Source organism: Methylobacterium iners (assembly GCF_022179305.1).
Classification (GTDB): Bacteria; Pseudomonadota; Alphaproteobacteria; order Rhizobiales; family Beijerinckiaceae; genus Methylobacterium; species Methylobacterium iners.
The window spans coordinates 1-51,501 of sequence record NZ_BPQP01000021.1 but is presented as its reverse complement, the minus strand read 5'-3'; the positions used below and the strand labels follow the sequence as shown (position 1 = coordinate 51,501).

The window sequence follows — 51,501 nt, the reverse complement described above, 5'->3', positions numbered from 1 at the left end:
GTTCTTGCCCAGGCACAGCGCGAGCTTGTGCTTGCTCGTGCCGAAATCGGCGGAGGCCAGCAGCTCGCGCAGGTACACGGTCTCGCGGGTCTCGTTGGGGAGCTCGATGCCGATGACGTTGCGGCCGGGCACCACCGCCACGCGGGCGGAGACGGCGGACATGGACCGCGCGATGTCGTCCGAGAGGCCGATGACGCGGCTGGACTTGGTGCCCGGCGCGGGCTCGAGCTCGTAGAGGGTCACCACGGGGCCCGGCCGCACGGCGAGGATGTCGCCGCGCACGCCGAAATCCTGGACCGTCTGCTGCAGGTTGAGGGCGTTCTGCTCGAGGACGTCGGAATCGACCTCCTCCGCCCCGCTCTCGGCGGGCTCCGCCAGGAGTTCGAGCGAGGGATGCTCGTAATCGGCGTTCTCGAAGGCCGCCATCGGCACGTGCCGGCCGGCCGGGATCAGGGTGGCGCGGGGCTCCGGCATGACGACGCGCTGGACCGGCGCGGTCACGACGACGGGCGACGGCACGGGAGCCTCAGGCTCATCGGGCTCCACCTCGACTATTTCATCGAGCGCGATCGCATCGACCTCGTCCGCCTCCTCCGGCATCGGAAGGACGGCCTTGGGCGTGCGCAGCAGGACGGGCCGGGGCGGGATCGCGACCGGTGCCGGGGCGGGCGCAGGAGGCGCGACGGGCGCAGGGACCGGAGCGGAGACCGGCGGCGCGACGAAGGCCACGATGGCGGGCTCCGCCGGCAGCGCGACGGAGGGAGCCTGGGGCCGCGCTCGGCCTTGCCGGATCGCGGCCCTGGCCGCCATGGCGCCGAGCGTCGGCGGCAGGCCCGCGAAGCCCGGGGCCGGGGGACGATGCGTCAGCGCCGCGTTGTCCTGACCGTCGGCAGGGGAGGGGACCCGCGCCGGCTCGAAGCGCATCAGGCGATCGAGGACGTAGATGGGCGCGGGCGGCACGGCGGCGAGGTGCGGCACGGCCGCGGGGACCGGACTCGCCACGATCGACGCGATCGGCGTCGCAGGCATTGGAGCCGTCACCAGGGGAGCGGCCGCCTGCGCGGTCGGCGCCCTCGACTCGTCCTGGATCGCGGACCAGGCCTCGAGGGCGGGCCAGTCCCGCCCGTCGAACCAGGAGCGCAGGTCCGACCAATCCGGCACCTGCGCCCAGTCGGGTGCATCGGCAGGCGCGTGCGGCGCGGGCGCGGCGGGGCGCGGCGCGGCTGCGGGGGCCGGACGGCGGTCGGGGCTGCGAAAGAAGCGCACGTCCGGCGGCATCACGAAGGGCTGGTGGCGGGACGAGGACGGGGCGGCCGCCTCGGCGCACGACGCCTCCTGCCGCATGGCCTCCTGACGCAGGACCTCTTGGCGCAGAGACTCTTGGCGAAGCGCCTCCGTCTCCTCGGCTGCGAGCCTCTGCAGCTCGCGCAAGGCCTCGGCCTCGGCTTGCGCGAGGCGCTCGGCATCCAGCGCGCGCTGGCGGCGCTCGTGCAGGACCGGGTCCGGCGTCCGGGTGTAGCGCACGGACGGCGCAGCCGGATCCGCGACGGGGCGGGTCTGCCCAGGCTCCGGCGCGATCGCGGCCGGGCGGCGGGGCTGGCGGATCAGCACGCCGGGGCTCGAAGCCTTCAGGTCGATGCGGCTCTCGCCGAGCGCGCCGGGGAGACGATCGAGGCTCGCCCTGTCGTCGAAGACGTGATCCGGCCAACCCTGGACTGCTGATGTCTGGACCGGATGGGCCGGGCCTGGGCGCCGCGGCATCGCGGTCCCGCCGCCCTCGCGCAGGATGGTGTGCGGGTCGGTGAGCCAGGTCTGGCGCGGGGCCATCTGGCCCGCCCGCGGCGGCGGCCCGGCCAGCCGACGCGTCAGGCTGGTCCGCAGGGACATCAGCCGATGCGCGAGGGCACCGAGCGAGAGCCCGAGGCGGTCGCCGCCCCGGCTCGGTCTGGAAGGATCGCGATGAGAATAGGGAGGCCGTCCCGATGCGCGCATGATTGCCGGATGAACTCGAAACAAGGCCGCCGCCCGGGGTGGCGGGGTCCGTCACCAGTTAGGCCCATCGTCGTTAACAGACGCTTGAATCGCGCGCCCTTGGAGGTAACCAACCCGGGCCCTAGAATTCCAGGCAGGACGCGCCGCCGCCCGCCGATGGGACGGCCCAACGCTCCCCGAGGAGGCCCGCCGCTTGGCCCGACCCGTCGACCGCTCGAACTTCCGCTCGCTCTACAGCCACGGCTTTGCCCGGGTGGCGGCCTGCACCGGGCGCAGCCAGCCCGCCGACCCGGCGGCGAATGCCGACGAGGTCATCGCCCTGGCCGCCCGCTGCGACGCCGCGGGCGCGGTGCTGGCGGTGTATCCGGAGCTCTGTGTCTCCGCCTACGCCATCGAGGACCTGCTGCTGCAGGCGACGGTGATCGAGGCCGTCGAGGCGGCCGTCGAGAAGATCGTCGCGGCCTCGGCCGGGCTGCGGCCCCTCCTCGTCGTCGGGGCCCCGCTCCATTTCGGCAACCGGCTCTACAATTGCGCGCTGGCCATCCACCGGGGCGCCCTGCTCGGCGTGGTGCCCAAGAGCTACCTGCCGAACTACCGGGAGTTCTACGAGAAGCGCCACTTCGCCTCGGGCCTCGGCCTCACGGGCGAGACGATCCGGGTCGGCGGACTCGAGGCGCCCTTCGGCACCGACCTCCTCTTCGCCGCCGCCGACCTCGAGGGCTTCGTCCTCGGGATCGAGATCTGCGAGGACCTCTGGGTGCCGGCTCCGCCCGGGGCGGATGCGGCGCTCGCCGGCGCCACGGTCATCGCCAACCTCTCAGGCAGCCCGATCACCGTGGGACGGGCGGATTCGCGCGAATTGCTCTCGCGGGCGGCCTCCGCCCGCTGCCTCTGCGCCTATGTCTATGCCGCCGCGGGCCTCGGCGAATCCACCACCGACCTCTCCTGGGACGGCCAGACCAGCATCGACGAGACCGGCGTCAGGCTGGCCGAAGGCCCGCGCTTCGCGCCCGAGCCCGTGGTGACGCTCGCCGATATCGACCTCGACCGGATCCGGCAGGACCGGCTTCAGACCGGCAGCTTCGACGACAATGCCCGGTCGCGGAGCAAGGCCTACCGGCGCGTCGCCTTCGCCGCGGGCGCGCCGGCCGACGATCTCGGCCTGATGCGGCGGGTCGAGCGCTTCCCCTTCGTGCCCGCCGACCGGGACCGACTCGCGCAGGATTGCTACGAATCCTACAACATCCAGGTCGCGGGGCTCGCCCGGCGGCTTGCCGGCGCCGGCGTGTCGAAGGTGGTGATCGGCGTCTCGGGCGGCCTCGATTCGACCCACGCGCTCATCGTCGCGGCCAAGGCGCTGGACAGCCTCGGCCTGCCGCGCAGGAACATCCTGGCCTACACGCTGCCGGGCTTCGCCACCTCGGGCACCACCAAGGCCAACGCGCACGCCTTGATGAAGGCGCTCGGCGTCAGCGCGGCCGAGATCGACATCCGTCCGGCGGCCCGCCAGATGCTCGCCGACATGGGCCATCCCTTCGGCCGGGGCGAGCCGGTCTACGACGTCACCTTCGAGAACGTGCAGGCGGGCCTGCGCACCGACTACCTGTTCCGCCTCGCCAACCAGAACGGCGCCATCGTGATCGGCACCGGCGACCTCTCGGAGCTGGCGCTCGGCTGGTGCACCTACGGCGTCGGCGACCAGATGAGCCATTACGGCGTCAATGCCGGTGTACCCAAGACGCTGATCCAGCACCTGATCCGCTGGGTGATCGGCTCGGGCCAGTTCGCGCCGGAGGTCGGGCGCATCCTGCAGGCGATCCTCGATACCGAGATCTCGCCCGAGCTGGTGCCCGTGGAGGAGGGCGGCGACCCGCAGAGCACGGAGGCCAAGATCGGCCCCTACGCGCTCCAAGACTTCAACCTGTTCTACACCCTGCGCTACGGGTTCAAGCCCTCGAAGATCGCCTTCATGGCGCTGCACGCCTGGGGCGACACCGATGCCGGCGAATGGCCGCCCGACTTTCCCGACGCCAAGCGGCGCGCCTACGGCCTGCCCGAGATCCGCTCCTGGCTCAGCGTGTTCCTCACGCGCTTCTTCGGCTTCAGCCAGTTCAAGCGCTCGGCCCTGCCGAACGGCCCGAAGGTCTCGGCGGGCGGCTCCCTGTCGCCGCGGGGCGATTGGCGCGCGCCCTCCGACGGGAGCGCCCGGGCCTGGCTCGACGAGCTCGACCGCAACGTGCCCGAAACCTGAGCGTCAAAGTCCCGTCCGATTGTGCCCTTAAGCCTCGTCCCAGGGCGGCCAAGCGGAGGTGGACCGATGCGAAGCTACAACCTGTTCTGTCTCAAGAGCGTGACCGGCCTCTGCTGCGCCGTGCCGGAGAGTTGCGCGGTGCCCGCCTTCGTCGATGGCGGCCGCTGGACCTATAACGGCAAGCTTGAGGACGCGCAGGCGGCCCCGATCGATTTCGACGGGCGCGCCGCGGAAACCGGCGTGCGCTTCAACGGCTTCTACCTGTTCCAGACCGTGGACCCTCGCTTCGCCTGACCGGGAAGGCGCGAGCCTCGCGCATCGCGTCGATCATTCCTTAAGGGCCCTCGTGCAATCTGTCCGAAATCCCAACGGAACGGAGCCGGAGACCGGCCTCATGTCGGACAATCGCAGGGAAACGCGCCAGAGGACGTTCCTCAAGGGCCGCATCGTCTTCAACAACGGCGCGTCGAGCATGGACTGCCTCGTGCGGGACATGTCCTCGTCCGGCGCGCGCCTCGACCTGACTCAGACGGCGGCCCTGCCGGAGGTGTTCGAGCTCTACATTCCCATGAAGGATCGTAGCTACCGCTCAAGCCTGCGCTGGCGGCGCAGCGACGGCATCGGCATCACCTTCGTGGAGGAGGGTGCGGCGATCTCGCCGGTCGCGACGTCGGCTCCCACGACGCCCGAGAACGAGACCGCCTCGATGCTCGCCCTGGTTCGGCGCATCACCGAGCTGGAGGTCGAGAACGCCGCCCTGCGCAAAGTCGTCGCGAACCTCTCGCAACCGGCCAGCGCCGCCTGATCAGGCGGCCGTCAACGCCGCGCGGATTCGCTCCGCATCGGCCTCGAGCCGCGCCCCGTCGGCCATGCCGCCCGCGTGACGCGTCAGCGCGACGCCCTCGTGCCGGGGGATCACGTGGACGTGCAGGTGGAACACGGTCTGCCCGCCGGCAGGCTCGTTGTATTGCAGGATCGTGACCCCGTCCGCGGCGAAGGCGTCCTTCACCGCGCGGGCGACGCGCTGCACCGTCGCCATGAGCGGCGCCAGGGCGGCGGGCTCCGCGTCGAGCAGGCCGCGCGACGGGCTCTTGGGGATCACCAGGGTATGGCCTTGCGCCTGCGGCATCACGTCGAGGAAGGCCAGCGTCTCGGCATCCTCGTAGACCTTCGCGGCCGGGATCTCGCCTCGCAGGATCTTGGCGAAGATGTTGTCGGGGTCGTAGGCGGGCGACATGGCGGCGGGCTCCGGCTCGGGGTCGAGGGTCAGCCAATCATGGCAGGGGGCCCCGCGTCCACCGTCTCAGAACCCGCGTTTGTCCCGGGGCGTTGAGCCGGCATCGGCAACGCCTTGATCCGGGACCGGTCCCGGGAGGCGCAGGCCCGACCAGGATCGCGAAACCCGCATGGCTCACGAGAGCAGCAGCGCCATCTACACGGCGGCCGGCGCCAATCTCGCCATCGCGGGCGCGAAATTCGTGGGCGCCTTCCTCACGGGCAGTTCGGCGATGCTGGCGGAGGGCGTGCATTCCCTCGTCGACACGGCCAACCAGATCCTGCTCCTCGTCGGGATGCGGCGCGCCAGGCGCCCGGCCGACGCGCGCCATCCCTTCGGCTACGGGCGCGAGATCTATTTCTACGCCTTCATCGTGGCGCTGTTCATCTTCCTCGGCGGCGGCGCCTTCGCGATCTACGAGGGCATCCACAAGATCGGGCATCCGGAGCCGACGACCGACGCGGTGATCGCCGGCCATGCCATTCCCGGGCTCTGGATCAACCTCGCCATCCTCGGCTTCGCGGTCACGGCCGAGGGCCTGTCCTGCTACGTCGCGATGAAGGCCTTCTGGGCCGAGAAGGGCGATCGCACGCCGCTGACCGCGATCCGGCGCAGCAAGGACCCGGCCCTGTTCACCGTCCTGGTGGAGGATGTCGCCGCTCTGCTCGGCCTCATCGTGGCGCTCGCCGGCGTGGTCCTGGCCCACCTCCTCGAGATGCCCGTCCTGGATGGCTGGTCCTCGATCGTGATCGGCCTGATCCTGATCGGCATGGCCGGCTTTCTCATGATCGAGACTCACGGGCTCCTGATCGGCGAGGCCGCCGACCCGGAGATCGTCGCGGCGATCCAGGCCGCGATACGCGCCGAACCCGGCGTGCACGCGGTCAACGCGGTGCTCACCCAGCATCTCGGCCCCGCCGACATCCTGGTCAATGTCAGCCTCGACATGGACGACGCGCTCTCGGCCGGCGAGATCGAACGCATGGTGGCCCGGATGGAGGCTCGGCTGACCGCGCGTGAGCCGCACGTGACGCGGGTGTTCATCGAGGTTCAGGCCGCCGCACCCTCGGCCTGAGGCGGTCGGCGGCACGATGCCGCGTCGGTCGCCCCGATAAACGTTACTTCAGGGTTGCACGGCAGAGCTTACCCAACCGCGCCGCAATCCGTCCCTAATCGACCGAATCATCGCCGGCATGCCGACGACCTGCGAGGACGCCGCACAAACGGCGTCGGCGCATCGCGTTCAAATCCGTCGTCATCCGCCCATTCACAGGCCGCCGGTCGATCGTCCGGGCCCTTACCGCCGCCTTCAGGATCCGAGACATGGCCATTACTCTGCAGCTCGCCATCGACACCGGAGCGAGCGGATCGGACCGCGTGACGAGCAACGCGGCGCTCGGCGGCACGGGGGCGACCCCGAACGGACAGGTGGCCATTCGCAACGGCGGAACCCTGCTCGGGTCGGCGGTGGCCAATGGCTCAGGCACCTTCAGCTTCGTTCCATCGAGCCTGGCCAACGGCTCCTACTCCCTCACCGCGACCGACAGCACGAACATGCCGGCGACCGTGACATTCAGGCTCGACACCACGGCTCCGACAATCCCGCTCGTGCGTCTGAGTGATGTGGGCAACGTCAACCTGCCGATCGATCCTGCGACCGGCGCCGACGTCATCAACGCTGCGGTTCGCGGCAGCCGCTTCGACCTCAACGTGGTGACGAGCGGGGTTGAGGGCGGGATCGGACTGACCGCCACGTTCGGCCTCGCCGGGACCGGGATCACTATTCCCCGCCCCGTCAACGTCTTCCCCAACAACCCCGTCGGGGACGGCATCGCCACGATCAGCGCCCGCGCGACCAACGCCTTCGGTGCCGCGTTCCAGTCGGTTCCGGACGGGCTCTACGCTCTCTCCATCAACGTCGCCGACCAGGCGGGCAATCCTGCCGCCCAAGCGACGCGGAACATCCTGATCGACACCACCGCCGATGCCGGCAACGATGCCGGCCTCGCCGTCGACGCGACGGCCGACGGCGTGGTCAACGCGAGAGAGGCCCGGAGCGTCGCCTTCACCGTTGCAGGACTCGACGCGGACGTGCTGACCGCCACGGCACGCTTCACCGGCAGTGGGGGCAGCCGGGACGTCGCGCTGACGGGCGGCAACGGCACCTACAGCATCGACCTGTCCGGCTTCGAGGGCAGCGTCGCGAGCAGCCTGCTCATCACCGACATCCACGCCAACACCGCGACCGTCGCGGGCATCGGAATTCAGATCGATCCCACCGCGGATGGCACCCCTGCGGCGACACTCGGCGTGTCGGGAACGGCCGACAGCGTGATCAATGCGGCGGAAGCCGGCAGCGTCGCCTTCACCGTGGCGGGCCTCGACGCCGACGCCTCGGCCTCCGCGACCTTCACCGATGGAACGCTGACGCGCTCGGCCGCCGTGGCTGCCAACGGCAGCTTCGCCGTCGACCTGTCCGGGTTCGACGGTCCCGTCACCAGCAGCCTCGGGATCACCGATGCGGCCGGCAACACGGCCGGTGTCAGGGGCAACGCCGTAGTGGCCGATACCCGTGCGCCGGCCGTGGTCTCGACCTCCTACGGCGCCAACGACGGCACCTTGCGGGCCGGCGAGACCGTGACCTTCGCGCTGGGCTTCAGCGAGGTAATCACGGTCGCAGGCTCGGGCGCGAGCCTCACCCTGAACGACGGCGGCACGGCCACCTACGTCTCCGGGTCGGGCTCAGCGACCCTGACCTTCGCCCATACCGTCCAGTCCGGGCAGAACAGCGGCGATCTCGCGGTGACCGGGCTCATCCTCGGCAATGCGGTCCTGCGCGACGGCGCGGGCAACGACGCGGTGCTGGCGGGCGCCGCCGCGAACCCGGCGGGCCTTCTCGCCGTGGACACGGTTGCGCCGACGGCGACCATCGCCCCCATGGGCCCGCTCACCACGGCGGCAAACGTCGTCGGGTTCGAGGTCGCGCTGTCTGAGGGCGTCACCGGTCTCGACGCCGGTGATTTCCGGCTTGCCACGGCCGGCGCAATCGCGGGCGCGCGCATTCTCGGCCTGACGCCGCTGGATGCGACGCATGCCCGGGTCGATGTGGCAATGGGTTCGGGTAACGGGAGCCTGAACCTAACCCTTGTCGCCAGTGGCTCCAGCATCGCGGATGCGGCAGGCAACCTGCTGGCGGTCGATGCGGCCGCGCCGAGCGTTGCGAAGATCGACAATGCGGACGGTCAGCCTCTGGTTGACGACCTGTTCTACCTCAGCCGCAACCCGGATGTGGCGGCCTCCGGTCGGGATGCCGATGCGCACTACGCCGAGTTCGGCTTCCGCGAGGGCCGCGATCCGAACGCCTTCTTCTCCACCACCGGCTACCTCGCCGCCAACCCGGACGTGCGCGCCGCCGGCCTCAACCCGCTCACCCACTACGAGGGGTTCGGCTTCCGCGAGGGCCGCGATCCGGGGGCGGCCTTCGACACGCAGGGCTACCTCGCCCGCAACGCCGACGTGCGCGCAGCCAACGTCAACCCGCTCGCCCACTACCTCGAGTTCGGCCAGGCCGAGGGCCGCGCCATCAACGCCGCGATCGGACGATCCAGCGAGATCGGGTCAGCCCGCGGCTTCGACGCCGAGTTCTACCTGCTCTCCAACCCCGACGTGGCGCGCGCCGCCATCACGGCGGGCGGCGACGGCTTCGCCTTCGCCCGCGACCACTTCACCAACTTCGGCGCGCGGGAAGGCCGGGACGCCAACGCGATCTTCGACACCGACGCCTACCTGGCCCGCTACACCGACGTCGCCGCGGCCGGCGTGAACCCGCTGACGCACTACACCCAGTTCGGCTTCCGCGAGGGTCGCGACCCCTCCGCCGGCTTCGACAGCTCGGCCTACCTCGCCGCCTACTCGGACGTGCGGGCGGCGGGCATCGATCCCATGACCCACTACCTGCAATTCGGCCTCTACGAGGGCCGCCTCACCTTCGGTGACGGAACCCTCGGGGCCGGAACCGTCGGCTGATGGTGCCCCGCCCTGCGAGCCCGGTCATAGCCGCGATCTCAGGGCGGGGCCTCGGCGAGCGCGGCCACGACGGCGTTCTCGATGTCGGCGGGCTTGGTCTGCGGCGGGTAGCGGCCGATCACCCGCCCGTCGCGGCCGACGAGGAACTTCGTGAAGTTCCACTTGATCGCGCCGGTGCCGAACAGGCCCGGCTTCTCGTGCTTGAGATGGGCGAAGACCGGATCGGCGCCCGCGCCGTTCACCTCGACCTTCGCGAGCAGGGGGAAGCTGACGTCGTAGGTCAGGCTGCAGAAGCGGGCGATCTCGGCCTCGTCCCCCGGCTCCTGGCCGCCGAACTGGTTGCAGGGAAACCCGATCACCACGAGGCCCGCCTCGCGGTGCCTGCGCCAGAGCGCCTCCAGCCCCTCGTATTGCGGCGTGAACCCGCATCGGGAGGCCGTATTGACGATGAGGAGAACCTTGCCGCGGTGCTGGGCCAGGGGGTAGGGCGCGCCGTCGGCGCTTCTCGGCGCGAGGTCGAGAAGGCTCATGACGCGCCTGTGCGCCGCTCGACGATGCGCGCGAGGAAGGCACTGCCGAGCGGGATGATGCGGTCGTCGAAGTCGAAGGCCGCGTTGTGCAGCCCGGGCCCGGGCGTGCCGCCGATCCAGGCATAGGCGCCGGGCACCCGCGCGACCATGTCGGCGAAATCCTCGCTGCCCATGCGGGGCGTCGCGTCGGCATCGACGTTCTCAGGCCCGAACAGCTCGGTCGCCACCTCCGCGGCCGCCGCGGCCTGGGCCGGGCTGTTGTTCAGGACCGAGAACACGTCGCGGATCTCGACGTCGATCTGCGCCCCGTAGGCGGCGGCGAGCCCCGCCGCGAGGGCCCGGATGCGCTCCCCGATCATGACCCGCACTTCCGCGTCGAAGGTGCGCACGGTCCCGGCGAGATGCGCGCTCTCCGGGATGACGTTGTAGGCCGCGCCGGCGTGGATCTGCGTGATCGAGACCACGGCCGCCTTCAGCGGGTCGGCGTTGCGCGAGACGATCGACTGCATGCCTTGAGCGAGCGCGCTCGCCACGAGGATCGGGTCGATGCCCCGGTTCGGCTGGGCGGCATGCGCACCGCGCCCGGTGATCCGGATGTCGAAGAAGTCGGCCGCGGCCATCGCCGGCCCGGGCCGGACGTGGAAGCGGCCGAAGGGCCCGTGCGGCGCGTTGTGGATGGCGTAGAGCTCGTCGCAGGGAAACCGCTCGAAGAGTCCGTCGGCGATCATGGCGCGGGCGCCCCCTAACCCTTCTTCCGCCGGCTGGAAGATGAACAGGGCGGTGCCGTCGAAGTCGCGGGTCTCGGCGAGGTAGCGCGCAGCGCCGACCAGCATCGTCGTGTGCCCGTCATGGCCGCAGGCATGCATCGTCCCCGGCACCGTCGAGCGATAGGGAAGGTTCGTCGCCTCCTCGATCGGCAGCGCATCCATGTCGGCGCGCAAGCCGACGCGGCGGCCATTGGCCGAACGTCCCTCCAGGACGCCGACGAGCCCGGTGCCGCCGAGGCCGCGATGGACCGTGACGCCGAAGCTCTCCAGGAGGCCGGCGACGATGCCGGAGGTCCGCACCTCCTCGAATCCGATCTCGGGATGGGCGTGCAGGTCGCGGCGAAGGGCCACGAGCTCGTCGGCATAGGCCGCGATGCGATCAACCGGGCTCACGTCGGCTCCTCCTCTTCCGTCCCGCCGCGCCGGAATGGCGCCAGCGTGCCCAGCTCCCCGGACGCCGCGATGACGTGCTGGCGCTCGCGGGCGAGATAATCGGCCACCGCGCGGCGCAATCCAAGATCCGCGATGTCATGGGCGGAATGCATCAGCACCGGCCGGTAGCCGCGCGCAAGCTTGTGCTCGCCCTGGGCGCCGGCCTCGACCCGCTTCAGCCCGCGTTGGATCGCGAAATCGATCGCCTGGTAATAGCAGACCTCGAAATGCAGGAACGGATGGTCCTCGGTGCAGCCCCAGTTGCGCCCGTAGAGGGCGACGTCGCCGATCAGGTTGATGGCGCCGGCGATGTAGCGCCCCTCGCGCTTGGCCATCACGAGAAGGATGCGGTCGGGCATCCGCTCGCCGATCAGCGAGAAGAACCGGCGGTTCAGGTAGGGGCGGCCCCATTTGCGGGCGCCGGTGTCGACGTAGAAGCCGTAGAAGGCGTCCCAGACGGCCTCGGTGAGGTCGGCGCCCGTGAGATGCTCGATGGTGATGCCGGCGCTCAGCGCGTCGCGACGCTCGCGGCGGATCGCCTTGCGCTTGCGCGAGGCCAGCGCGCCCAGGAAATCCTCGAAGCCGGCATAGCCGGCGTTCTCCCAGTGGAACTGCTGGTCGACGCGCTCGAGGAAGCCGAGGGCGCCGGCGCGCGTCGACTCCCGTTCCCGCATGAAGGTGACGTGGATGGAGGAGGCCTCGGTCTCGGCGCGCAGGGCCCGGAGGCCCCCGACGATGGCCGCGGTAGCGGCCTCCGCGTCCTGCCCGGGCGCGATCAGGAAACGCGGTCCCGTCACCGGCGTGAAGGGCACGCTGACCTGGAGCTTGGGGTAGTAGCTGCCGCCGGCCCGCTCGTAGGCGTCGGCCCAGCCGTGATCAAACACGTACTCGCCCTGGCTGTGCGATTTCAGGTAGCAGGGCGCCACGCCGACGAGCCGCCCCCCAGTCTCGACCGCGACATGCAGCGGCAGCCAGCCGGTGCGGCGCGAGACGCAGCCGGATTCCTCCAGCGCCGACAGGAAGGCGTGGGAGACGAAGGGGTTGTAGGTCTCGTCGCCGGCCGCGAGCGTTTCCGGCGAGGTGGCGCAGGCATCCCAATCCGCGGCCGCGATCCCGCCGAGACCCGCGACCGCGCGCACCTGCAATTCGCTCGCGGCCGAGGCCGCCGGGGCGGGTGTCTCCATGCGAGGCAATCTAGCCCCGCGGGGTGGGCGGGCAAGCGGGTCCTGGCCGAACGCGCCGTCGCAGCCCAATCGCGTGTCAGGCGTGCGAGCCGGAGGTGAAAGGTCCGCCCTCGTTTCCCGCGGTCACGGCCGGAACCCCTCGAAGACCATCTGGTCCGCGTGCTGATCCGCGACCGACCGCTGCGCCTCGTCCCGCACGGTCCAGGTCATCACCGGCATGCCCGCGAGCAGGCGGCAGAGATAGGTCGGCGCGTTCGGCAGGTCGCCGACGCGCCAGGACAGGAAGTCGGGCCGGGTCTCCTCGAGGTGGAGCAGGTTGGCGAGCGCGCGGCGCCGGGTGGCCGTCATGCCGGCGTAGACGGGATCGTCCTGCGTGGTCTCGGCGACGATGCCCCGCGGGATCGCCGGCGCCAGGTCCCGGAAGGCCGCCACGATGTCCGGATCGAACGACTTCACCGCCAGCGGACCGTCATAGGCGCGGGCGATCTCGGCGACGCGGCGAGCGAGACCGAGATCGCCGGCGTGGCGCGACTTGATCTCGACGATCAGGGGCGTGCGCCCCGCGATCGCGGCGAGAAAGGCGGGCAGGCTCGGGATGCGCTCGCCCGTGCCCGCGACCGGAAGCGCCTCGAGATCGGCGGCGCGACGCGCGGAGACCGGCTCCGTGGCCGCGGTCAGGCGGCCCAGCGCCTCGTCGTGGAACACCATCGCCTCGCCGTCGGCGCTCATCTGGACGTCGCACTCGATGCCGTAGCCGCCGTCGATCGCGGCCTGCGCCGCCGCGATCGTGTTCTCCGGCAGCCCGGCCGCGCGGTCGTGGAGCCCCCGGTGGGCGATCGGCCGGGCGGCAAGCCAGGCGGGAGCGTTGAGGCTCATCGGACCTCGAAGATCGCCTCGACCTCGACCGCGGCGTCGAGGGGCAGCTCGGCGACGCCGACGGTCGCGCGGGCGTGGCGGCCGCGATCACCCAGCACCGCGACCATGAGGTCGGAGGCGCCGTTCATGATGGGCGCAAGGCCGGCGAAGCTCGGGACGGCGTTGATGAAGCCGCCGAGTCGGACGCATTGCACGACGCCCCGGTCGAGGTCGCCCACGGCCGCCTCGACCTGGGCCAGCACGTTGAGCCCGCACAGGCGCGCCGCCGCGATTCCCGCCTCCGGCGAGACCTCGGCGCCGAGCTTGCCGATATGGGCGGGATCGAGCTTGCCGTCCGGGCCGAGGCAGAGCTGTCCGGAGACGACCACGAGGTTGCCCGAGCGCACGAAGGGCACGTAGTTCGCGACCGGCGCCGCTGCCTTCGGCAGCGTGAGCCCGAGGGCCGCCAGACGTTCCTTGACCGTGCTCATCCCGCGACCCCACCCGAATCCGTTGCGTCGGCGGTCTGAGAGCACAGGCGTCTGGCGCTAGGCAAGGCATCGAGGAACATAGCCGGCTTTCGGGAACGCTCCGGCTGCGGGAACTCGCCCCGTGATTGACAGAACCGGGTACTTCCCTAGTAATCGCGCCCGTGCCGCCCCTCCCGAGGCGGCATTGTCATTTGGAGCGGCCGCGCCTCGCGTGTCCGCGGGAGACGGAGACCGGACCCGTGACATCCGCGCTTCTGCCGACCTATGCCCGCGCGCCGCTCGCCTTCGAGCGCGGCGAAGGCGCCTGGCTCGTGGCGGAAAGCGGCGAGCGCTACCTCGATTTCGGCGCCGGCATCGCCGTCAACGCGCTCGGCCACGCCCATCCGCACCTCGTCGAGGCGCTGACGAGCCAGGCGCAAAAGCTCTGGCACACCTCGAACCTGTTCCAGATCCCGGAGGGCGAGCGGCTCGGGCAGCGGCTCGTCGACGCGAGCTTCGCCGACGTCGCCTTCTTCTGCAACTCGGGCGCCGAGGCGAACGAGGCGGCGATCAAGATCGCGCGCAAGTACCATGCGGCCGCCGGCCAGCCGGAGCGCTACCGCATCGTCACCTTCGAGGGCGCCTTCCACGGGCGGACCCTGGCGACGCTGGCTGCCGGGGGCCAGCAGAAGTACATCGAGGGCTTCGGGCCCAAGGTCGACGGATTCGACCAGGTGCCCTTCGGCGACCACGAGGCGCTGCTGGCCGCGATCGGGCCCGAGACCGCGGCCCTGATGATCGAGCCGATCCAGGGGGAGGGCGGCATCCGCTCGGTGCCGCCGCAATGCCTGCGGGGCCTGCGCGCGCTCTGCGACGAGCGCGGCCTCCTCCTCATCATGGACGAGGTCCAGACCGGGGTCGGGCGCACGGGCCAGCTCTTCGCCCACGAATGGGCCGGCATGGCTCCCGACATCCTGAGCGCGGCCAAGGGGATCGGCGGCGGCTTCCCGCTCGGCGTCTGCCTCGCGACCCGCGAGGCGGCCCGGGGCATGACCGCCGGCTCGCACGGCACCACCTTCGGCGGCAATCCGCTCGCCATGGCGGTGGGCAACGCCGTCCTCGACGTGGTGCTGGCCGAGGGCTTCCTCGATCACGTCCAGCGGATCGGGCTCGTCCTGAAGCAGCGCCTCGCCGGGTTGAAGGACCGCTATCCCGACATCTTCGAGGATGTCCGCGGGGCGGGCCTCCTGATCGGCCTCAAGCTGCGGGTCCCGAACACGGATTTCGTGGCCGCCGCACGGGCCGAGCACCTCCTCCTGATCCCCGCCGGCGACAACGTGGCCCGGCTCCTGCCTCCGCTCATCGTGACGGAGGCCGAGGTGGGCGCGGCCATCGAGCGCCTGGAGGCCGCCGCCTCACGATTCGCGTCGGGGATGCGCCGGGCGGCGGAGTGAGGCGCCAAGCGCGACGAGCGGGTTTGAGATAAAGAACGGACCGATGACTTCCACCCACAACGGGACCGCGAACGGGACCCGGCACTTCCTCGACCTCAAGGATTTCTCCAGCGCGCAGCTGCGCGGCATGCTCGACGCCAGCGCGGCGATGAAGCGCGGCCGCCGCAAGGGCGTGCCGGCCACGGAGCGCCCGCTCGCGGGAAAGTTCCTCGGCATGGTCTTCGACCGGCCCTCGACCCGCACCCGCGTCTCCTTCGACGTCGCCATGCGCGAGCTCGGCGGAGAGACCCTGATGCTGACGGGAAGCGAGATGCAGCTCGGCCGCGGCGAGACGGTGGGCGACACCGCCCGCGTGCTCTCGCGCTACGTCGATGCGATCATGATCCGCATCCTCGATCACGACCTCATGCTCGAACTCGCCGAGCATGCCGAGGTGCCCGTGATCAACGCGCTGACCAAGGTCTCGCACCCCTGCCAGATCATGGCCGACGTGCTCACCTTCGAGGAGCATCGCGGGTCGATCCGGGGCCGGACGGTTGCCTGGTCGGGCGATGCCAACAACGTGCTCGCCTCTTGGGCGCACGCGGCGGCGCGGTTCGACTTCACCCTCAACATCGCCGCGCCGCCCCAGCTCGCGGCGCCGCCCTCGCTCCTGGCCTGGGCCAAGGAAGAGGGCGCGCGGATCAATGTCACCACCGATCCCTACGAGGCGGTGGACGGGGCGGACGCCGTCGTCACCGATTGCTGGGTCTCCATGGGCGACGAGGACGAGGGGCACCGCCACAACCTGCTCTCGCCCTACCGGGTCGACGCCAAGCTGATGGCGGCGGCCAAGGGCGACGCGCTGTTCATGCACTGCCTGCCCGCCCATCGCGGCGAGGAGGTCACGGCCGAGGTCATGGACGGCCCGCAATCGGTGGTGTTCGACGAGGCCGAGAACCGCCTGCACGCGCAGAAGGGGATCTTGGCGTGGTGCCTGGGGGCTGAAGGGGCCTGAGAACCATCGCGAAGACGCGATCGGGTTCCCATATGGGCTGAAGCGACGTGGTGCCGTGTTCCTCTCGATAGCCCTCGCGTTTGCCGTTCCGGGGCGCTGCAGGCGAGCCTAGAACCCAGAACCATAGGTCGGGCAGAATAGGCCGGCGCCGGTGTTTCTGGGCTCCGGGCTCTGCGGAGTTTATCCTTGGACTGGCCAAAGGCGGGGTCCGGGGCAGCCCCGGAACGACAGAGCGGATTGGCAAGCACGACGGCCATCGGCGCCGCCCCTACCCACCTGCCCGCCAAGACCAGCGGAGAAGCCATGAGCTCCGGACAAGACATCCCATCCGCCGGCCCGACGATCGAGGGCGACGACGACGCCGTGCTGCCCTTCTCCGTGGAGGCCCTCGACGTGCGCGGCCGCGTCGTCCGGCTCGGGCCCAGCGTCGACACGATCCTGCGGCGGCACGGCTACCCGGACCCGGTCGCGCGGCTCGTCGGCGAGGCCGCGGCGCTCACGGTGCTGCTCGGCTCCTCGCTGAAATTCGAGGGCCGCTTCCAGCTCCAGACCAAGACCGACGGCCCGGTCGAGATGATCGTGGTCGATTTCGAGGCGCCCGACCGCCTGCGCGCCACCGCGCGCTTCGATGCGGGCCGGGTCAAGGCCTTGGGAGACGCCCCCTTGAGGGCACCCGACCTCATCGGGCAGGGCCACCTCGCCATGACGATCGACCAGGGCTCGGAGCGCAGCCGTTACCAGGGCGTGGTCGCGCTGGAGGGACAGAGCCTGGAGGAGGCGGCCCACCAGTACTTCCGGCAGTCGGAGCAGATCCCGACCCAGGTCCGCCTCGCCGTGGCCGAGCAATTCGCGGAGGGCGCCGCCGCCTACCGGGCGGGCGGCCTCCTGGTTCAGTTCCTGCCCCAATCCCTCGACCGCGCCCGCCTCGCCGACCTGCCGCCCGGGGACATCCCGGAAGGGCACGTCCACCTGGAGCCTGGCCGCGTCCCGGAGGACGATGCCTGGGTCGAGGCGCGCTCCCTCGTCGCGACGGTGGAGGACCACGAGCTCGTCGACCCGGCCGTGTCGAGCGAACGCCTGCTCTACCGCCTGTTCCACGAGCGCGGCGTGCGCGTGTTCGAGGCGCAACCCGTGCACGAGCAGTGCCGCTGCTCGCCGGAGCGGGTGATGGGCATGATCCGCTCCTTCTCCGAGGCCGAGCGCCGCGACATGGTCGCCGATGACGGGCGCATCGGCATCACCTGCGAGTTCTGCTCGCGCCGCTACGATCTCGATCCGGCCGAGGTGGAAGCGCAGATCGCGGCCGAAGCTGAGCAGTAAATCTGGTCGGCGCAGCCCCGACGAGCAAAGATTGCAGATGTCTTCGCCAGCGCGTCGGCCCCACCGGCAGCTTGCGCGCAACTTTCAGCCCGCACGGAGTAGTTGAAGCCGAGGTGGGATTTAAGCAAAAATCCTTTTGAAACCGTTTGCCAACCTTCGACGTTTCGAAGCCTGCAATCACATTGGAGGAACGTCGATGAAGAAGTACGCGATCGGCCTAGCCGCTTTGCTGATGACGACATCCGTCTATGCCCAGGGCGCGGGCGGTGCAGGCGCCGGAGCGTCCGGCGGTGCGGGCGGAAGCAGCGGCGGTCAAATGGGAACGAGCCGGGGCGGCGACGCCGCCGGCGGGCAGATGGGCGCAAGCCGGGGTGGCGGTGGCGAGCAGGCCGGCCAGCGCTCGGGCGGACGCGGCGAGGGCGCGGCCCAGGGCCAGACCGCCGGCCGCGAGAGCGCAGACCGCGGCGCGCGCCAGGGTGGCGAGGATCGCGCCGAGCGGCGCGGCGGCCGTGAGGACGCGGGCGCCGAGCGCGAGGGCAACCGGGCCGAGCGCAGCAGCCGGAGCGAGTCGCGCGACGTGTCCAGCCGCGAGACCCGCGGACGCGTCAGCGAGAGCCGCACCGATGTCCGCTCGGAGCGCTTCGAGGGCGGCAGGTCCGGCCGTACCGTGACGATCCGCGGCCAGCGCGTCGTCTACGGCTCGCCCGAGTATCGTCGCCTCGTCGTGGTCGAGCGCCGCGGCGGCGGCGAGCGCTACGCCGAGGGCGGGCGCAAGCGCTACGTCACCATCCGCGGCAAGCGGGTGATCTACGGCTCCCCCGAGTACCGTCGTCTCGTCACCGTCCGCGAGGGCGGCCAGCGCTACGTGACGATCCGCGGCCAGCGCGTGATCTACGGCTCGCCCGAGTATCGTCGCCTGTCGGTGACGACGACCGAGCGTCGCGGCGGCACCGTCAACGCCGGCTTCAGCGAGCGGCGCGAGCGCACCGAGCGCGGCAGCGTCAACGCGCGGTCCGAGGAGCGCAGCGTCAGTCGCGAGGAGGGGCGCAACGAGCGCGGCTTCCGCGGCGAGGGCAGCCGCAACGAGGCCAACCGCAACGAGCGTGGCACCGAGTCCTCGGGCATCCGCAACGCCGCCGACCGCGGCGGTGATCGCGGTGGCGCCGAGCGCGGCAGCCAGGGTGGCGAGCGCGGCGGCATGGGCGAGGGCACCCGCAACGTCGGCACGAACTCCGGCCGGTCCGGCGGCGGTGAGCGCGGCGGCATGAGCGGCGGCGCCTCCGGCGGTGCGGCGGCAGGCGGCGGCCGCAACTGAGCGGGCTTGCTCGCAGACGAGGAAGGGGCGGCCGCTCGGCCGCCCCTTTCGTCGTTTCGGACGGAATTCAGGTCTTCAGCACAGGCTCGGCGATGTCGCCGCCGCCGCGGCGGGCCAGGTATGCCGGCTGGAACAGGCACATGCGGACCGCGTCGCGGTAGCGGCCGTTCACGAAGAACTCGTCCTTGAGGATGCCCTCGGGCTCGAAGCCGCAGCGCTCGTAGATGCGCACGGCCCGGGCGTTGTCCCGGTCGACATGCAGGTAGAGCTTGTGGATGTTGAGCACGCTGAAGGCATAGTCCATGGCGATCCGGGTCGCCCGCGGGGCGTAGCCCTGGCCCTGGAAGGCGGGGTGGATCGCGATCTGGAACTCGCAGCGCCGGTGCAGGTGGTTGATCTCCACGAGCTCGACGAGGCCGGCCGGCGCGCCCTCCGCATTGGCGATGATGAAGCGCCGCTCCGTCTGGTTGTGGATGTTGCGCTCGTAGAGCTGCGCGAGTTCGGCGAAGGACTCGTAGGCCTCCTCGAACCAGTAGCGCATGATGCTGTCGTTGTTGTTGAGCTGATGGACGAAGAGCAGGTCCTCGCGCTCCAGCGGCCGCAGCTTGACCGGGCCGTCGGCAGCGATGGTTCGGGCGGGAGGGACGCTCCTGGCTCCGGTCATGGCCGGGCGCACTCCGCGATGAGGCGGCGCAGGAAGGCCCCGCCGGCCGACAGTGCCTCCAGGGTGATGAACTCGTCGGGCTGGTGCGCCTGGTCGATGGAGCCCGGACCGCAGACCACGGTCGGGATGCCGGCGACCTGGAAGCGCCCGGCCTCGGTGGCGTAGGGCACGGAGATCGTGCGGTTGCGACCGGCGACCCTGAGCGCCAGGCGCTCGGCCTCCGAGCCAGGCTCGGGCGCGAGGCCGGGCACCGAGACCTCCTCGATCGTCTCGATGCGGCCGTAGGGCCCGTAGCGGTTGAGTCGCTCGCGGGTGACCCGCTCCGTCGCCGCCGCGAACAGGGCCGGGATCTCGGCGCTGTCGAGATCGGGCAGGCCCCGGAACTCCCAATGAAAGGTGCAGAGCTTCGGGACGATGTTGCGGGCCGTGCCGCCCTGGATCGTACCGACATGCACCGTCGTCGAGGGGGGATCGAAGCGGCCCGAGGCGTCGCCCCGGGCGATCATCGCGTCGGCGATGCGGTTGAGCTCGGCTACGAGCTCGGCCGCGGCCATCACGGCATTGGCCCCTAACCCGGGCTTCGCCGAATGCGCCTCGTGGCCGTGCACGGTGGTGTGATAGGTGACGATGCTCTTGTGGGCGTCGGCGACCTCGAGCTCCGTCGGCTCGCCGACGATGACCGCGCCGGGCCTCGGCAGGTCCCGCCCGAAGCGGGCGATGGTGTCGGCGACGCCCAGGCACGTGGTCTCCTCGTCGTAGGAGAGGAGGATGTGCAGCGGGCGCCTCAAGTCCGCCGCCAGCATCTCCGGCACGGCGGCGAGCACCAGGGCGCAGAACCCCTTCATGTCGACGGCGCCGCGCCCGTAGGCGCGTCCATCGGCGACGCGAAGCGTGAAGGGGTCCGAGGTCCAGGCCTGGTCGGTCACGGGCACCACGTCGGTGTGGCCGGACAGCACGATGCCGCCGTCGATGGCCGGACCGATCGTCGCGAAGAGCGCCGCCTTGTCGCCCGCCTCGTTGGGGATGCGGATCGAGGGCACGCCGAGGCCTTCGAGATAGCCGGCGACGAAGTCGATCAGGTCGAGGTTCGGCTTCTCGCTCTGGGTGTCGAAGGCGACGAGCCGGGCCAGCAGGTCGAGCGCCGCCGCAGGCCCGTCATGTCCCGGCACGGCCTAGTGGAGGCTCCGCCGGACGTGGGGCGAATCGAGCGAGAAGGCCGGGATCTCGGCCTCGAAGCTCTCGCCCGCGTTGGTCGCCATGGTGTAGCTGCCGGCCATCAGGCCGTCGGGCGTCGTGAGCGGGCAGCCGCTGGTGTAGCTGAACGACTCGCCGGGCTCGAGCACGGGCTGCTTGCCGACGACGCCCGCGCCGCGAACCTCCTGGCAGGCGCCGCGCCCGTCGATGATCCGCCAGTGGCGCGAGCGGAGCTGGACCTGCTCGGAGCCGTTGTTCACGATCTCGACCGTGTAGGCGAAGAAGTAGCGGCTCTCGCTGGGCGAGGATTCCTCCTCGACGAAGCGGGGCTGGACGGTCACGCTGATGCCGCGCGTCTGAGCCTTGTACATCGTCGCGTCAAAGCCTCCCTAGCCGGCGCCGTCCGCTCTGCGCGCCATGCGACGCTTCGCGCGACAGGAGCGAAGCGCCGTGGTACTGGCGCGCGAAAACCGCGTCAATCGTGGCAAAGCCCTTAGGGGCGGGACGCGAGAGGAGACTGGAATCGCATGGTCGACCGGACCTTGCCACGGCCGGGCGTCCCCCGCATCGTCCGCGATGCCCTGCCGGCCGGGACGCTGCGGCTGGCCGCAATTCTGGCGCTCGGCCTCGTCGCAGGCGCCTTCGCCTGGCGCGACCCCTCGCTGAACGGTTGGGCGGCCGTGGCGCTCGGCCTCGTGCTGGTTCTGGAAGCCCTGAGCCTCATGGCAGTCCGCGCCGTCGCCCGCCGCGGACTGCCTCTGCGCATCGCGGGTCTGCGATCCCTCGTTCTCGGGCTCGGACCGGGCGGAGGGATCGGCGCGGCCCTCTTCGCGGTCGCCCTCCTTGCCTGGCCGGACGGCTTCCCGATCCTGGCGACGCTGCTCTCCGGCCTCGTCGGCATGGGCGCGGTCGCTCGCCTGGCGCTCGCACGCATAGTGCTGCGGGCGGAGGAGCAGGCGGAGGCCGACGAGACCTGACGCTTAACGGCACCTTAGCCGCTCCCGGGGGAGGGTGCTCCGCGGCGGCCTGGACGAGATGAGGATGTGGCCTTGGACGTAAGCACGAAGCCTGGACCGGACGGGCCCGAGGGCGCGTCGGCCGCCGACGGCATCCTCTCGGCCGAGGGCATCGCGGCCCTGACGCGGGCCGGAATCATTCGGCCGGCGAGCCCCTACGCGCCCGATCAGATCCAGCCGGCGAGCCTGGACCTGCGCCTCGGCGCGAGGGCCTACCGCGTCCGCACCAGCTTCCTGCCGGGCACCCGGTCCGTCGCCGATTGCATCGCGGCCTTCGGCCTGCACGAGATCGACCTCAGCGCTAGCGCGGTGCTGGAAACCGGCTGCGTCTACATCGCCGAACTCCAGGAGAGCCTGGCCCTGCCGGGGGGGCTCAGCGCGGGCGCCAACCCGAAGAGCTCGACGGGGCGCATCGACGTGTTCACCCGCGTCATCACCGATCGGGGCGGGGCCTTCGACCAGGTCGAGGCGGGCTACGAGGGCCCGCTCTACGCCGAGATCTCGCCCCGCACCTTTCCCGTCCGGGTCCGGACCGGCTCGCGGCTCTCGCAGATCCGCTTCCGCCGCGGCGAGGTACGCCTGCGCGAGGCGGAGCTCGCCGCGCTGCATGCCCGCTCGCCGCTCGTCGACGCGGCCTCGCCCTCGTTCCAGGGCGGCCTCGCCGTCTCGGTCGATCTCGCCGGCTTCGACGGGCTGATCGGCTACCGGGCCAAGCGGCACACCGGCCTCGTGGATGTCGACGCGCCGGGCGCCCACCGCACCGCCGATTTCTGGGAGCCCCTGGCCTCCGACGGTTCGGGCGCGCTGATCCTCGATCCCGGCCAGTTCTACATCCTGGCCTCGAAGGAGGCCGTGCAGGTCCCGCCCGACCACGCCGCCGAGATGGTGCCGTTCGATCCGCTGGTGGGCGAGTTCCGCGTGCATTACGCGGGCTTCTTCGATCCGGGCTTCGGCTTCGCGGCGGCCGGCGGCGCCGGCGCCAGGGCGGTGCTGGAAGTCCGCTCGCGCGACGTGCCGTTCCTGCTCGAGGACGGCCAGGTGGTCGGCCGCCTCGTCTACGAGCGCATGGCGCAGGTACCGGCCACCCTCTACGGCAGCGGCGCCGGCTCGAACTACCAGGCGCAGGGCCTGAAGCTCTCCAAGCACTTCGCCTGATCGCGCCTCATCAGTTCAGCTGCCCGACACGAGCCATGTCCCACGACCTTTGTCATTCCGGGGCGCCCCCGGATCTGGCCTTCGGCCAGTCCGAGGACAGGCTCCGGCGAGCCCGGAACCCAGAACCGCCGACGTGGCAAGCTAAGGCACTGTTGGCGGTTCTGGGTTCCGGGCTCTGCTTCGCAGCCCCGGAATGACAAAGGTGGCGGAATAAAAACACCTCAGGAAGGTCGTCGCGGCTTGGCAACTCTTGTCGCTCGCACAAGAGGGAGCACGACGAGCGCTTCCGCCAACGATGCCTCACCAGTCATTGCCGTCACTAGCACTCCGTGGGTGCTTACTGCCCCGCCGCAGCCCGGTCGATCAGCCAGGTGACCGCCCCGCGGCTCGTGACGCAGGCGGCCGGCAGGGGCGCGCCCTTCGACAGGCGCCGGAGCGGGTCCTGCTTGGCCTCGCCCGTGACGAGGAACAGCGCCCGGCGCGAGGAGGCGAGGGCAGGATAGGTCAGGGTGATGCGCGGCACGAAGGGCGCGAGCCCCGCCTCCGGCACCGGCGCCGCCCAGGCCGTCTGCTCGGCGAGCGCCGGCTTGCCCGGAAACAGCGAGGCGACGTGCCCGTCCTCACCGAGGCCGAGCAGCACGAGGTCGAAGAGCGGCCGTTCCGGATCAAGCTCGTCGGCTCCGTAGAAGGCGCGCAGTGCCTCCGCATAGGCCCTGGCCCCGGCCTCCGGCCCCAGGTCTGAGGGGATGAAGTGCAGGTGCGTCGCCGGAATCGGGGCGCCGTGGCCGAAGGCCTCGCGCACCATGCGCACGTTGCTCAAGGGATCGTCCCAGGGCACCACGCGGTCGTCGCCGAAGAACCAGTGGATGCGCGGCCAGGGCACCCGCTCCAGGTATTCGGGGCCGGCCAGCAGAGCGTAGAGGCGCTTGGGGCTGGAGCCGCCCGACAGGCAGATCGCGATCCGCTCGTTCGGCGCCTCCGCGCAGACAGCGATCAGGCATTCCGCGGCCCGGCGGGCGACCGCCTCGGCATCGGGCAGGATCTCGGAGCCTTCGGGCAGGGCAAACGTCACGAGCGACCTCCGTTTCGCTGAAGCTATTTCGGCTCCTGGTGGCCGCCGAAACCCTTGCGCATCGCCGAGAGGAGCTTGTCGGCGTAGGACGCGTCCTCACGGGAGCGGAAGCGGGCGTAGAGGGCGGCCGAGAGCACGTTCGCCGGCACCGATTCCTCGATCGCCGCGTTCAGGGTCCAGCGGCCCTCCCCGGAATCGGCGACGAAGCCGGAGAAACCCTCCAGGTTCTCGTCGCCCGCGAGCGCCGAGGCCGTGAGGTCGAGGAGCCAGGACGACACGACGCTGCCCCGCCGCCAGACCTCGGCGATGTCGCCGATATTGAGTTCGAAGCGGTGCGCCTCGGGCAGATCGGGCGAGGCCGCGTGCTTGAGGATGTCGAAGCCCTCGGCATAGGCCTGCATCAGGCCGTACTCGATGCCGTTATGGACCATCTTGACGAAGTGGCCGGCCCCGCTCGGGCCCGCATGGATGTAGCCCTGCTCGGCGCGCGGGTCGCGGCCCTCGCGGCCGGGAGTCCTGGGGATGGAGCCCTCGCCCGGCGCCAGGGTGCGGAAGATCGGGTCGAGCCGGTCGATGGCGACGGTCTCACCGCCGATCATCATGCAATAGCCCCGGTCGATCCCCCAGACGCCGCCGGAGGTGCCGACATCGACGTAGTGGATGCCCTTCGCGCGCAGCGCCGCGGCGCGGCGGATGTCGTCCTTGTAGAAGGAATTGCCGCCGTCGATGATCACGTCGTCGGACGTCATCAGGCCGCCGAGCTCGGCGACGGTCGCTTCCGTGATGGCCCCGGCCGGCAGCATCACCCAGGCGGTTCGCGGCGCATCGAGCTTTTCCACGAACTCCGCGAGGTCGGCCGCGCCGGTGGCGCCCTCCGCGACCAGGGCTTCGACGGCCGCCGGATCGCGGTCGTAGACCACGGCCGTGTGCCCGCCCCGCAGAAGCCGCCGGACGATGTTGCCGCCCATCCGGCCGAGCCCGATCATGCCGAGTTGCATTGAACCTCTCCGTGGCTCTTCCCCTCCCCCTTGTGGGGAGGGGTCAGGGATGGGGGTGGTTCCGCTTGGTGAGCGGCAGGGTCGCCCAGCCACCCCCACCTCCAACTCCTCCCCACAAGGGGGAGGAGAGGCGCTAGGCGGCCGCGTTCACGGCCGCCGCGATCCGCTTCAGCCCCGCCTCGACGTCGCCGCCCTTGATGTGCACCCGCAGCGCCCGCCGGCCGCGCTCGGCCAAGACCGCAAAATCGCCTCTTGCCTGGGCCGCGATCACCGTGCCGAAGCCGAGTTTGCGTCTCGGGATCGCGAGGTCCTCGGCCGGGTCGGCGGTGATCTGGAGGAAGACGCCCGTATCGGGGCCGCCCTTGTAGGCTTGGCCCGTCGAGTGGAGGAACCGCGGCCCGAATTCGAGGCAGGTCGCGACCCGGCGCGTGTCCCGCAGCGCGATCCGCGCGTCCTGCAGGATGGCGTGGTGGCTCGGGTTGCGGGCCACGTAGGCGAGGAAGGCGACGTAGTCGCCGTCGCGGATGCGCCCGAGATGGGCCGCGATCGCCGCCTCGAAGCCGTCCTGGCCGGACAGCGCCTCGGCATTGGCCGGATCGGCGTAGAGGGCGATGCGATCGTCGGAGAAGAGCGGCGTCTCGGCCGGTAGGGCCCCCTGCGCCTCGGCGGCGTCGAACAGCTTCTTCGTTTCGATCTTGCTCGCCTCGACGTCGGGCTGGTCGAAGGGGTTGATCCCGAGGAGCGCCCCCGCGACGGCAGTGGCCACCTCGAAGCGGAAGAATTCCTGAGGGAGCTGCTCGGCCGTCGCGAGGGTGATCCGCGCGACGGGATGCCCCTCGCGCTCGAGGTTGCGCACCGCCTCGTCCTGTCGCTCGTCGGCATGGCCATCGAGGCGCAGGTACACGAAGAAGCGGTCGCGCCCGTAGACCGCGGGCACGTCGACCGGCTCGCCGTCGATCGGGATCAGGCCCTTGCCGCCCTTGCCCGTCGATTCCGCGATGAGCTGCTCGGCCCAGGCGCCGAAGGTGTCGATGCCGGGCGAGGCGATGATCGTCACCTTGTCGCGCCCCGCCTTGAGCGCCGCGCTCGCCATGGCGGTGCCGAGCAGAACGCCGGGGTTCTGGGCCGGCGGCACGGCCGGCCCGCAGGAGCGCACCATGGTCCGGGCGGTGTCGAGGAAGGCGCCAACGTCGATGCCGCTGGCCGCCGCCGGCACGAGGCCGAAGGCGGAGAGGATCGAGTAGCGCCCGCCGATCTGCGGGACGCCGTGGAAGATCTTTCGGAAGTCGTCGGCTTTCGCGGCCGTCTCCATGGCGGAGCCCGGATCGGTGACCGCGACGAAATGCGAGCCCGCCCCGTCCGCGCCGACGACCGCCTTCATCCGGCCGAGGAAGTAGTCGCGGAAGACGTTCGGCTCGAGGGTCGAGCCGGACTTGCTCGCCACGATGAACAGCGTGGTCGGCAGGTTCACGGCGGCTTCGACGGCGCGAACCTCGTCCGGGTCGGTCGAGTCGAGGATGCGGAGCTTCGGGAAGCCGTCGCGGTGGCCGAAGGTCTCGGCCAGCACCTCCGGGCCGAGGCTCGACCCGCCCATGCCGAGAACCACCGCGTCGGTGAAGCCCGCCCGCCGCACGTCCTCGGCGAAGTCGACGTAATCGCCGAGATGCCCGAGCTCGTCCTCGACGATGCGCAGCCAGCCGAGCCAGCGATCCTCGTCGGCGCCACTCCACAGGGTCTTGTCGTGCGCCCAGAGGCGTCGGATCGCGCCGGAGGCGCGCCAGGTCTCGACCGCCTTCTTGGATTCGGTCCCCAGCGCCTCGTCCAGAACCAGCGTCTGGCCGTTGAGGCGCGCGGCGAGCAGGTCGGCGCGCTTGCCCGCCACCGCGCCGAGCAGCTTGTCGGCGGCGTCGACGAAGAGCTGCACGCCTTCCTCGACGAGTTGCCGGGCAATGGCGTCGATGTCGATGCCGGACTTGGCGAGCCGCGCCATCACGGCCTCGGCCCCGGCGACATCCTCCTCGATCGCCGCGCGCGATCGTCCGTGGTCGCGGAACGCGTCCATGGTGGCCGGCGGCATGGTGTTGACGGTGTCTGGCCCGATCAGTTCCTCGACGTAGAGCACGTCGGAATAGGCCTTGTTCTTGACTCCCGTGGAGGCCCAGAGCAGGCGCTGCGCCTTGGCGCCCTTCGCCGCGAGGGCCTGCCACGCCGGTTCCGCGAAAATGCGCTTGTAGCGCTGGTAGGCGAGCTTGGCGTTGGCGATGGCGACCTTACCCTTGAGGGCCTCGAGCGCGGCCTTTTCGTCGGGATCGTTGGCCTCGGCGATCTTGGCGTCGAGGGCCTTGTCCACGGTCACGTCGATGCGGCTGATGAAGAAGCTCGCCACGCTGGCGATGCGGGACACGTCCCCGCCCTTCTCGACGCGCGCCTGGAGGCCGGCGATGAAGGCGCGGGCCACCTGCTCGTAGGCGTCCTGCCCGAACAGCAGCGTGACGTTGATGCTGATGCCCTCGGCCGTGAGCGTTTGGATCGCCGGAATGCCCTCGGGGGTGGCCGGCACCTTCACCATGAGGTTGTCGCGGGCCACTGCCGCGTGAAGGCGGCGGGCCTCGGCGAGGGTCTCATCCGTGTGAAGGGCGAGGTAGGGCGAGACTTCGAGGCTGACGTAGCCGTCGGCGCCGTCGCTCGCCTCGTAGACCGGCCTCAGCACGTCGGCCGCAGCCTGGATGTCGGCGATGGCGAGGCCCTCGTAGAGGTCGATCACGCGGCTGTCCCCGGCCTCCATGACCGCCTTGAGGGCGGGATCGTACTCGGCGGAATCGCCGATCGCCTTCTCGAAGATCGAGGGGTTGGAGGTGACGCCCCGCAGGCCGTCCTCGTCGACGAGGCGCTTGAGCCTGCCCTCCGCGATGAACCCGCGGGCGACGAAGTCGAGCCAGACGGCCTGACCCAGTTCGGGGAAGAGTGCCTTGAGCGGGTTCATGCCGGAATCCTCATGGTCCATGCCGTTGCATCAACCTAGGGCGCCCGCTCGGCTTGGGAGCGGGGCTCCACGTTCCATCGCTCGCGCGATCTACCGCTTGTGCTTGGCGATCTGGTCGCGGGCCGCCTGCAGGACCTTCTCGGGGGTGAAGCCGAACTTCGCCTGCAGGTCCTTGATCGGCGCGGAGGAGCCGAAGGTCGACATGCCGATGATGGCACCCGACGAGCCCGCGTAGCGATCCCAGCCGATCACCGAGCCCTGCTCGACGGCGACGCGGGCCAGCACCTCGGGGACGAGCACCGCATTGCGATAGGCCTCGTCCTGGCGCTCGAACAGCTCCCAGGAGGGCATCGAGACGACGCGGGCCTTGATGCCCTCCGCCGTCAGCGCGTCGTAGGCGCCGACGCAGAGCTGGACCTCGCTGCCCGTGCCGATGAGGATCACCTCGGGCGTGCCCTCGCAATCGGCGAGCACGTAGGCGCCCTTCGCGACGCCGGCCGCGCTCGCGTACTTCTGCCGGTCGAGGGTCGGCAGCGGCTGGCGGGAGAGCGCCAGCACGGCGGGCTGGTTCTTGAGACCCATGACGACGCGGTAGGCCTCGGCGACCTCGTTGGCGTCGGCCGGGCGCAGCGTCACGAGGCCGGGGATGGCGCGAAGCGAGAGCAGCTGCTCCACGGGCTGGTGGGTCGGGCCGTCCTCGCCGACGCCGATCGAGTCGTGCGTGAAGACGTGGAAGACCGGCAGCTCCATCAGCGCCGCGAGGCGGATCGGCGGGCGCATGTAATCGGCGAAGACGAGGAAGGTGGCGCCGTAGGCGCGCAGGCCGACGAGGCCGAGGCCGTTCACGATCGAGCCCATCGCGTGCTCGCGCACGCCGTAATGGATGTTGCGCCCGCCCGGATCGAAGGGCGAGAGCGTCCCCGCCCCCTCGAATTCAAGCTTGGTCTTGTTGGAGGGCGCGAGGTCGGCCGAGCCGCCGAGCAGCAAGGCTACGTTCTTCGCGATGGCGTTCAGCACCTTGCCGGATGATTCGCGCGTGGCGAGGCCCTTCGCGTCGGCCGGGAACACCGGAATGTCGCGGTCCCAGCCCTCGGGCAGCCGGCCCTCCTGGAGCGCGGCGATCTCCTCCGCGTGGGCGGGATCGGCGTCCTTCGCCTCGCGCAGAAAGCCTTCCCAGGTCGCGTAGAGCTCGGCGCCGCGCTGGCCGATGCCGTCGCGGAAGTTGTCGTAGACGCCGTCGGGCACTAGGAAGTGCGCGTCCTCGGGCCAGCCATAGGCGCGCTTGGCGCCCTTGACCTCGTCTTCGCCCAGCGGGTCGGAATGGGCCTTGGCGGTGTTCTGCTTCTTGGGCGCGCCGTAGCCGATGACCGAATTGACGATGATGAGCGTCGGCCGGTCGCCCGATTGCAGGAAGGTCTCGAGGGAGGCCGAGATGGCGTGGACATCGTTGGCGTCGGCCACCCGCAGCACCTGCCAGCCATAGGCGAGGAAGCGCGCGGCGACCTCCTCGGAGAAGGCGAGCTCGGTGTGGCCCTCGATGGTGATGGTGTTGCTGTCGTAGATCCAGCACAGGTTCGACAGGCGAAGATGGCCGGCGATCGAGGCGGCCTCGCTCGCCACGCCCTCCATGAGGTCGCCGTCCGAGCAGATCGCGTAGACGTTGAAGTCGAAGAGCGGCAGCGCGTCCCGGTTCAGCGTCTCGCCGAGGAAGCGCCCGCCCATCGCCATGCCCACCGAGTTCGCCACGCCCTGGCCGAGCGGGCCCGTTGTGGTCTCGACGCCGGTCGTGAAGTGGTATTCGGGGTGGCCCGGGGTCCGGCTGTCGAGCTGCCGGAAGTTCTTCAGGTCGTCGAGGCTGAGCGCGGGCTCGTTGCCGCCGTCCTTGCGCGCGACGCCCGCGAGATGGATCAGTGCGTAGAGCAGCATCGAGGCGTGGCCGGCCGAGAGCACGAAGCGGTCGCGGTTCGGCCAGTGCGGATGCGCCGGGTCGAAGCGCAGGTAGCGGTTCCACAGGGTGTAGGCCACCGGCGCCAGCGCCATCGGCGCGCCGGCATGACCGGAATTGGCCTTCTGCACCGCGTCGATCGCGAGCGTCCGGATCGTGTCGATCGAGAGCTTGTCGATCTCGCTGAGGGCGCCCTTGGGCGCGGTGTCGGCTCCGCTCATCGTCTCGGTCTTTCTCAAAAGCTCGCGCGGTCTCAGGCGCGGGCGGCCGTCGCCGCCATCTCGTGGATCTTGTGGGCGCCGCCCCGGCGATCATCCTCGGCGTGCGCGCTGCGTTCCCTCGCCGGCCCCAGGGCCCGGCTGTAGTTCAGGATGGTGTTGACCAGGGTCACGTGGCTGAAGGCCTGCGGGAAGTTGCCGACGAGGCGGCGCGCCTTCGTGTCGTATTCCTCCGACACCAGCCCGAGGTCGTTGCAGACCCCGATCAGCCGGTCGATCATGTCCCGCGCCTCGCCGCAGCGGCCGAGCCCGATCAGGTTGTCGGCATACCAGAAGCTGCAGGGCAGGAAAGCGCCCTCGGTTCCCGGAAGACCGTCGGCGCCGCGATCCTCGATCTCGTAGCGCATCACGAAGCCGTCCTGCATCAGCCCGCGCCCGATCGCCTCGACGGTGCCGACGACGCGCGGATCGTCCTGGGGCAGGAACCCCATATGGGCGATCAGGAGCAGGCTCGCATCGAGGCGCTTCGAGCCGTAAGACTGGACGAAGCTGTTGAGCTCGGGGTCGAAGCCCTTCTCGCAGACCTCGGCGTGGATGGCGTCGCGGTTCTCGCGCCAGCGCTCGATTGGAGGCGCCTCGGGCCCGCCGCCCTCCTCGTAGGAGCGGATGGCGCGGTCGAAGGCGACCCAGGCCATGACCTTCGAGTGGGTGAAGTGCCGGCGCCCGGCGCGGATCTCCCAGATGCCCTCGTCGGGCTCCCGCCAGACCTTCTCGAGGTGGCGCAGGAGCGCGAGACCGACCCGCCAGCCGTCGGCATCGCCGAGCATGCCGCGCTGCCGGGCCTGGTAGAGGGCGTCGAAGATCTCGCCGTAGACGTCGAGCTGGAACTGGTCGACCGCCGCGTTGCCGATCCGCACCGGCTTCGAGCCCTCGTAGCCGGGCAGCCAGTCGAGCTCGATCTCCGGCAGCATGCGCTCGCCGGCGATGCCGTAGAGGATGTGCGCCTGTTCCGGGTTGCCGGCCACCGCCCGCACCAGCCAGTCGCGCCAGGCACGGGCCTCGTCGAGATAGCCGCCATCCATCAGCGAGATCAGGGTGAAGGTGGAATCGCGCAGCCAGCAGAAGCGGTAGTCCCAGTTGCGCACGCCGCCGAGCTGCTCGGGCAGCGAGGTGGTCGGCGCGGCCACGATGCCGCCGGTGGGCTGGTAGATCAGCGCCTTGAGGGTCAGGAGCGAGCGCTTCAGCACGGCGTCCCAGGGCGTCTTGCCGACGCAGCGGGCGGACCAGTCGCGCCAGTACCGGTCGGTGGCGAACAGGACCTTGCGCGGCTCGATCGGCGCCGGGTCGTCCTCGTGCGAGGGGCCGTAGCTGAGGGTGAAGGCCACGCTCTCGCCCGCCTCGACCGTGAACTCGGAGATCGTGGAGAGGCCCGCGCCCTGGAGAGGGGCGGGGGTGCGCAGCACGACCTTGTGCGGACCCGAGACCGTCCGCAGATCACCGAGCTCGTTGTGGGAGACCCAGGGCACCGAGAGCCCGTAATCGAAGCGCACGGCGAGATCCATGCGCATGGGCACGCAGCCCTCCAGGCCCTCGACGATGCGCACGAGGTGCGCGCCGTCGTTCACCGGCATGTAGTCGGTGACGCGAACCTGGCCGGCCGATGTGCGGTGCGTCGTCTCGAGGACGAGGCTCCCGTCGCGGTAGCGGCGGCTGGTCCCGTATTCGGCCGCGGGGGCGAGGCGCCAGAAGCCGTGCGCCTCGGTGCCCAGCAGCGCCGCGAAGCAGGCGGCGGCGTCGAAGCGCGGCCAGCACAGCCAGTCGACGCTGCCGTCGCGTGCGATCAGAGCGGCGGTGCGGCCGTCGCCCACGAGCGCGTAATCCTCGATCCGTCCCGCCATCCACGTCCTCAGGCGTGGGCGCCCTCCCGTGAGAGGGCGAACCCGACGGGCCCCAACTAGGCCGGCTGGGGAGGAGGGTCCAGCGCCAAGGCGGAATCGGCTTGGGTCAATTGTGCGCCGCGCAAGCCAGGCAACGGCGGCCTCAGCGAAGGCCGACGAGTTCGACGACGCTGTCCCGGAGCGTCCCCGCCTCGCTCCGCATCGCGACGGCCTGCTCGCCGATGAAGCGCGTCGCCGCACGGACCGTAGGCGCGAAGGGCAGGGTCAGGTCGGGCAGGGCCAGATCAGGCAGAGCCGGGAAGGGCGAGTCCTCTACGTCGGCCACGTGCCGCGGCGGGTTGGTCGGCGCATCCGTCGTCGCGACCGCGCGGGGATCGCCGCAGCGCGTCCCGGGGCAGGTGGGACGGGACGCCGTTGTGGTGACCCGGACAGTCCGCGTCGTAGCCGGCCGCGACGGTTCGGTGCGCAGCGCGACCTGCGCGGTCGCCGAGGGCACGACCCAGATCTCGGGGTTCATCGGGAATTGCTGGGCGAAGGCGAGGGAGGCGGGCAGGGGGTTCGCCACGGCGACCTCCCCCTGCGGCTCGCCCACGGGCACCTGCTGCGCGGCATCGACGGCGGCCGCCCGCGTCTCCGGGCCCGGTGCCGCGGGCTCGTGGCAGAGCGCCATGGTGCCGACCAGGGCGGCGACGATCAGGGTGGGCAGAAGCGGCAGGGCCATGCCCGCACGGGATTCCGACGCGAAGTGGTCGGGATCGGAACCATGCCGGGTCTTGCCGCTCATCCGAAGCACCTCGCCAGCGATCGCCGTCTTCCGCCATTGGCGGCTGCGTTTGCGGCGGAACCTGGGCCGTTTGCTTTCCCGACGGTAATATCCGGCACCGGGCACGCCGCTTGCCTGCCCATCGCCCGAACCGGTGGCGCCCGCCCCAGACACATAGAGACCTCGCCCTCGCGGGCCCCGATGACCGAATCCAGCCTCACCGTCGCCGTGATCGACCCGAGCCGCGCCCGCGCCGCCATCCTCGAGGAGGGCCTGCGGGCGGCGGGCGTCGAGCGCGTCGTGATCCTCCCCGACGGCGCCGACCTGCCGGAGCGGGTGGCCTCGCTGCAGCCCGACGTGGTGGTGATCCACCTGGAGAGCCCGAGCCGGGACATCCTCGAGCAGATGTCCGGCCTCTCCCGTCACGTCGAGCGCCCGGTGGCGATGTTCGTCGACCGCTCCGACGTGCCGATGATGCAGGCGGCGGTGGATGCCGGCATCTCGGCCTACGTGGTCGACGGGCTGCAGCCGCAGCGCATCCGCTCCATCCTCGACATCGCGATCCTGCGCTTCAACGCCTTCGCCCGTCTTCAGCGCGAGCTGACGGAAGCGCGGGGCGAGCTCGCCGACCGCAAGCTGATCGAGCGCGCCAAGGGCATCCTGATGTCCGCCCGCGCCATGAACGAGGACGAGGCCTACAAGCTGATGCGGCGCAAGGCGATGAACGAGAAGCGGAAGATCGCCGACATCGCCCGGGCGATCGTCACCGCCGCGGACCTCCTCGGATGAGGCTCGAGATCGGATACGTCCCGCTGATGGACGCCGCCGCTCTGATCGTCGCGGTCGAGCTCGGCTTCGCCGCGGGCGAGGGGCTGCAGATCGATCTCGTGCGCGAGCCCTCCTGGGCGACGCTGCGCGACCGGCTGGCGCTCGGCCATCTCGATGGGGCGCATATGCTGGGGCCGCTCGCCATCGCGAGCGCGCTCGGCCTCAGCGGCGTGCCGACGGCGCTGACCGTGCCGATCGCGCTCAACCTCAACGGCAACGCCATCACGGTCTCGCTGCCGCTCTGGGAGGAGATGGCCCCGAAGGACGACGACATCGGCAGCATCGCAAAGGCCTTCGCCGCAGCCGCCGAGCGCCGCGCCGCCGCGGGCCGGCCGCTCACGCTCGGGACAGTGCATCCCTTCTCCAGCCACACCTACCAGCTCCGGCGCTTCGCCGAGCGCGGCGGCCTCGACATCGACCGGCGAACCCGCCTCATCGTGATCCCGCCCCCGCAGATCGCCGAGACCCTTCGGCGCGACCTCATCGACGGCTTCTGCGTCGGCAGCCCCTGGAACAGCCTCGCCGTCGAGGCCGGCTACGGCCGCATCGTCGCGCTGGGCAGCGAGGTGATCCGGGACTGCCCGGAAAAGGTGCTGGCCCTGCCCACCGGCGACGACGCCGCCTGCCTGCCGCTCGTGCGGGCCCTGCGACGCGCCGGGCAATGGTGCGCCGATGCTGGGAACGCCGCCGAGCTCGCGGCGCTGCTCGCCCGGCGGTCGTATCTCGACGTCGATGCAATCCTCATCCGGCGCGCCCTCCAGGGCCGGATCATCGTCGGGCCGGACGGTGCGGGCCGCTCCGACGAGCGCTTCGTGGTGTTCGACGCGGCGGCGCAGCGCCCGCGCCGCGAGCACGTCGACTGGTTCCTGGAGGAGATGCGCCGGGCCGGACAGCTCGACCTGACGCCGGCGATGATGGCTGCGGCCGACCGGATCTACCGGCCCGACCTCTTCGACGTGGCGTCGACCTGACCGGGTCCCGATCGCTGCTGCCCTTGCCGGCAGCATGCCTCCGAATTGTGCAGTGCAGAAGAATTAGGCGCTCCAGCCGTGCGGGCACGGTTCCGAATCTAGCGCGGGCTCCCTCTCCCAGGGGGAGAGGGTTGGGGTGAGGGGCGTGAGCTTTCCGAAGAGGGCACGCCCCTCACCTTGTCCCTCTCCCCATAGGAGAGGGGACCCGCGCCATCCCGACCGCCGTCTAACAGTCCCAAGACGTCGCGCCCGCTGCAACGCCAAGCGCTTGGCACGGAACCTGCGAAGTCTCTCCCGCCGTTCAACGAAGATCGGCATCAACCGTCGGCAAAGCCGCTGACCCGAGTCCCCGTTGGCGCGCGATCGCGGCTGCCGATGGATGCGCTTGGTCGGCGGTTTTTTGTTTTCGGTTTCTCGAGCAGGGCGAGGCGGTCGGATCGATGAGTGACGGTTTCCTGAAAACACGCCGGACCCTCCTGAAGGGCGCGGCCGCGACGCTGTCGCTGGCGGCGCTCGCCCGCACGGCGCTGCCCGGCGGCGCCTTCGCGCATGGGGCCGGCCCCGAGGTCAAGGGCGCCAAGCTCGGCTTCATCGCGCTGACCGATGCCGGGCCGCTCTTCGTCGCCAAGGAGAAGGGATTCTTCGCGCGTCACGGCATGCCCGACGTCGAGGTGCTGAAACAGGCCTCCTGGGGCACGACCCGCGACAACCTCGTGCTCGGCTCCGAGGGCAACGGCATCGACGGCGCGCATATCCTCTCGCCGATGCCCTACCTGATCAGCGCCGGCCGCGTGACGCAGAACAACGTGCCCGTGCCGATGCAGATCCTAGCCCGGCTCAACACCAACGGCCAGTGCATCTCGGTCGCCAAGGAATACGTCGACCAGAAGGTCACCATCGACGGGAAGCCCTTCAAGGCGGCCATCGACAAGAAGAAGGCGTCGGGCAAGGCGGTGAAGGCCGCCATGACCTTCCCCGGCGGCACCCACGACCTCTGGATCCGCTACTGGCTCGCCTCCGCGGGCATCGACCCCGACAGGGACATCGAGACCATCGTCGTGCCGCCGCCCCAGATGGTGGCGAACATGAAGGTCGGCACGATGGACTGCTTCTGCGTCGGCGAGCCGTGGAACGCGCAGCTCGTCCAGCAGGGCCTCGGCTTCACGGCGCTCACCACCGGCGAGCTCTGGAAGGACCATCCCGAGAAGGCCTTCGCCATGCGGGCGAGCTGGGTCGAGAAGCACCCCAACGCCACGAAGGCGCTGCTGATGGCGGTGATCGAGGCGCAGATGTGGTGCGACAAGCCCGAGAACCGGGACGAGTTCGCGGCCATCGTCGCCAAGCGCCAGTGGATCAACATCCCCGTTGGCGACGTCGCCGGCCGCATGAAGGGCACGATCGATTACGGCGACGGCCGCGTCGTCGAGAACAGCCCCCACGTCATGAAGTTCTTCGCCGACAACGCCTCCTACCCCTACCAGAGCCACGACCTCTGGTTCCTCACCGAGGACATCCGCTGGGGCAAGTTCGACGCGCAGACCGACACCAAGGCGATGGTGGCCAAGGTCAACCGCGAGGATGTCTGGCGCGAGGCCGCCAAGGCGCTCGGCGTCACCGCGATCCCGGCTTCGACGTCTCGCGGCAAGGAGACCTTCTTCGACGGCAAGGTCTTCGATCCCGCCGATCCCGCCGCCTACCTGTCCAGCCTCGGCATCAAGAGGATCGCTTAGATGGCCAACACCTCCACCATCGGTGGCGTCGTCGCCGCACCCGTCGCCGCCAAGCCGAAGGCGCCCGCCAAGCCGCGCAAGCCCCTCGTCACCGCGGCGATGCTCCGGGACCTCGCGTCCCGGAGCATCCCGCCGATCGTGGTGATGATCGCCTTCCTGGTGATCTGGGAGCTCTTGTGCTCCCGCCCCGGCGCCGGGCTGCCGCCGCCCTCGCGCGTCGTCACCGAGGCCTGGGAGATCATCGCGCATCCGTTCTACGACAACGGCGGCACCGACAAGGGCCTGTTCTGGCACATCTCGGCGAGCATCCAGCGCGTCGCCTTCGGCTTCGCGCTCGCCACCATCGTCGGCATCCTGGTCGGCACACTGATCGGGCAGTCGGACTGGGCCATGCGCGGCCTCGACCCGATCTTCCAGGTGCTGCGCACGATCCCACCGCTCGCCTGGCTGCCGCTGTCGCTGGCCGCCTTCCGGGACGGTCAGCCCAGCGCGATCTTCGTGATCTTCATCACCTCGATCTGGCCGATCATCATCAACACGGCGGTCGGCATCCGCAACATCCCGCAAGACTATCGCAACGTCTCGGCGGTGTTGCGGCTGAACGCGCTCGAGTTCTTCACCAAGATCATGCTGCCCTCGGCCGCGCCGTACATCTTCACGGGGCTGCGCATCGGCGTCGGACTGTCCTGGCTCGCCATCGTGGCGGCCGAGATGCTGATCGGCGGCGTTGGCATCGGCTTCTTCATCTGGGACGCGTGGAACTCCTCGCACATCTCCGAGATCATCGTCGCCCTCGTCTATGTCGGCATCATCGGCTTCATCCTCGACCGGATCGTCGCCTTCGTCGGCACCCTGGTGACCCGCGGCACCGCCAACGCCTGAGCGCGAAGGCCGCGGCGCCCGCGCCGCGGCCTCGAGGACCCTCGCGAGACGACGAGACGTCTCGCCCACGTCACCCTTGAGAGATCCCCGATGACCTATCTCAGCATCGAGAATGTCGGCATCAGCTTCACGCGCAACGGCCGCACCAACGAGGTGCTGCGCGACGTCAGCGTGAAGATCGCCAAGGGCGAGTTCGTCTCGCTGATCGGCCATTCCGGCTGCGGCAAGTCGACGGTCCTCAACATCGTCGCCGGCCTGCTCAAGGCCTCCACCGGCGTCGTGCTGCTCGAGGACAAGGAGGTGAACAGCCCCGGCCCCGACCGCGCCGTGGTGTTCCAGAACCACTCCCTGCTGCCCTGGCTCACCGTCCGCGAGAACGTGTCGCTCGCCGTCGACAAGGTGCTCAAGCACAAGAAGTCGAAGGCCGAGCGGGCGGAGTGGATCGACCACAACCTGGCGCTCGTGAACATGACCCACGCCGCCGAGCGGCGACCGGCCGAGATCTCGGGCGGCATGAAGCAGCGCGTCGGCATCGCCCGGGCGCTCGCCATGGAGCCGAAGGTGCTCCTCCTCGACGAGCCCTTCGGGGCGCTCGACGCGCTCACCCGCGCCCATCTCCAGGACTCGCTGATGGAGATCCATGCGCGGCTACGCAACAGCGTGATCATGATCACCCACGACGTCGACGAGGCGGTGCTCCTCTCCGACCGCATCGTGATGATGACGAACGGCCCCTCCGCGACCATCGGCGAGATCCTAAAGGTCGATCTGCCCCGGCCGCGTCGCCGCCTGGAGCTCGTCGAGGACCCGACCTACACCCACGCCCGCGCCGAGGTCCTCGAGTTCCTCTACGCGCGCCACGCCAAGCCCGCCGTCGCGGCCTGAGGGCGGAGCGCGTGCGATGAAGGAGCGTCTCGTCGTCATCGGCAACGGCATGGCGTCGTTGCGTTTTCTGGAGCGCCTGACGGAGGCGGCGCCGGGCCTCTACGACGTCGCCGTGGTCGGCGCCGAGCCGGTGGCCGCCTACAATCGGGTGCTCCTGTCCTCCCTGCTCGGCGGCGAGGTCGACGAGGCGGGCTGCGCCTTCCGCGGCCTCGACTGGTACGAGAGCCACGGCATCCGCCTCATCACCGGCGCGCCGGCGACGCAGGTCGACCGCGAGAACGGCCTCGTCATCGTCGGCGAGACCCACGTCCTGCCCTTCGACAGGCTGGTGCTCGCCGTGGGCTCGCTGCCGATCCGGCTGCCGAAGCCCGGCATGGACCTGCCCGGCGTGCTCACCTTCCGCGATCTCGCCGACGTCGCCGCGATCCGCCGCGCGGCGGTGGCGGGTGCCAGGGCCGTCGTCATCGGCGGCGGACTGCTCGGGTTGGAGGCCGCCGTCGGTTTGAGCCGGCTCGGCGTCGACACGACGCTGCTCCACGTCATGGACCGCCTCATGGAGCGCCAGCTCGACCACGAAGCCGCCGTCCTCGTGAAGCGGGCGATGGAGGCCCGCGGCGTCCGGGTGCGGCTCAAGGCCGACACGGCCTCAGTCGAGGGCGAGGGCTGCGTCGAGCGCCTGATTCTCGTCGACGGCACCGTGATCCCCGCCGACCTCGTCGTGACGTCGGTGGGCGTGCGCCCGAATGTCGGCCTCGCGCAGGGCGCCGGGCTCGAGATCGGGCGCGGCATCAAGGTCGACGACCGCATGACGAGCTCGGACCCGCGCATCTTCGCGCTCGGCGAATGCGCCGAGCACCGGGGCCTGGTCTACGGGCTCGTCGAGCCGGCCTACGAGCAGGCGGAGGTCCTGGCCCGCCACCTGATGGGCGAGGGCGCGGCCTACGCCGGCACCGCCCTCTCCACGAGCCTCAAGGTCTCGGGGCTGCCCGTCTTCTCGGCGGGCGAGATCGAGGCGCCCGAGGGCGCCGAGGCGGTGGTGATGAGCGACCCCGGCCTCGGGATCTACCGCAAGCTCGTGATCGGCGGCGACCGGCTCCTCGGCGCGGTCTTCGTCGGCGACATCGCCGAGCAGGCCTGGTGCAAGGCGCTGATCCGCTCCGGCGAGTCGATCGCGGCCCATCGCGACGACCTCATGTTCGGGCGCACGGCCCCCATCCCCCAACCTCTCGCAGCGTGAAGGAGGCTCAGATGCCTGACGACTTCGACGCCGAGCAGAAGCGCTACCTCGAAGGCTTCGCCTCCGGTATTGCCGCCGCCCGCCTGACGGGCGGGCTGGCTCTCGGCCAGGGCGCCGCGCCCGCCGAGCCCACCGGCCCCGACGCCATCCACATCAAGGCGCAGGATTCCACGGTGAAGGCCGGCGGCAAGCTCTGCGAGCAGGAGAAGTGGAAGCGCGCCGAGAATCCCTTCGACGGCCACAACCGCCTGATCGCCGAGGCCGCGACCGGCAAGCCCCCGAAGCCGGAGGACAATTTCCGCTGGCGCTATCACGGCCTGTTCTGGGTCGCGCCCGCCCAGAACTCCTACATGTGCCGCCTGCGCATCCCCAACGGCATCCTCCAGCACTGGCAGTTCGCGGGAATCGCGGACCTCGCCGATGCCCATGGCGGCGGCTACAGCCACGTGACGACGCGCGCCAACCTCCAGGTCCGCGAGATCGCGCCCGAGCACGGCCAGCCCTTCCTCGACGGGTTGATCGACCTCGGCCTCACCGCCCGCGGTGCCGGCGCCGACAACATCCGCAACGTCACCGGCTCGCCGGTGGCCGGCATCGATGCGCAGGAGCTGCTGGACACGCGGCCGCTCGCCAAGTCCTGGCACAACTGGATCCTCAACGACCGCTCGCTCTTCGGCCTGCCTCGCAAGTTCAACGTCGCCTTCGACGGCGGCGGCGTCATGCCGGTGCTGGAGGAGACCAACGACATCGGCTTCCAGGCGATCGAGGTCCTGGAAGGCGCGTCCGTGGCTCCGGGCGTCTGGATGCGCCTCGTGCTCGGCGGCATCTCGGGCCACCGCGACCTCGCCCGCGACACGGGCGTCGTCCTCAAACCGGAAGACTGCAACCGGGTCGCCGACGCGATCCTGCGGGTCTTCATCAAGAACGGCGACCGGACGAACCGCAACAAGAGCCGGATGAAGTACGTCCTCGACGCCTGGGGCTTCGATAAGTACCTCGCGGCGGTCGAGGAGGAGCTGGGGCGCAAGCTCGACCGGGTCGACCCGGCCCACGTCGCGCCGCGCAAGCCCATGGACCGCTTCGCCCATGTCGGCGTGCATGCCCAGGTCCAGCCCGGCCTGAACTGGATCGGCGTCATCCTGCCCGTCGGCAAGATGACCACCGACCAGATGCGGGCGCTGGCGAAGATCGCGGCAGAATGCGGCGACGGCGCCATCCGCCTCACGGTCTGGCAGAATTTTTTGTTCTCGGGCGTTCCCGACGCGAAGGTCGCCGAGGTCGAGAACCGGGTCGCGGCGCTCGGGCTCACGACGAGCGCCTCGAGCATCCGGGCCGGTCTCGTCGCCTGCACGGGCAATCGCGGCTGCAAGTTCGCGGCCTCCGACACCAAGGGCCACGCCCTGATGATCGCCGACTACATCGAGGCGAATGTCCGTGAGCTCGACGTTCCCGTGAACGTCCACCTCACCGGCTGCCACCACAGCTGCGCCCAGCACTACATCGGCGACATCGGGCTCATCGGCGCCAAGGTCGTGGTCTCGGAGGAGGGCGACACGGTCGAGGGCTACGACATCGTCGTCGGCGGCGGCTTCGGCGACAGCCCGAAGATCGGCACCGAGATCTGGAAGGCGGTCCGGGCCGAGGATTGCCCGGGGCGGATCGAGGCGCTGCTGCGCAGCTACCTCGCCCGGCGGCAGGGCCCGGCCGAGAGCTTCCAGGCCTTCACGGCGCGCACCGGCCCCGACTCCCTGCGCCACCTCGCCGAAGAGCAACCCGTGCTGAGGGCCGCCGCATGAGCGAGCACGTCACGCCCCCTCTCGTCCTCATCCCCGAGACCGCGCCCTTCACCGCCGACCAGCGCTCCTGGCTGTCGGGCTACTTCGCCGCGCTGCTCGGCCCCGCGGTCGAGGGCGCCACCGCGCTCGCCCCCGGCGAGATGCCGGGCAGTCCGAGGCTCGCCGACAACGACGACGCGCCCTGGCACGACCCCTCGCTCCCGATCACCGAGCGCATGGCGATGGCCAAGGATAGGCCGGAGCCGCACAAGCTGATGGCCGCCATGGCCCAGCAGGATTGCGGCCAGTGCGGCTACAACTGCGCCGACTACGCCAACGCGATCTTCCTCAAGAACGAGGAGCGCCTGAACCTCTGCCAGCCCGGCGGCAAGGACACGCTCCGGATGCTGAAGAAGCTGGAGGAGGAGTTCGGCGCCCCCGGCGGCGCGGCCAGGCCCGCCGGGGCGGGGGAGGGCGCGGCAAAGGCCGAGCCCCCCCTCGGCCCGCTCGGGCTCTGCCGCGAGAACCCCGTCGAGGCGACCTTCCTCTCGCGCCGGCGCCTCAACGCGCCGGGCGGCGAGAAGGAGACCTGGCACATCGAGATCGACCTCACCGGCACGCCGATCGAGTACGTCGTCGGCGATTCCCTCGGCCTGTTTCCCGGCAACCCCCCGGCCCTCGTCGATGCCGTCATCGCCGAGCTCGGCGCGCGGCCCGAGCGCATGATCGGGGCCAAGACCCTGCGCAACCGGCTCCTCACCGACTACGCGCTCGGCGCCGCGCCGGACGGGCTCTACCAGCTCCTCTCCCTCCTGACCTCGGGCGAGGCGCGCCGGAAGGCGCAGGCGCTCGCCGCCGGCGAGGACCCGGACGGCGACGCCGCCTTCCTCGACGTGCTCGGCGCTCTCCACAAGTTCCCCGGCGCCCGGCCCGATGCCGAGGTCTTCCTCGAAGCCCTCGACGACCTGCAGCCGCGGCTCTACTCGATCTCGTCCTCGCCCAAGGCCGATCCGGGCCGCGTCTCGCTCACCGTCGACGCGGTGCGCTACAGCCACCGCTCGCGCCTGCGGCTGGGCGTCGCCTCGACCCATCTCGGCGAGCGCTTGGCCGAGATGAGCCACGTGAAGATCTACCTCCAGAAGGCCCACGGCTTCGCCCTGCCGGACGACCTGTCCAAGGACGTGATCATGTGCGGGCCGGGCACCGGCATCGCGCCGTTCCGGGCGTTCCTCCGCGAGCGCGCAGCGACGAAGGCGCCGGGACGCAACTGGCTGTTCTACGGCCACCAGCGGCAGGCCAGCGACTTCTTCTACAGGGACGAGCTGAACCAGCTGAAGGACGACGGCGTGCTCACCCGCCTGTCGCTCGCCTGGTCCCGCGACGGCGGGGAAAAAACCTACGTCCAGGACCGCATGCGCGAGACCGGCGCCGAGCTGTGGAAGTGGCTCGAGGGCGGCGCCCACTTCTACGTCTGCGGCGACGCCAAGCGCATGGCCAAGGACGTGGAGCGCGCGATCATCGACGTCGCCGGCACGCATGGCGGCAAGAACCCGGACGAGGCCGTGGCCTATCTCGCCCATCTCAAGAAGGCCGGGCGCTACCAGGCCGACGTGTATTGAGGACGCAACGCGGCTCTCCTCCCCCTTGTGGGGAGGAGTTGGAGGTGGGGGTGGTTCCGCTGGCCTCGACACAGGGTCACCCAGCCACCCCCGACCCCTCCCCACAGAGGGAGGGGAATCCCGCACCATCCCCCAGGACCGCGCCATGACCGTGCACGTGCCCGAACCCGCTCCGACCGTCGTGAAGACGACCTGCCCCTATTGCGGGGTCGGGTGCGGCGTGCTCGCGACGCCGGACGGGCAGGGCGGGGCGGCGATCGTCGGCGACCCCGAGCATCCCGCCAATTTCGGGCGGCTCTGCTCCAAGGGATCGGCGCTGGGCGAGACGCTGTCCCTCGACGGCCGGCTGCTTCACCCCGCCATCGACGGCGCCCGGGCCAGTTGGGACGACGCGCTCGACACCGTCGCTGGGGGCCTGGCGCGGATCGCCGCCGAGCACGGCCCGGACTCGATCGCCTTCTACCTCTCGGGCCAGCTCCTCACCGAGGATTACTACGTCGCCAACAAGCTCAGCAAAGGCTTCATCGGCACGCCCAATGTCGACACCAATTCGCGGCTGTGCATGTCCTCGGCCGTCGCCGCGCATCGCCGCGCCTTCGGCTCCGACACCGTGCCGGGCTGCTACGAGGACCTCGACGAGGCCGACCTCATCGTGCTCGTCGGCTCGAACACGGCCTGGTGCCACCCGATCCTGTTCCGGCGCATGGTCGACGCGCGGGCCAGGCGCGGGACGAAGCTCGTCGTCGTCGATCCCCGGCGCACCCAGACGGGCGAGGAGGCCGACCTCTTCCTCGGGCTGCAGCCCGGCACCGACACGGCCCTGTTCTCCGGCCTCCTCGTCCATCTCGCCGACCTGGGCGCGCTCGATGCCGGATTCGTTGAGGCGCACACCGCCGGCTTCGACGCGGCGCTCGACCGCGCGCGAACCATAGCCCCGGACGTCGCGGCGACGGCGCGGGCCACCGGCCTCGCCGAGGCGGATGTCGCCGCCTTCTTCGCGCTGTTCGCTGGGACGGCGCGGACCGTCACGGCCTTCTCGCAGGGGGTGAACCAGTCGGCGCAGGGCACCGACAAGGCCAATGCCATCATCAACTGCCACCTCGCCACCGGGCGGATCGGGAAGGCCGGCGCGGGGCCGTTCTCGCTCACCGGCCAGCCCAACGCCATGGGCGGGCGCGAGGTCGGGGGCTTGGCCAACATGCTGGCCGCCCACATGCACTTCGCGCCGGAGGAGGTAGACCGGGTCCGCCGCTTCTGGGACGCGCCGCGGATCGTCACCGGCGAGGGCCTGAAGGCGGTGGCCCTGTTCGAGGCGGTTCGTGCGGGCCGGATCAAGGCGCTCTGGGTGATGGGCACGAACCCCATCGTCTCGATGCCGCGGGCCGACATCGTGCGCGCGGCGATCGCCAAGCTCGATCTCTACGTGGTCTCGGAGGCGGTCGCCGACAGCGACACCGCCAGGGCCGCAGGCCGGACGACCGTGCTGCTGCCGGCGCTGGCCTGGGGCGAGAAGGACGGCACCGTGACGAATTCCGAGCGCCGCATCTCCCGCCAGCGCTGCTTCCTCGAAGCCCCCGGCGAGGCCCGGGCCGATTGGGCGGTGCTGAGCGATGTCGGCCGCCGGCTCGGCTTCGGGGGAGCCTTCGCCTTCGAGGGGAGCGCCGCGATCTTCCGTGAGCACGCCGCCCTCTCGGCCTTCGAGAACGGCGGCAGCCGCGACTTCGACCTCGGCGGGGTGCGCGACATCTCGGACCGGGACTACGCCGCGGCCCCGCCCCTGCAATGGCCGATGCCGCGGGCCCGCTCGCGGGAGGGCCGGGCGCGGCTGTTCGCGGACGGGCGCTTCTACACCTTCGACGGGCGCGCGCGCTTCGTCGCCGTGCAGGCGCCGGCGCTCGCCACCACGGTGACCGAGGCGCGGCCCTTCGTGTTGAATACGGGCCGGGTGCGGGACCACTGGCACACGATGACGCGCACGGGGAAGAGCCAGCGGCTCTCGGCCCACCGCGCCGTGCCCTTCGTCGAGATCCACCCGGACGACGCGGCGTCCCTCGCAATCGCCAACGGCGACCTCGCCCGGGTCTCGACCGAAGCCGGATCGGCCGTGCTCGAGGCGATGGTGACGGAGAGCGTCCGGCCCGGCACCCTCTTCGCCGCCTTCCACTGGAGCGACGCCACGGCCTCCGACGCCCGTGTCGGCGCGCTGGTGCGCGGCGTGCCCGACCCCGTGTCCGGCCAGCCCGAGCTGAAGGCGACGCCTGCGGCGATCGAGCCGGTGGCCTATCGCAGCCGCGGCTTCCTGCTGACGCGGGACGCCCGGACCCTTCCCCAGGGCTGGTGGTGGGCGCGCGCCACGATCCAGGGCGGCTCGGGGCTGCACTTCGCGACCCAGGAGGGGCCACGCGCCGTCGCCCTGATGATGCGCGGCCTCTTCCAGGGCCTCGACCTCGCGGAATACGCCGATCACGGTCGCGGCCGTTACCGCTGCGCCGCCTACGACGGCGAGCGCCTCGTCGCCTCCCTCGCCCTGGGGCCGAGCGCGGCGCGGCCGGCCTGGGAACAGGCCAAGGCCTATTTCGCGGCGGATACCCTGGAGCCCGCGGCGCGGCGCGCCCTGCTGTCGGGCCGGGCCGAGACCGCCTCGGCCGGGCCGACGATCTGCGCCTGCCACGGGATCGGGCTCGACGTGATCACGGCGGCGATCACCGCGGGGGCCTCCAGCGTCGAGGCGGTGGGCGCCGCCTGCAAGGCCGGCACGAATTGCGGCTCGTGCATCCCTGAGATCCGCAAGCTGCTGCCCGGGGCGCTTGCGCGCGACGCGGCGTAGGCTCAGGTTGGGCCGAAGTCAGTGCTTTCTTGAAGAAGCCTCCCTTTGTCATTCCGGGGCCGCGAAGCGGAGCCCGGAACCCAGAGCTGCTGACGTGGCAAGCTGAAGAACCACCTCTGGTTCTGGGTTCCGGGCTCGCCTGACGGCGCCCTGGAATGACAAGCGGGGGTTGAGGACCAAGGCGTCGCGATGAGTACACCCCGCCAGCCCCGCGAAACCCGCTCCGCCGGGCTCGAACCGCTCGCGGTGCTTCCCGTCTTCGTGCCCCTTCAGGGCAAGCGCGCGGTGCTGGCCGGCTCGAACGGCGGCGCGCCCTGGAAGGTGAAGCTGCTCGCCGCGGCCGGCGCCGCGGTCGATGTCTACGCGCCCGAACCGAGCGAGGAACTGCGCGCGGTCCCCGCCGACATCGCGGCGGGAAGCGTCACCCTGCACGAACGGCAATGGCAGCCGGCCGACCTCCAGGCTTGCGCCTTCGCCATCGGCGCCATGGAGGACGAGGACGACTGCATCGCCTTCGTCGCGGCCGCGCGCGAGGCCGGGGCGATCGTCAACGCCGTCGACCGGCCGCATCTCTGCGACGTCAAGTTCGGCGCCATCGTCAATCGCTCGCCCCTCGTCGTCGGCATCTCGACGGAGGGCGCGGCCCCCGTCTTCGGGCAGACGGTCCGCGCCCGCATCGAGGGCATGCTGCCGCGCGGCTTCAAGACCTGGGTCGGCGCGGCCCGCGACTGGCGCGAGCGGGTCAGCGAGCGCTTCCACGGATTCGCCGAGCGGCGCGCCTTCTGGGAGCGCTTCACGGACCGGGCCTTCGCCGAGCCCGCCCACGTCCCGACCGAGGCCGACCTCGCCGAGCTCCTCGGGGCGACGGAGGCGGCGCCGAAGGGCGGCGCCGTGACCCTCGTCGGCGCGGGCCCGGGCGATGCCGAGCTCCTGACGTTGAAGGCCCTGCGCGCGCTGCGCAACGCCGACGTCATCCTCTACGACGACCTCGTCGCGCCCGACATCCTCGATTACGCGCGGCGCGAGGCCCGGACGATGCTGGTCGGCAAGACCGGCCACGGCCCCTCCTGCCGCCAGGACGACATCAACGCGCTGATGGTGCAGCTCGCCAAGGCGGGCAAGCAGGTGGTCCGGCTGAAATCCGGCGATCCATTGGTCTTCGGGCGGGCGGGCGAGGAGATCGAGGCCTGCCGGCTCGCCGGCATCCCCGTGAGCGTCGTGCCCGGCGTCAGCGCGGCGCAGGGCGCGGCGGCCTCGCTCGGCGTCTCGCTGACCCACCGCGACGCGGCGCGCCGCCTGCAGTTCGTCACCGGCCACGACCGCAAGGGCGAGCTGCCGGAGGACCTGAATTGGGGGGCGCTCGCCGATCCCAGCGTGACCACCGTGGTCTACATGCCCAAGCGCACGCTGCGCCTGCTCCTCGAGCGGGCCGTCGCCGAGGGCCTGTCGCCCGGCACGCCGGCGCTGGTCACCTTCAACGCGACGCGGCCGGACCAGGCCGTCGTCATCGGCACCGCCGCCGACCTCGCCGACCGGATCGAGGCGGCAGGTCTCGAAGGGCCGGCGATCCTGATGGTGGGCGAGGCCCTGCGGCTCGGCGCGACCGCGATCGCCGCCGATCAGGCCTCCGCCGCGCAGAGCTTCTCGACCGCCTTGAGATAGGCCTTCGCGTCGATCTTCCGCAGCGAGTTCTCGCTCTGGTAGCGCACGGTGCCGAAGACGGGGCGCCGCGCCCAGGGCCGGTCGTGAAGGCCGTAGACCCAGGCGACGTTGGTGAAGGAATTGGGGTCGCGCCCGTCGAGGAAGTAGCGGTTGTTGATCCGCAGGTTGCGGGCGAAGCCCTCCTCCGGCGTCGGCGACCATTCGAGGATCTTCTTGCCCCAGTACATGCGCAGGTGGTTGTGCATGTAGCCCGTCACCCGCATCTCGGCCTGGGCCGCGTTCCAGTAGGGATCGTGGGTGCGCCCCTCGGCGAGTTCCTCCTCGGTGTAGAGGTAGGGGCGGGGGTCCTCGGCGTGCTCCGCCAGCGCCTTGCGCGCCCAGTCCGGCACCGCGCCCGCGTAGGTATCGTAGTCGTGCGTGTAGTGGACGTGGTTCATCGCCAGCTCGCGCCGGACCACCAGCTCCTCCAGATAGGAGGCCTTGTCCTCCGGTCCGCCGACCCTCGCCGCCCGCACGCGCAGCGCGATCTCGACGGGGGAGATCTGACCGAAATGCAGGTAGGGGCTCATGTGCGAGGCGGCCCCCGCCTCGGGCCTGTTGCGGTCCGTGCCGTAGGCCTTGAAGGGGCCGGCGAGGTATTCGGCGAGCCGCCGGCGAGCCTCGGTCTCGCCGCCCTTGAAGCGCCTGACGGGCGGGACCGTGCGGTCGAGGCTCATGCCGGCCAGCACGCGGTCGGGGTCGCCGATCTCAATCTCGCTGCGCAGGTCGAGAGCATCCGCCCGGTGCCGCACCGGCTCCGGGTCGAGGGCGGCGATGTAGTCGTCCATCAGGCGCCCGAGCTTCGGGCGCAGGGTGCGGGCGGCGAATTCGTGCTTCGTGGAGGCCGTCTCGACGGGCACGACCACGTCGCCCTCGACCTGGACGAGCCGCGTCTCGGCGCCCTCGGCGATCTCCGCGTACCAGCGCTTCTGGATCGAGAGGTAGCCGCGGTCGAGGACGAGGAGGGCGGCCTCCCGGGCCAGCGCCACCGCGACCGCCGCCGGCGAGGCCCGGCGCATCACGAAGGCGATGCCGCGCTCCCTCAGGCCCTGAGCGGCGTCGGCGAGGCCCTGGAGGAGGAAGGCGTAGTGCCGGGCATTCGCCTCGGGAAAGCCGTTGGCGCCGTCGAGCAGGCCGAAGCAGGCGACCACCGGCAGGCCTAGGCGATTCGCCTCCGCGACCGCGTATTCGAGGGCCGGGTTCAGGCCGACGCGGTTCGATTGCTGCATGAGATAGAGGACGTAGCGCGCGCCCTCGCGCGGCTCGCGCTCGTCAAGAACACGGATTCGCCCCGACTGCTTCGCCATCCCGCAACTACCTTCCATGGCTTTCGCTCAAGCTAGAGCGTCCACCGGAACTTCGCCGGGGACCTCTCGCCGCAACCCGGCCCTGTCTTTCGGCAGGAGGGCGCAAGTCGTCGGCGATGCGGAAACTTCGATCCGGCAACGGGTTAAGGCCGTTTTCCTGAGACGGCGAGCCATCGGCGCGCGGGATTACTGCTGGTCCCGAGCGTGCGACATTTTGGATACATAGCGAGCGCGAAGGTGCGCGAGCGCACAAAAAGCGACAGGCCTCCTGTCCCACTCCCTTGCAATTTCCAGTGAGGCGCGCAGATTGTGCATTGCGGGAACGCGATGGCGTCGCGCTCCTGCTGCCCTCCTTGGGCGTTTCCTCCCTAGACTTCGGGCCGCTCGCGAGAGCGGCCTTTTTTCTTGGACGATCACCCGCGCGCGCGGGCCCGGATCATGAAGTTGTCGTAGGTGTACTCCGCGACCTGGAACCAGAGGTACTCCTCGTTCCGGAAGGTCTTCATGGCATCGTGGAGGCGCTTGAAATCCGGGTTCTTGCCGGCGATCTCGCCGTAGACGTCGTTGGCGTGCTTGAGCGCCGCCTCCATCACCTCCTGCGGGAAGGGCCGGAGCTGAGCGCCGCCGGCCACGAGCCGGCGCAGCGCGCCCGGGTTGCGGGCGTCGTAGCGGGCCTGCACGTCGGCATGGACCTGGTGGGCGGCGCCCTGGAGGATCGTCCGGTAGGATTTGGGCAGCGCCTTCGCCTTCTCGGCATTGAGCCAGAAGTGCAGGAGCATGCCGCCCTCCCAGAACCCGGGATAATGGTAGATCGGCGCCACCTTCTGGAGGCCGAGCTTCTCGTCGTCGTAGGGGCCGATCCACTCGGCGGCGTCGATCGCCTTGGTTTCCAGGGCGCCGTAGATCTCGGGGCCGGGCGTCGCCTGCGGCAGCGCGCCGAACCGCGCGAGCACCTGGGCGCCGAGGCCGCCGATCCGGAACTTGAGCCCCTGCAGGTCGGCCGCCGACTTCACCTCGCGGCGGAACCAGCCGCCCATCTGCGCACCGGTATTGCCGCCGGGCAGGGCGGTGAGCCCGTGCTTGGCGAAGACCTCGCCGAACAGGTCGGCGGCCCCGCCCTGGAGCCACCAGGCGTTCTGGCCGCGCGCGTTGAGGCCGAAGGGCAGCGCGGTCGCCAGGGCGAAGCTCGGGTCCCTGCCCGCCGCGAGGACGGCGGGCCCATGCCCCATCTCGATCCCGCCCGACGCCACGGCGTCGAGGAGGCCCTCCGCGGGCACGGGCTCGCCGGGGGCGAGCACCTGGATCTGGAAGCGCCCGTCCGTCGCCTCTGCGACGAGGCGGGCCAGCATGTCGGAGGCGCCGAACAGGATGTCGAGGTTCTTTGGGTAGGCCGAGCCCAGGCGCCAGCGCAGCTCCGGCATCGATTGCGCGACCGCCGGCGCGGCGAGGGCGGCCGCGCCGCCGAGCCCCCCGGCGAGGAGGGCGCGGCGCCGGAGCTTTGCGGGTGGGGAAGAATCCATGAAGTCTCGCTGCCCTGCCGTCCCGAGGAACCGTCGTTCACGAACGAGGGAGCGCCGCAAAACGATCCAAGCGGCGCGTCGGGGCGGCGCTCGTCAATTCGCGTAGGTGAAGGCGCCGTCCTTCCAGACATAGAGCACGTAGCCCTGAGCGGTGACGTCGCCCTTGGCATCGAAGCCGACCGGGCCGAGCACGAGGGCGAAGCGCTCGGCGTGCAGCGTCTCCGCGATGCGACGCGAATCCGTGCTGCGGGCGAAATTGCCGGCCTCGGCCAGCGCCTGGAGCGCGGCGTAGCCGTAGATCGTCGAGCCTTCGGGCTCCACGCCTTCCGCCTTGAAGGCCTGGACGACGGCGGCCGCCTCGGGCTTGCGGCGCGGATCGAGGTAGAACGTCATCAGGACGCCGTTGCTGGCGGGGCCGGCGATGGTCGCGAATTCCTGCGTGGCGATGGCCGAGGTGCCGAACCACTGCGGTCGGAAGCCGCGCTCGGCCGAGATCCGCACGAGGCGGCCCATCTCCTTCGCGTCGCCGCCGTAATAGGCGACCTGGATGCCGGCCTCTTTGAGGCGGTCGGCCAGCGCCGCGTCATCGGCATCGCTCGCGGCGAAGGCGACCGACAGCGCCTCGTTGGTGCCGATCCGGTTGAGGTTCTCCTTGGTCGCGGCGGCGAGGTTGCGCGAGGCCGGGCTGAGATCGTTGAGGATCGCGATCTTGCGGTCGCGGAACCGCTCCGCGAGGATCGTGGCCGAGAGCTTGGCCTGATCGTCGTCACGCCCGCAGACCCGGAAGACGTTCGGGAAGCCCCGGTCCGTGAGCTTTGCGGCCACGGAGGCGGCCGTGATCATCACCGTGCCATTCGCGGCATAGATCTCGGAGGCGGCGAGCGAAGCGTTCGAGCAGACATGCCCGACGACGAGCTGCACGTTGCTGTTGGCGTAATGGTTGGCGACGGCGACGGCCTTGTTGGAATCGCAGGCGTCGTCCTGAACGTCGAGGACGACGGTCTGCCCATTGATGCCGCCGCGTCCGTTGATGTCCCGCGCCGCCGCCTCGACCCCGCGCAGCACCTGCTCTCCCACCGCGACGTAGGCGCCGGAGCGCGGCACCGCGACGCCGATCACGAGGTCGGCCCGCGCCGGAGCCGCACCGAGGAGACTGAGGGCTCCTGCCAGGCAGCCCGCGAGCCGGATCAGCGGGCCGATACGTCCGATCCTCATTCCGCCCGTCTCACGCCCCGGCAACCCCCTCGGCGATCACATCATTCCCGCGACGCCCGCGGATGTTTCGGCCGACAATCGGGCGGATGCAAGGACGCGTTCCCGGAACCCGGCGGCGACCCCGTCAGCCCTGCGGGATGACGGGGAAGAAGGCAAGGGCGAAGGCGCAGGTACGGCAGGATGCCGTGGCGATCGACTGGCCGGGCCTAGCGCACGCCGGAGTAGACGG

General features: G+C 70.9%; 40 protein-coding genes. 21 read left to right on the top strand and 19 right to left on the bottom strand.

The genetic code is table 11. The features are described from left to right. Nucleotides 1-1,887: DNA translocase FtsK (locus tag MFF55_RS07865; RefSeq protein WP_283206710.1), on the bottom strand; the 1,887-nt coding region annotated here is incomplete at its 3' end. Between the two features lie 298 nt (nucleotides 1,888-2,185). On the opposite strand from MFF55_RS07865, the gene MFF55_RS07860 reads away from it, so the two are divergent. The 3 genes from MFF55_RS07860 (at nucleotide 2,186) to MFF55_RS07850 (ending at nucleotide 5,048) form a co-directional block, all read left to right on the top strand. Then, nucleotides 2,186-4,243, top strand: coding sequence for an NAD(+) synthase (locus MFF55_RS07860; protein ID WP_238243532.1), 2,058 nt, complete (start codon nucleotides 2,186-2,188; stop codon nucleotides 4,241-4,243). A 66-nt stretch (nucleotides 4,244-4,309) separates the two neighbouring features. After that, nucleotides 4,310-4,537: a hypothetical protein gene (locus MFF55_RS07855; RefSeq protein WP_238243531.1), complete on the top strand. Its 228-nt coding sequence runs from the start codon at nucleotides 4,310-4,312 to the stop codon at nucleotides 4,535-4,537. Between the two features lie 100 nt (nucleotides 4,538-4,637). Beyond that, on the top strand, nucleotides 4,638-5,048 hold the full coding sequence (locus MFF55_RS07850) for a PilZ domain-containing protein (protein WP_238243530.1): 411 nt from the start codon (nucleotides 4,638-4,640) through the stop codon (nucleotides 5,046-5,048). On the opposite strand, the gene MFF55_RS07845 is transcribed toward MFF55_RS07850, so the two are convergent. Continuing rightward, nucleotides 5,049-5,480 (bottom strand): HIT family protein, encoded by a 432-nt coding sequence (locus tag MFF55_RS07845; RefSeq protein ID WP_238243529.1) that lies wholly within the window; start codon nucleotides 5,478-5,480, stop codon nucleotides 5,049-5,051. A gap of 169 nt (nucleotides 5,481-5,649) precedes the next feature. Between MFF55_RS07845 and MFF55_RS07840 the strand changes: the two genes are divergently transcribed. Beyond that, nucleotides 5,650-6,594: a cation diffusion facilitator family transporter gene (locus tag MFF55_RS07840; protein ID WP_238243528.1), complete on the top strand. Its 945-nt coding sequence runs from the start codon at nucleotides 5,650-5,652 to the stop codon at nucleotides 6,592-6,594. Between the two features lie 248 nt (nucleotides 6,595-6,842). Further along, entirely contained in the window at nucleotides 6,843-9,545 is a 2,703-nt protein-coding gene (locus MFF55_RS07835; protein WP_238243527.1) for a beta strand repeat-containing protein, read from the top strand. Between the two features lie 38 nt (nucleotides 9,546-9,583). Here MFF55_RS07835 and MFF55_RS07830 read toward each other — a convergent pair whose 3' ends face one another. The 5 genes from MFF55_RS07830 to MFF55_RS07810 all read right to left on the bottom strand — a co-directional run bounded on the left by MFF55_RS07830 (nucleotide 9,584) and on the right by MFF55_RS07810 (nucleotide 13,804). Continuing rightward, a complete protein-coding gene (locus tag MFF55_RS07830; protein WP_238243526.1) occupies nucleotides 9,584-10,075 on the bottom strand; it encodes a glutathione peroxidase in 492 nt (163 codons plus the stop codon). After that, nucleotides 10,072-11,235, bottom strand: coding sequence for a M20 aminoacylase family protein (locus tag MFF55_RS07825; protein WP_238243525.1), 1,164 nt, complete (start codon nucleotides 11,233-11,235; stop codon nucleotides 10,072-10,074). The genes MFF55_RS07830 and MFF55_RS07825 overlap by 4 nt, the downstream gene beginning before the upstream one ends. Further along, nucleotides 11,232-12,458, bottom strand: a complete 1,227-nt coding sequence (locus MFF55_RS07820) for a GNAT family N-acetyltransferase (RefSeq protein ID WP_238243524.1) — start codon at nucleotides 12,456-12,458, stop codon at nucleotides 11,232-11,234. The genes MFF55_RS07825 and MFF55_RS07820 overlap by 4 nt, the downstream gene beginning before the upstream one ends. A 123-nt stretch (nucleotides 12,459-12,581) precedes the next feature. Then, the gene (locus MFF55_RS07815; RefSeq protein ID WP_238243523.1) at nucleotides 12,582-13,334 is read right to left on the bottom strand and encodes a glycerophosphodiester phosphodiesterase; all 753 of its coding nucleotides are present in this window, start codon (nucleotides 13,332-13,334) and stop codon (nucleotides 12,582-12,584) included. Further along, complete coding sequence (locus tag MFF55_RS07810; protein WP_238243522.1) at nucleotides 13,331-13,804, bottom strand: RidA family protein; 474 nt, start codon at nucleotides 13,802-13,804, stop codon at nucleotides 13,331-13,333. Before MFF55_RS07810 ends, MFF55_RS07815 begins: the two co-directional genes overlap by 4 nt. A gap of 239 nt (nucleotides 13,805-14,043) precedes the next feature. Between MFF55_RS07810 and MFF55_RS07805 the strand changes: the two genes are divergently transcribed. From MFF55_RS07805 to MFF55_RS07790, 4 genes are all read left to right on the top strand, one after another. Further along, nucleotides 14,044-15,237: an aspartate aminotransferase family protein gene (locus MFF55_RS07805; protein ID WP_238243521.1), complete on the top strand. Its 1,194-nt coding sequence runs from the start codon at nucleotides 14,044-14,046 to the stop codon at nucleotides 15,235-15,237. Nucleotides 15,238-15,280: 43 nt separating this feature from the next. After that, nucleotides 15,281-16,234 (top strand): ornithine carbamoyltransferase, encoded by a 954-nt coding sequence (gene argF, locus MFF55_RS07800; RefSeq protein ID WP_238243520.1) that lies wholly within the window; start codon nucleotides 15,281-15,283, stop codon nucleotides 16,232-16,234. A 303-nt stretch (nucleotides 16,235-16,537) separates the two neighbouring features. After that, entirely contained in the window at nucleotides 16,538-17,554 is a 1,017-nt protein-coding gene (locus tag MFF55_RS07795; RefSeq protein WP_238243519.1) for an Hsp33 family molecular chaperone, read from the top strand. Nucleotides 17,555-17,750: 196 nt separating this feature from the next. Beyond that, on the top strand, nucleotides 17,751-18,869 hold the full coding sequence (locus MFF55_RS07790) for a hypothetical protein (protein WP_238243518.1): 1,119 nt from the start codon (nucleotides 17,751-17,753) through the stop codon (nucleotides 18,867-18,869). Between the two features lie 67 nt (nucleotides 18,870-18,936). On the opposite strand, the gene speG is transcribed toward MFF55_RS07790, so the two are convergent. The 3 genes from speG to apaG are packed head-to-tail and all read right to left on the bottom strand — an operon-like array spanning nucleotide 18,937 to nucleotide 21,098. Continuing rightward, the gene (gene speG / locus MFF55_RS07785) at nucleotides 18,937-19,533 is read right to left on the bottom strand and encodes a spermidine N1-acetyltransferase (protein WP_238243517.1); all 597 of its coding nucleotides are present in this window, start codon (nucleotides 19,531-19,533) and stop codon (nucleotides 18,937-18,939) included. Beyond that, nucleotides 19,530-20,702, bottom strand: a complete 1,173-nt coding sequence (argE, locus tag MFF55_RS07780; RefSeq protein ID WP_238243516.1) for an acetylornithine deacetylase — start codon at nucleotides 20,700-20,702, stop codon at nucleotides 19,530-19,532. Before argE ends, speG begins: the two co-directional genes overlap by 4 nt. Nucleotides 20,703-20,705: 3 nt before the next feature. Continuing rightward, nucleotides 20,706-21,098: a Co2+/Mg2+ efflux facilitator ApaG/CorD gene (gene apaG / locus MFF55_RS07775; protein WP_238243515.1), complete on the bottom strand. Its 393-nt coding sequence runs from the start codon at nucleotides 21,096-21,098 to the stop codon at nucleotides 20,706-20,708. Nucleotides 21,099-21,254: 156 nt separating this feature from the next. On the opposite strand from apaG, the gene MFF55_RS07770 reads away from it, so the two are divergent. Beyond that, nucleotides 21,255-21,704 (top strand): hypothetical protein, encoded by a 450-nt coding sequence (locus MFF55_RS07770; RefSeq protein ID WP_238243514.1) that lies wholly within the window; start codon nucleotides 21,255-21,257, stop codon nucleotides 21,702-21,704. A gap of 72 nt (nucleotides 21,705-21,776) precedes the next feature. Then, nucleotides 21,777-22,898 carry a 2'-deoxycytidine 5'-triphosphate deaminase gene (locus MFF55_RS07765; protein ID WP_238243513.1) on the top strand — a complete coding sequence of 374 codons (1,122 nt, stop codon included), beginning with the start codon at nucleotides 21,777-21,779 and terminating at the stop codon, nucleotides 22,896-22,898. Nucleotides 22,899-23,235: 337 nt separating this feature from the next. Here the strand turns inward: MFF55_RS07765 and pgl are convergent, their stop codons facing one another. From pgl to MFF55_RS07735, 6 genes are all read right to left on the bottom strand, one after another. After that, nucleotides 23,236-23,970: a 6-phosphogluconolactonase gene (gene pgl, locus MFF55_RS07760; protein WP_238243512.1), complete on the bottom strand. Its 735-nt coding sequence runs from the start codon at nucleotides 23,968-23,970 to the stop codon at nucleotides 23,236-23,238. Between the two features lie 23 nt (nucleotides 23,971-23,993). Next, nucleotides 23,994-24,968, bottom strand: a complete 975-nt coding sequence (gene gnd, locus MFF55_RS07755) for a phosphogluconate dehydrogenase (NAD(+)-dependent, decarboxylating) (RefSeq protein WP_238243511.1) — start codon at nucleotides 24,966-24,968, stop codon at nucleotides 23,994-23,996. Nucleotides 24,969-25,101: 133 nt separating this feature from the next. Continuing rightward, entirely contained in the window at nucleotides 25,102-27,951 is a 2,850-nt protein-coding gene (locus MFF55_RS07750; RefSeq protein ID WP_238243533.1) for a bifunctional transaldolase/phosoglucose isomerase, read from the bottom strand. 90 nt (nucleotides 27,952-28,041) lie between these two features. Beyond that, nucleotides 28,042-30,117, bottom strand: a complete 2,076-nt coding sequence (tkt, locus tag MFF55_RS07745; RefSeq protein WP_238243510.1) for a transketolase — start codon at nucleotides 30,115-30,117, stop codon at nucleotides 28,042-28,044. A 32-nt stretch (nucleotides 30,118-30,149) separates the two neighbouring features. Beyond that, complete coding sequence (locus MFF55_RS07740; protein ID WP_238243509.1) at nucleotides 30,150-32,012, bottom strand: glycoside hydrolase family 15 protein; 1,863 nt, start codon at nucleotides 32,010-32,012, stop codon at nucleotides 30,150-30,152. 142 nt (nucleotides 32,013-32,154) lie between these two features. After that, complete coding sequence (locus MFF55_RS07735; RefSeq protein ID WP_238243508.1) at nucleotides 32,155-32,796, bottom strand: hypothetical protein; 642 nt, start codon at nucleotides 32,794-32,796, stop codon at nucleotides 32,155-32,157. A gap of 180 nt (nucleotides 32,797-32,976) precedes the next feature. On the opposite strand from MFF55_RS07735, the gene MFF55_RS07730 reads away from it, so the two are divergent. From MFF55_RS07730 to cysG, 10 genes are all read left to right on the top strand, one after another. Then, nucleotides 32,977-33,564, top strand: coding sequence for an ANTAR domain-containing response regulator (locus MFF55_RS07730; protein WP_238243507.1), 588 nt, complete (start codon nucleotides 32,977-32,979; stop codon nucleotides 33,562-33,564). Further along, the gene (locus MFF55_RS07725; RefSeq protein WP_238243506.1) at nucleotides 33,561-34,574 is read left to right on the top strand and encodes a CmpA/NrtA family ABC transporter substrate-binding protein; all 1,014 of its coding nucleotides are present in this window, start codon (nucleotides 33,561-33,563) and stop codon (nucleotides 34,572-34,574) included. The genes MFF55_RS07730 and MFF55_RS07725 overlap by 4 nt, the downstream gene beginning before the upstream one ends. A gap of 440 nt (nucleotides 34,575-35,014) precedes the next feature. Next, on the top strand, nucleotides 35,015-36,304 hold the full coding sequence (locus tag MFF55_RS07720) for a CmpA/NrtA family ABC transporter substrate-binding protein (protein WP_238243505.1): 1,290 nt from the start codon (nucleotides 35,015-35,017) through the stop codon (nucleotides 36,302-36,304). Beyond that, nucleotides 36,305-37,186, top strand: a complete 882-nt coding sequence (gene ntrB, locus MFF55_RS07715) for a nitrate ABC transporter permease (RefSeq protein WP_238243504.1) — start codon at nucleotides 36,305-36,307, stop codon at nucleotides 37,184-37,186. It begins immediately after the preceding gene. A gap of 90 nt (nucleotides 37,187-37,276) precedes the next feature. Next, entirely contained in the window at nucleotides 37,277-38,071 is a 795-nt protein-coding gene (locus tag MFF55_RS07710; protein ID WP_238243503.1) for an ABC transporter ATP-binding protein, read from the top strand. Between the two features lie 16 nt (nucleotides 38,072-38,087). Continuing rightward, the gene (locus MFF55_RS07705) at nucleotides 38,088-39,308 is read left to right on the top strand and encodes an NAD(P)/FAD-dependent oxidoreductase (RefSeq protein ID WP_238243502.1); all 1,221 of its coding nucleotides are present in this window, start codon (nucleotides 38,088-38,090) and stop codon (nucleotides 39,306-39,308) included. Nucleotides 39,309-39,319: 11 nt separating this feature from the next. Beyond that, entirely contained in the window at nucleotides 39,320-41,104 is a 1,785-nt protein-coding gene (locus MFF55_RS07700; protein WP_238243501.1) for a NirA family protein, read from the top strand. After that, the gene (locus tag MFF55_RS07695) at nucleotides 41,101-42,702 is read left to right on the top strand and encodes a sulfite reductase subunit alpha (RefSeq protein ID WP_238243500.1); all 1,602 of its coding nucleotides are present in this window, start codon (nucleotides 41,101-41,103) and stop codon (nucleotides 42,700-42,702) included. Before MFF55_RS07700 ends, MFF55_RS07695 begins: the two co-directional genes overlap by 4 nt. Nucleotides 42,703-42,847: 145 nt before the next feature. Further along, nucleotides 42,848-45,529 (top strand): nitrate reductase, encoded by a 2,682-nt coding sequence (locus tag MFF55_RS07690; RefSeq protein ID WP_238243499.1) that lies wholly within the window; start codon nucleotides 42,848-42,850, stop codon nucleotides 45,527-45,529. Nucleotides 45,530-45,718: 189 nt separating this feature from the next. Continuing rightward, nucleotides 45,719-47,191 carry a siroheme synthase CysG gene (cysG, locus tag MFF55_RS07685; protein ID WP_238243498.1) on the top strand — a complete coding sequence of 491 codons (1,473 nt, stop codon included), beginning with the start codon at nucleotides 45,719-45,721 and terminating at the stop codon, nucleotides 47,189-47,191. Here the strand turns inward: cysG and MFF55_RS07680 are convergent. The 3 genes from MFF55_RS07680 to MFF55_RS07670 all read right to left on the bottom strand — a co-directional run bounded on the left by MFF55_RS07680 (nucleotide 47,149) and on the right by MFF55_RS07670 (nucleotide 51,272). Further along, nucleotides 47,149-48,537 carry a deoxyribodipyrimidine photo-lyase gene (locus MFF55_RS07680; protein ID WP_238243497.1) on the bottom strand — a complete coding sequence of 463 codons (1,389 nt, stop codon included), beginning with the start codon at nucleotides 48,535-48,537 and terminating at the stop codon, nucleotides 47,149-47,151. The two genes, cysG and MFF55_RS07680, sit on opposite strands and share 43 nt — an antisense overlap. 413 nt (nucleotides 48,538-48,950) lie before the next feature. Beyond that, complete coding sequence (locus MFF55_RS07675) at nucleotides 48,951-50,057, bottom strand: TRAP transporter substrate-binding protein (protein WP_238243496.1); 1,107 nt, start codon at nucleotides 50,055-50,057, stop codon at nucleotides 48,951-48,953. Between the two features lie 93 nt (nucleotides 50,058-50,150). Then, complete coding sequence (locus MFF55_RS07670; RefSeq protein ID WP_238243495.1) at nucleotides 50,151-51,272, bottom strand: branched-chain amino acid ABC transporter substrate-binding protein; 1,122 nt, start codon at nucleotides 51,270-51,272, stop codon at nucleotides 50,151-50,153. Nucleotides 51,273-51,501: the final 229 nt, after the last annotated feature.

Excerpts from the sequence above, each read along its gene's own strand:
- ntrB (WP_238243504.1), top strand. The coding sequence starts at position 36,305 with ATGGCCAACACCTCCACCATCGGTGGCGTCGTCGCCGCACCCGTCGCC.
- MFF55_RS07810 (WP_238243522.1), bottom strand. The coding sequence starts at position 13,804 with ATGAGCACGGTCAAGGAACGTCTGGCGGCCCTCGGGCTCACGCTGCCG.
- MFF55_RS07830 (WP_238243526.1), bottom strand. The coding sequence starts at position 10,075 with ATGAGCCTTCTCGACCTCGCGCCGAGAAGCGCCGACGGCGCGCCCTAC.
- MFF55_RS07675 (WP_238243496.1), bottom strand. The coding sequence starts at position 50,057 with ATGGATTCTTCCCCACCCGCAAAGCTCCGGCGCCGCGCCCTCCTCGCC.
- MFF55_RS07710 (WP_238243503.1), top strand. The coding sequence starts at position 37,277 with ATGACCTATCTCAGCATCGAGAATGTCGGCATCAGCTTCACGCGCAAC.
- tkt (WP_238243510.1), bottom strand. The coding sequence starts at position 30,117 with ATGAGCGGAGCCGACACCGCGCCCAAGGGCGCCCTCAGCGAGATCGAC.
- MFF55_RS07850 (WP_238243530.1), top strand. The coding sequence starts at position 4,638 with ATGTCGGACAATCGCAGGGAAACGCGCCAGAGGACGTTCCTCAAGGGC.
- gnd (WP_238243511.1), bottom strand. The coding sequence starts at position 24,968 with ATGCAACTCGGCATGATCGGGCTCGGCCGGATGGGCGGCAACATCGTC.
- cysG (WP_238243498.1), top strand. The coding sequence starts at position 45,719 with ATGAGTACACCCCGCCAGCCCCGCGAAACCCGCTCCGCCGGGCTCGAA.
- argF (WP_238243520.1), top strand. The coding sequence starts at position 15,281 with ATGACTTCCACCCACAACGGGACCGCGAACGGGACCCGGCACTTCCTC.
- MFF55_RS07730 (WP_238243507.1), top strand. The coding sequence starts at position 32,977 with ATGACCGAATCCAGCCTCACCGTCGCCGTGATCGACCCGAGCCGCGCC.
- MFF55_RS07735 (WP_238243508.1), bottom strand. The coding sequence starts at position 32,796 with ATGAGCGGCAAGACCCGGCATGGTTCCGATCCCGACCACTTCGCGTCG.
- MFF55_RS07855 (WP_238243531.1), top strand. The coding sequence starts at position 4,310 with ATGCGAAGCTACAACCTGTTCTGTCTCAAGAGCGTGACCGGCCTCTGC.
- MFF55_RS07770 (WP_238243514.1), top strand. The coding sequence starts at position 21,255 with ATGGTCGACCGGACCTTGCCACGGCCGGGCGTCCCCCGCATCGTCCGC.
- MFF55_RS07820 (WP_238243524.1), bottom strand. The coding sequence starts at position 12,458 with ATGGAGACACCCGCCCCGGCGGCCTCGGCCGCGAGCGAATTGCAGGTG.
- MFF55_RS07695 (WP_238243500.1), top strand. The coding sequence starts at position 41,101 with ATGAGCGAGCACGTCACGCCCCCTCTCGTCCTCATCCCCGAGACCGCG.
- MFF55_RS07840 (WP_238243528.1), top strand. The coding sequence starts at position 5,650 with ATGGCTCACGAGAGCAGCAGCGCCATCTACACGGCGGCCGGCGCCAAT.
- apaG (WP_238243515.1), bottom strand. The coding sequence starts at position 21,098 with ATGTACAAGGCTCAGACGCGCGGCATCAGCGTGACCGTCCAGCCCCGC.
- MFF55_RS07680 (WP_238243497.1), bottom strand. The coding sequence starts at position 48,537 with ATGGCGAAGCAGTCGGGGCGAATCCGTGTTCTTGACGAGCGCGAGCCG.
- MFF55_RS07790 (WP_238243518.1), top strand. The coding sequence starts at position 17,751 with ATGAAGAAGTACGCGATCGGCCTAGCCGCTTTGCTGATGACGACATCC.
- MFF55_RS07740 (WP_238243509.1), bottom strand. The coding sequence starts at position 32,012 with ATGGCGGGACGGATCGAGGATTACGCGCTCGTGGGCGACGGCCGCACC.
- MFF55_RS07720 (WP_238243505.1), top strand. The coding sequence starts at position 35,015 with ATGAGTGACGGTTTCCTGAAAACACGCCGGACCCTCCTGAAGGGCGCG.
- MFF55_RS07725 (WP_238243506.1), top strand. The coding sequence starts at position 33,561 with ATGAGGCTCGAGATCGGATACGTCCCGCTGATGGACGCCGCCGCTCTG.
- MFF55_RS07750 (WP_238243533.1), bottom strand. The coding sequence starts at position 27,951 with ATGAACCCGCTCAAGGCACTCTTCCCCGAACTGGGTCAGGCCGTCTGG.
- MFF55_RS07690 (WP_238243499.1), top strand. The coding sequence starts at position 42,848 with ATGACCGTGCACGTGCCCGAACCCGCTCCGACCGTCGTGAAGACGACC.
- MFF55_RS07795 (WP_238243519.1), top strand. The coding sequence starts at position 16,538 with ATGAGCTCCGGACAAGACATCCCATCCGCCGGCCCGACGATCGAGGGC.
- MFF55_RS07835 (WP_238243527.1), top strand. The coding sequence starts at position 6,843 with ATGGCCATTACTCTGCAGCTCGCCATCGACACCGGAGCGAGCGGATCG.
- MFF55_RS07815 (WP_238243523.1), bottom strand. The coding sequence starts at position 13,334 with ATGAGCCTCAACGCTCCCGCCTGGCTTGCCGCCCGGCCGATCGCCCAC.
- speG (WP_238243517.1), bottom strand. The coding sequence starts at position 19,533 with ATGACCGGAGCCAGGAGCGTCCCTCCCGCCCGAACCATCGCTGCCGAC.
- MFF55_RS07670 (WP_238243495.1), bottom strand. The coding sequence starts at position 51,272 with ATGAGGATCGGACGTATCGGCCCGCTGATCCGGCTCGCGGGCTGCCTG.
- MFF55_RS07700 (WP_238243501.1), top strand. The coding sequence starts at position 39,320 with ATGCCTGACGACTTCGACGCCGAGCAGAAGCGCTACCTCGAAGGCTTC.
- MFF55_RS07845 (WP_238243529.1), bottom strand. The coding sequence starts at position 5,480 with ATGTCGCCCGCCTACGACCCCGACAACATCTTCGCCAAGATCCTGCGA.
- MFF55_RS07705 (WP_238243502.1), top strand. The coding sequence starts at position 38,088 with ATGAAGGAGCGTCTCGTCGTCATCGGCAACGGCATGGCGTCGTTGCGT.